The organism is Psychrobacter vallis (assembly GCF_904846715.1).
Taxonomy (GTDB): domain Bacteria; phylum Pseudomonadota; class Gammaproteobacteria; order Pseudomonadales; family Moraxellaceae; genus Psychrobacter; species Psychrobacter vallis.
On sequence record NZ_CAJHBU010000010.1, the window covers coordinates 57672 to 115342 of the forward strand.

The window sequence follows — 57671 nt, forward strand, 5'->3', positions numbered from 1 at the left end:
TTGATCTGACCCGCCGCAGTACCAACTGCCAAATCTGCAATAGTGCTGTCTTCAGTTTCACCTGAACGATGCGAGATAATGGTCGCGTAGCCGTTTTTCTTCGCCAGATAAATCGCGTCTAGCGTTTCTGACAATGTGCCGATTTGGTTAAACTTAATCAAAATCGCATTGGCAATATGCTTATCAATCCCTTCTTGCAAGATAGCAGGATTGGTCACAAACAGATCATCACCGACCAATTGGACTTTATCACCAATTTGCTCAGTCAGATACTTCCAACCATCCCAATCGGACTCGTCAAGACCATCTTCGATAGAGATAATAGGATACTGACGTGCCAGCCCAACCAAATAGTCCGAGAACCCTTGGCTGTCAAAGGATTTATTACCTTCGCCTGCCAAAATATATTGACCGTCTTTATAAAATTCACTAGCTGCACAATCTAAAGCAAGATGAATATCTTCACCAGCCTTATAGCCGACTTGTTCAATCGCTTGCATAATGACGGTAATGGCTTCTTCATTGCTACGTAAGTTTGGTGCAAAACCACCTTCATCACCAACAGCTGTATTTAGACCTTGTGATTTTAAAACCGACTTCAAGCTATGGAAAATCTCTGTACCAGCACGCAGCGCTTCTGAAAAACTCGAAAACCCAACTGGCTCAATCATAAATTCTTGAATATCAACGGTGTTATCCGCGTGCTCGCCGCCGTTTAGGATATTCATCATTGGCACAGGCATCGTTAAAGACGTTTGATTACGCAAGTTAGCAATGTACTGGTGCAACGGCAAATTCTGTGATTTAGCAGCTGCTTTGGCGGTCGCTAGTGACACGGCTAGCATGGCATTAGCGCCCAAGCTTCCTTTATTTTCTGTCCCATCTAATGCAATCATCGCATTATCGATGCCTTGCTGCTCAGTCACGTCTTTGTCAATCAAAGCGCTGCGTATTTGGCTGTTGACGTTAGCCACTGCTTTTTTCACGCCTTTGCCCATGTAGCGATCTTCATCGCCATCACGCAGTTCAAGCGCTTCACGTGATCCAGTGGATGCGCCGCTTGGAGCAGCAGCACGTCCGACAGTACCATCAGCTAAGATAACATCGGCTTCAATGGTTGGGTTGCCGCGCGAGTCTAAAATCTCACGAGCACGAATGTCTTTAATTGCGGTGACGTTGTTGGTTTCTTCAGCGTACATAATGTCTGTTAATTCCTTTGGTCATGCCAAGTTTGTGGGATAAATAACGGCAACTAGAATACAAAAAGGATAAAGCAAAATATCATATAGCACAGACGCCTAAACCCCATCAAAACTCTCTATCATATGACTATTTTTAAATAGGTTTAAGCAGAGTTTAAATAGGAGTCAAAGAGTTATTAAGCATATTAATGGTCGGCTATAGTGCTTGGCATCATAGCATATATTTTATCAAACTTCCCTTATCTTACACCGACTTGCGCTGATAAAAACTATTGGAGACACGAATATTAGTTGTGGTGGTCTCGTTTAAGTATCATAAGATACAAAGTTAATACAGCGCTTATACTTTAGCCAAATGATCTCTATTAGCATGAGAGGCAGAGACCGTATTCTCCAGCTCAACCTCTGTCTTAAAACGTGTCAATCGTAGCGCATTCATCAAAACCGAGATGGAACTAAGCGCCATAGCAGCCGCCGCAATCATCGGATTTAAAAAGCCAAAAGCGGCAAGCGGAATACCGAGACAGTTATAAATAAAGGCAAAAAACAGATTTTGTTTGATATTACGTAACGTTGCTTGCGCAATCTTCTGCGCGGCATCGATATGCATCAGTGACTCACCCATTAAGCGCGCAGAAGCACTATGCTGTGCCACATCAGTGCCTTCAAACATAGCAAAACTGGCATCAGCGGTGGCCATCGCTGGCGCATCATTGACACCATCTCCCGCCATCGCAACCTTGTGACCAGCCGTTTGTAGCAGTGCGATTTGACTGGCCTTGTCGCGTGGACTCATTTTGCCATAAGCTTTGTCAATACCTAACTGCCCTGCTACATGATCGACGACAGACTGCTTATCACCGCTCATCAAAATAACATTAATACCAGCATCTTGTAACGCCGTAATCGCCCGCGGCGTATCAACTTTTAGGTCATCCGCTAAGGCAAAAGCACCTAGAGGTTCATCATTAATACTAATCGCAACAGTACTAGCGATGTTCCATACTTTTGGCATCAGCTTCGGTAAGATCAAATTAGCAAACTCTGCTGTACCAACTTTTACCAGTCCAAGTCCTTCGATATTTGCTTGAATACCTGCACCCTTGACCACACTGATATCATTTACAGTTAACAATGGCAATTGACGCGCAGTGGCCGCATTGACGAGCGCCGTTGCTAGTGGATGGCTGGCATGTGCCTCGACACTGGCAGCAATTTGCAATACATCATCGACTGCCAATGACTTATCTACCATTAATTCATTGACGATTGTAGGTTTGCCAATGGTCAAAGTGCCTGTTTTATCGAGCACCACTGTATCAATACTACCCGCAGCCTCAAGGCTTTGTGCGTCTTTAAACCAAACACCATGACGCGCTGCCACACCCATGCCAGCCATAATAGCGGCTGGGGTTGCCAAACCAAGGGCACAAGGACATGCAATAACCAATACGGATACCGCGTGCATTAAAGCCGTATCAATCATGCCCGTGAGCCACCACGTCAGACCAAAAGTAACCAAGGCAATCGCAACCACAACGGGCACAAAGATAGCCGTCACTCTATCGGCAAGACGTGCCAAATTGGCTTTTGACCCTTGCGCGTCACTCAGGGCTTGTACCATATCACCCAGCTTAGTATCGCTGCCTTTAGCACTGACGCGGTATAATAAACTACCATTTTCTACCAAGGCACCTGCCAGCAGCCCATCGCCCACGTCTTTTTTGAGTGGTACCGACTCACCTGTTAAATGACTCTCCACACACCAGCCACTACCGTCAATGACCGACCCATCAGTGGCGACGCGGCTGCCTTGCTTGGCGCGCAAGATATCACCTATTTGTACCTCTTTCAGAGCAACGTTATGAAAGTCACCATTTGCTTGCTGCTGCTCGACTTCATCAGGCGTCAATGACAATAATAAATCAATACTGTTTAGGCTGTGTTTTTTGGTTCGTTCCTCTAAATATTTGCCTGTACGCACAAAAGCAATAACCATAACGCCAGCTTCAAAATATACAGCTGGACCATCACTAGCACTGTGACCAGCATGACCGCTTTGTAACAAACTGTTTAAGCTACCATCGCCATGAGTGAGCCACAAATATGTCGAATATGCCCAAATAGTCACCGTACCAATAACAACCAACACATCCATATTGGCAAGACCACCTTTGATGGATGCCCAAGCACTCTTATAAAATGGTAAAGCAAAGCCAAATTGTACAACTGTCGCTAAAATAAACTGCAGCCAAATGGGCGGCATCCACGCCATACCCTGACCTGTCAGCATGCCTGCCATACCGATTAAGAATGGCACCAAACAAATCCACAGTCCAATCAATCGCCATGGATACTGGGTGGCTGTGTCTTCATCCGTCTGTGAAAACAAGCTATCGGCTGCCTGCAAATTGGCGACAAAACCCGTTTTGTTCACCCATTCTGTGATTTCATCTGGCGTCGTCTGCGTTGGATTATAATCCACATTGGCTGTCTCGCCTGCGAAGTTCACATTCACTTCATAGACCGAAGGCTTTTTGTTCAGTACCTTCTCGATACGCGAGGCACAAGCCTGACACGTCATTCCATCAATCGCCAGTTGCAGATGCGCACGCTGCGGCGATTGCCGCGTACTGGATTGAATATCGGTATCGACATCATAGGTGTTTTGGTTATTGGTAGGGTTATCAGTATGGGAATCATTCATAAATAGGACTCGTTATGGCGTTTATACAATGGTATAAGCCATAAAAACAACAATGGGTGGAGAGATTTAAATCAAACAACAATTACGTTCTAAAACTATCGGTTTTATTTGAACCACTTATATAATCGAGGCATTTTCAAGTGGGTGCAAGGCAACCGAGTGCAAATAGTACTGTTGTACAGCAAGCAAGGTTAAAACTGTACTCATTTATAAATGCTTTAATTATAGTTCATTCATTTTAAGAAAGGTCAGAGTGCAGAGCCAATTTTTAATCACTAAAAAACCAGCCCTGATAGCTGGTTTTTTAAATAAAGAACAAAACCTATGCGTTAGCGACTGTGGCATCAAAGCCAGCGTCATCAATAGCCGCCGCAATGATTTCCGCACTGGTCTTACTGTCATCAAAAGTGACTGTGGCTTGATTATCCGCAAGCTCAATGCTCATAGCACTTAAACCATCAATATCTGCGGTGGCATTGTAAACGCTGGCTACGCAACCACCACAAGTCATACCGTCGATTTTAATAATACGGGTTTGGTCTGCCATGGTAGGCTCCTTATGTTTATTGATAAATAACGTTATCTTTTAAGTATTTGTAAATACAATTACTAAACTAGCATAAGTCGTATTGCTATGAACCACAAGGCTCAATCATCATAGCGTGGGTTTTGCGGTGCATCGATAGGGAATGGCTGAGTCACATAATCCACCATACTAATTGCCGCCGTTAACGCATGAATACTAGTATCTGTATCCTCATAACGTACAGTCGCAATATGACTGGCAGCATCCAGCTCAATAGCTGTCACACCTGAAATGTTTTGCAGCGCCGTCATTACGCTATCTAACCCTTCCGCATCATTAATATTTTCAATACTTACCTGTGCAATTTTTATCGCCATGGTGTTATCTCCTACTTTACTAATGCGTATCGAGTACGTCAAAACCTTTAACCAAATCATCAATCTGCTTGAGCTGCCGCAAAAATGGCTCTAGTTGACTCATTCTCAAGGCACAAGGCCCATCGCATTTTGCAGTCTCAGGACTGGGGTGCGCCTCTAAAAATAGCCCTGCCAACCCTGTTGCCATACCTGCGCGTGCCAGCGTGGTGATTTGCTCTCGGCGTCCGCCCGCACTATCACTACGCGCGCCTGGCTGCTGCAAACTATGCGTAACATCAAAAAAGACAGGTATGTCCATCTGCTTCATGGTATCAAAACCAAGCATATCAACGACCAGATTATTATAACCAAAAGCACTACCGCGCTCGCAAAGTATTAGCTTGTCGTTGCCACCCTCAAGGCATTTATTGACGATATGGCGCATCTCATGTGGCGCTAAAAACTGGGCTTTCTTAATATTAATAATCGCATCCGTTTTGGCCATCGCATGCACCAAATCCGTCTGCCGTGACAAAAACGCAGGCAGCTGAATAATATCAGCAACTTCAGCCACTGGGGCTGCTTGATGTGGCTCGTGCACATCTGTGATGATCGGTACTTGGAACTTTTCTTTAATTTGACCCAACCAATCGATACCCTGAGCGAGTCCAGGACCTCGATAAGAGTGCAAGCTTGATCTATTGGCTTTGTCAAAGCTGGCTTTGAACACATAGCCGATACCCAAACGTTGGCATATCTCGATGTATTGCTCCGCAATCTCAAAAGCCAGTTCTTTAGACTCTAAAACATTCATTCCACCAAATAATACAAAAGGCTGATCGTTACCAATGTTGATTGTCTTATTGTCAGGGGTGTTAAGCGCGATGTGTGATTGTGCCGTCAATAAATTTTCCATTAAGCCGTTGTCCTTTTTATTGTTATCAATATTTCTATGCCCTATTGTAACCGATAGCTTGGTTAAAAAAAGTATGCAAGCGTAATTAGATATAATTGAGAGGAATCATTATATAGCCAATTTAGTTTCAAAAGAATATAGCACTGCTGGAGTGAATTTTTCGCAGCCTCTGTCGGCGAAAACACAGCAAGCGAGGAAAATTATCTCAGCAAGGTGCCATTCAAGCTGAATTGGTTTTATTTTGAACTGAGTATAACGAACAATGCTCTTTACTGAAAAACAAGCAAAAAAAGACCGATCCAAAGATCAGTCTTTTTTAGGATAGATAGAGTGGTACTACTTTAACAATGATTTATTTAAATACTACTTAGCTTCACTAAAGTTTTTTGCGGCTTTTACAAAGCTGTTAAACAGTGGATGACCGCCACGTGGCGAGCTGGTAAATTCTGGATGGAACTGCACTGCGATAAACCATGGATGATCCGCCACTTCAACCGACTCCACCAAATGCTGCTTGGCAGAATAACCTGAGATGGTCATACCTGCTTGCTCTAATGGCTCGATGTAACGATTGTTCATCTCGTAACGATGACGATGACGCTCAGTGATATTGCTTGCGCCATAGATTTGGCTTAGTTTGCTACCAGCAACCAGCTCAGCTTGCTGTGCGCCTAGACGCATCGTACCACCAAGGTCTGAGTCATCACTGCGAATCTGTAATTCACCGCGCTCATCTAACCATTCAGTGATAAGACCAATAATAGGCTCAGCTGTCTTACGATCAAACTCAGACGAGTTGGCATCGATCTTCAGTACATTGCGCGCATACTCAATCACAGCCAGCTGCATACCGAGACAAATACCCAAGTACGGGACATTGTTTTCACGCGCATAAGTGATGGCTTTTATCTTACCATTGGTACCGCGCTCACCAAAACCGCCCGGTACTAAAATAGCATCGGCGTCATGAAGACGGGCAAACAACTGCGCATCACTTTCTAAAAGCTCGGCATCGATATAGTCGATTTTTACATCGGCTTTATGAGTGATACCTGCATGTAATAAGGCTTCATTAATAGACTTATAGGCATCAGGTAGTTCGACGTATTTGCCAACCATCGCTACCGTGACCGTTGATTCAGGATTGAGCTGAGCTTCAACCACTTTGTCCCAATCGCTCAAGTCTGCTTCTGGCACATCAAGACCGAAACGCTCACAGACCAAGTCATCAAGGTCTTGCTCATGCAGCGTCCGCGGAATTTGATAAATACTTTGTGCATCTTCACACATAATAACCGCACGCTCTTCGACGTTAGTGAACAGCGCAATCTTACGACGGTTGTCTTGTGAGATATGATGATCAGAGCGGCAGATCAAGATATCAGGTTGCAGACCGATAGAGCGCAACTCTTTCACTGAATGCTGGGTAGGCTTGGTTTTGGTTTCACCTGCACTCGCAATATAAGGCACTAGTGTCAGATGCATCAGCATGGCTCTATTACGACCAAGCTCTACTTGCATTTGGCGCACCGCTTCCATAAAAGGCAACGATTCGATGTCACCGACAGTACCGCCAATCTCGATAATAGCAATATCGTAGCCCACGCCACTGGCCAAGATTTTGCTTTTAATCTCATCAGTAATATGTGGAATAACCTGTACCGTACCACCAAGGTACTCACCGCGGCGCTCTTTGTTTAGCACGTTTTGATAGATGCGACCACTGGTGAAGTTATTGCTTTTGCTCATTTTTGAATGACGTAAAAAGCGCTCATAGTAGCCCAAATCTAAATCTGTCTCCGCGCCATCCTCAGTCACGAACACTTCACCATGCTGAAACGGACTCATCGTACCGGGATCGACGTTGATGTACGGATCCATTTTGGTCATCGTAACGGTCACGCCACGGGCTTCTAAGACCGCTGCAAGAGAGGCTGCGGTGATACCTTTTCCTAGTGAGGACACTACCCCACCGGTCACAAATATAAACTTGGTCATAGTATTCTGTCGGTAATTGGTAAAGAAGGATTTTACTAAAAATATGCCATAAAATATAGGGCAAAAACACAAACTCTTTGAAACTCTTTATTTTGGTACGTATTTATTATGACCTACTATCTGTTTAGAAAAGTCATAACAAAAAAACTCACCCCGAAGGATGAGTTTTTTATAATCAGATTCTAATGGTTAGATTAGAATTTGTATTCTAGGCCAGTACCCACTACAACTACTTGTGCATCGCCTCTTACACCAGTAAGTACAGGGTTACCGTTAGTGCCTTCATCGTAGTATGAATAGCCAACATTATCAGCATTGTTTACGCCAGCATAGGCATGAGCAATGATGTTGTCTTTAAACATGTATTTACCACCAACAACGATTTGGTCTGAATCAGCATTGTTAAGACCATCTAAGTTATCGGTTTTGTTGTACTGTGCGTATACAGATGCTGGACGGGCAAAGTTATTTAGACCCATTTGAGCACTGATAACTAGACCTTTCTCTTTTTCAGAGGCGTGGTCATAATCACCTACTTGATATAGCGCGCCTAACTGTACTGGATAAGCCATGTATTTGCCTAAATCAACAGTAGCCGTACCACGGATGATGTCACCCTCGATGTTCTGATCTTTGTCGTATGCAACACCAGCTGTGAAGCCAGTACCTTGATCAAACAACATAGCAACACCAAAACCTGCATTGTCATTACCATTTGCATCGTCAGAGCTATACATAGCAGAAAGCTGCAATGGTAGACCTTCGTATTTTGGTGCAGTCCAAATGATTGAACTTGGGATACGGTTACTATCCGCCATGTTTAACGCATCAACAACTTCGTTTTCATTTTTGGTAGTACCTAGGTTATCCCAGTAACCTTGGTTAACAACAACGTTGTCAATTCTAGCCAAGCTTGATTGGTTTTTACCAACACGGAATTCACCGAACTGTTTGTTTACAACACCAAGATACGTATCGCGGTTAGTGAAACCGTTTTTATCGCCATCAATACGTGTGCCATACTCTAACTGATAGATAACATCAGTATTAGCAGTCATGGCTTCAGAGCCTTTAAGGCCGATACGTGAAGCATGAGAGTTAATCTCTACTGTATCTTCGTCATACATGTTACCAGCAGGACCATCAAACTCAGCATTGACATAGTCAGCCGCTAAAAAAGCTTTACCATAAACGGTAGGCGCTGCATTGGCTGCAGATACAGATAGGGCAGCAACTGCTGTAGCTAAAAGTAGTTTTTTCATGGGGTATCTCCACTTTACAATTTTAGTAATAAGCTAGCTATTATTAGCTGGTGCTCATAATGGTATCGTCACAAATCCTCAAAGATATAATGTGTAACTGGCTACCGAGATTAGTCAGAAACAAGTGTGGCGAAGTTCTATTACAGTAAGATGAAAAAAACCACGACTTACATAACTGGGATTAAAAAAGTAACTGCCATGTAAAATTAGGTCTTTATCTGTCTGTTGCGTAACATCCGTTACCAAACTCATACTTCGATTACAAGCATAACAACTTTGACATAATTTGCAACATATTTTTTTGCTTTTTAAATACATCCATTGGTGGACGCTATACACACTATGTGAATGCAGACATTTGCAAAAAACCTTATCGACTCAAACAGATAAAGCTATCATTGATTAATAGGATTACTAATAAATTGAAACCATCGTAATCAATCCACTTTTTTTGGCAAAAATAAAGCGCTACTTATTGATTAATAAGTAGCGCCAATAAAATGACGAGATTTACTCAGTGCATTCAGAAATTAGACTTAGGCATTGGCTTTTAAATCAAGGCGCGCTTGATGCAGTAATGGCTCAGTATAGCCACTAGGCTGCGCGCGTCCTTTGAAGACCAAATCGCACGCTGCTTTGAAGGCATAGGAGTTGTCAAAGTCATTTGACATCGGCTGATAGTCACTATCGCCCGTATTTTGCTCATCAACGACCTTTGCCATACGTTTCATCGTGTCCATCACTTGCTGCTCGCTAACGATGTCATGGTGCAACCAGTTGGCGATGTGCTGACTTGAAATCCGCAAAGTCGCGCGGTCTTCCATTAGACCAACGTCATTGATATCCGGCACTTTAGAACAACCAACCCCTTGATTGACCCAGCGTACCACGTAACCTAAGATACCTTGAGCATTGTTATCAATCTCTTGCTGCTTTTCTTCCTCTGTCCAATTGGTATTTTTTGCCAATGGAATGGTCAAGATATCATCTAAGCTGGCACGTTTGCGTGATTTTAGGCTGTCTTGTACCTCAGCGACATTCACTTGATGGTAATGCATGCTATGCAAGGTTGCGCCAGTCGGTGACGGCACCCAAGCGGTGGTAGCACCAGATTGAGGATGCGCCGCCTTAGTGTCCATCATCTCTTTCATTTCATCAGGTTTTGCCCACATGCCTTTGCCAATTTGAGCACGGCCTTGTAGCCCTGTCTCCAACCCGATGTCAACATTCCACTGCTCGTATGCAGGCTGCCATGTTTGTGACTTCATCTCTCCTTTTGGGACAAATGGACCAGCATTCATACTGGTATGCATCTCATCACCCGTACGATCCAAAAATCCTGTGTTAATAAAGATAACACGCTCTTTGGCTTGGCGAATGGCTTCTTTTAAGTTAACCGTCATGCGACGCTCTTCGTCCATGATACCAATCTTAAGGGTGTGACGTGCTAAGCCCAATAAATCTTCTGAGGCGTTAAACAAGTCATTGGCCATTTTGACTTCTTCAGGGCCGTGCATTTTTGGTTTCACGATATACATCGAGCCTTTGCGCGAGTTTGACAGCTCGTTTTTACCTTTTAGGTCATTGAGCGATAATAATGGTGTAATCAAACCGTCCATCAATCCTTCAAAAATGCCCTCTTGACCATTGCCTAAATCAACTAATATTGCCGGATTCTGCATCAAGTGACCCACATTACGGATGAGCAATAGCGAGCGACCCGGCAAGATTAGCGTGCTGCCCTCTGGCGTATGGTATTCACGGTCTGGGTTTTGCTTACGAGTGCGGGTTTTACCGCCTTTCTCAAAAGTTTCTTGCAAGTCGCCATTCATTAGACCGAGCCAGTTGCGATAAACTTCCACTTTTTCTTCTGCATCGACGGCAGCGATTGAATCTTCGCAATCCTGAATAGCAGTAATCGCTGATTCAAGCAGCACGTCTTTAATGTTTGCTGGATCATCTTTGCCAACTGGATGACTGGCATCTATTTGAATCTCTGCATGCAGACCATTGTGTTTTAACAAAACACCCGTTGGGTTTTCGGCATCACCTAAAAAACCAACAAATTGGGCAGGCTCTTTTAGCTGTGTATTACTGTCGCCTTGGGCAATTTCAAGTTTACCGTCCACCACTGTAAAGCCAGTCGCATCGTTGTACGAGCCTGATGCTAATACAAAATTTTCGTCTAGGAATTTTTTGGCATAAGCCACGACAGCAGCACCGCGGGTTGGATTGTAGCCACCTTTAGCTTCTTGCCCATTTTCATTACTGATGACATCTGTACCATATAAAGCATCATACAAACTGCCCCAACGAGCGTTGGTTGCGTTCAATGCGTAGCGAGCATTCCGTACTGGTACGACCAACTGCGGCCCAGCGATATGGGCGATTTCGTCATCGACGTTTTCTGTACTGACAGTGAAGTCATCGCCTTCTGGCAATAGGTAACCAATCTCTTGTAAGAATGTCTTATAGGCAGAGTAATCAATCACGCCATCTTTGGCAGGGTTGTCTAAATGCCACTGATCAATCTGTGCTTGAATCTGGTCACGAGTTTCGAGTAGTGCTTTGTTACGCGGCGTGAATTCTTTGATGACCTTTTCAAAACCTGACCAATAATGCTCTGAATCAACACCGACCTTCGGCAGCACTTCGTTTTCAATAAAGTCATACAACTGCTGGTCAATGGCAAGAATGCCTTTTTGAATACGATTGGTTGTAGAAGACTGGCTCATGTTGTTATCCTTATTCGTTCGTGAAGTGTATGAATACGAAACTGCTATGATTATGGCTCACTATTTATTGTGCTGGCTAGGCATCTACAGCAAATGTAGATCACCAATCAAACATGCTGAGTGGTTCTAGATATCTGCTCATTTATAAGGTAGCGTTGATTGCTATAATGCCGATTATCCATGATCAAGCAAAATCTCATCCTACTATCAAATAAAGAAATAAACAAGAAAACACCATTCACCAAATAAATATTTGGGCTGTATAATAATGATAATCTATATTTCATCAGCCTTATACGGCTTTAATAACGCTTAAAATTAAGATAACGATACGGTTCAGACAAACAATAAGTAATCATCCTGATAGTGATTTATACTTATTGGTTATCTATTCAATATTTGCGTTTTATTTGACACCGTTAAACACCCGACCATGATAGAGACTATGAATACCAAAATGATGCAGATGAAAACCAATAGTAATAATGACAATGACATTCACGATATTAACAATCATGACATAGCAGAAGATAGCGTCGATGTTACGCAACTTCGAACCCCAATAAAGGTGGATCTGTCCCCTATTCATCATTTTTTGGGTGCTCGAACCACGCAAACTTGGGTCGATGCAGCCTTGGCAAACTTACCTCTCATCATTCAAGATCATGCCAATTGTGAAAAAAAAGCGGCTGGCACGGCGATGAACTTGATATTTCGCTATGAGTTTTCTTATGATTTGCAGCGTAAATTAGCACAGCTGATACGTGAGGAGATGCTGCATTACGAACAAGTGCTAGGCATCATGAATGATCGCGGGCAAGAGTGGCGATACTTAAGTGCGGGACGTTATGCCAAAGGCATGTTAAAGCACAAACGCACTTATGAGCCAGCAGCGATGGTAGATGTACTGATAATCGGGGCATTTATTGAAGCGCGTTCTTGTGAACGTTTTGCTGCGCTTGCGGAGGTTATCGATGATGAGCGCTTGGCAAAATACTATCGCTATTTATTAAAATCAGAGAGTCGTCACTTTGAGGACTATTTGGCATTGGCACAATCACTGTCTGAAGACACTATCGATGAGCGAGTGGCGTTTTTTAAAGAGATAGAAGCAGAGCTGATAGAAAGTCCCGATACTGAGCTGCGTTTTCATAGCGGGACTCCGGCTTAACAACTACCTTCTAACCATTCTCTTACTGCCTTTTATAAAAACAAAAAAGCGTAACGATGACAACGTACTACTGGTGCTGTTATTACTCAAAACACCTTTTCAATCCACTGTTATTTGTCGTCTTCCATTAATGGGCTGTCGTACTGCTTGTTATCTTTAGCAACGTGATGCGGATCATGATCGTCTGTTGCTCTTTCAGCAGCAGCAGGATTGACTTTTTGCAGCGCATCATCGGGTACGATACCGTTATTGTCATCCGCATCTTTTAATTTGTGCTCATCGACGATTTTTGACTGGTCATTTGGTAAGCTCATCTTCATTCCTTAGTGTATATTCCCTGTTGATATGCATTCTTTCCAAGATGCCAATCTTTGCTATCTGTTGCTATTCTTTTGATCCGGATTTAGCACACGAGTCTGAGCATTATCAATATTGGCATAACGATTCAGATCGTTAATATTTAAACTGTCAGGGGCTTCACTACCGACAGTGTCTTCATTGATATTGTCGTCAAAACCATTGCCGCTTTGATCACGGCGATCAGGCTGACGGGCTGGATTGTCGTTATCATTGACATGCTCTGAGTGGACTATTCCTTCTTCAAACGTATCAGTACCTTTATTTTCAGTAACGTTTTTTTCGAGCTCATCATGATTATTGGGATGAGTATTGATCGTTTGAGTCTCATCAAAATTTTGCTCGGTTTCTGTAATACGAGTTTTGCTCAAAGCAGAATCTTTGGTTTCCATGGTCGTGTCCTTATAATTTTTATTTGTTGATGGCTCTTTATATAATTAAAGCGCTATAAATATTAACTATTAGTCTAATATCTATTTGTTGCCGTCTTGGCTCAAATCATAAGCATTTAAATCTGCAACGTTTTTGCCACCTGCTGGCAAATCTTCTTCTTTACGAGGATCAACATAGACTTCATCAGTCTCTTGTGACGCTTGCTCAGGGCCATCTATGTTTGGCTGATTTTTTCGACCTTCATAGCTGTTTTTGGGGTTATCTGGATGTGCAGTAGCGGTATCTTGGATAGGCACTGCTTCTTCATCATTTGGATGGGTATTGTCTGTCATGGCAAATTCCTCGGGCTAATCAATTAAGAAATCAATGAAACAGGTATGACTATTATACGACTGCTATTGATGTTTTATAGATTTCCTCAAGTATAGTTAGCATGCTGCAAGTCGTACCAGTGTACTGCCGTATCAATATGTGAATAAATGTGAGGTTACCAGACAGTTTGTAACTTTTATAGAGATGTTTTAACTATTAATGCCTCAACTATAGTCAATCTTAAATAAAGTGGATACACGATATCATGACGCAGGATTGGTACAAATTTTTCTTGCTTGCTGTGCCTGTGCAGCTTGATGCTACAAAAAATTCGTACCAATCCTGCTGTATCCTTTTTATATTGATCTGACTGTATTATAGAAACGCTTCAACCATAAAATAAAAACCAAGTACTAAGATTATCAGTACTTGGTTAAATGCATACGCCTTCATGTTAGCCGATATTTTTGCAGCTGCTAAATAGGATCTTGTACATTATTAATGGTTTTTAACAAGTACTCTTGGGCAATGTGCGGCGTCTCTCCGGCTGCTGGCTGTAACTGCTGCCAAACGCCCTTACCATCCAGTCTCCACGCTTGCGTGTTGTCTTTTAGATAGTTAAGTAGACCATCTTGATAAATCTGCTTAAACAGTTTTTTGTCCACAATCGGAAATGCCACTTCTACGCGATGAAATAAATTACGATCCATCCAATCAGCACTGCCACAATATAAACGCTCATCACCATCATTGTAGAAATAATAAATACGCGTGTGCTCCAAGAATCGACCAATAACAGAGCGTACAGTAATGTTTTCAGACAACCCTTTGACTTGCGGGCGTAGACAACACATTGAACGTAAAATCAGCTCAATTTTGACACCTGCTTGTGACGCATCGTATAGCTTGTCAATCAGGCGACGCTCAGTTAGGGCATTGACCTTGATAATAATATGGGCGCGCTTGCCTGCCTTTGCATGAGTAATTTCATCATCAATAAAGCTCATCAATTTGTCGTGCAAGGTAAATGGCGCATGCAGTAGTTTTTTGAGGTTGGCGGGTTTGCCCATACCTGTCAGCTCTTGGAAGATATTGTGTACGTCTTCTGAAATATCAGAATCGGCACTAAATAAACCGTAATCGGTATACACTTTGGCATTGGCAGCATGATAGTTGCCTGTCCCTAAGTGCACATAGCGACGAATGCGATCGTCCTCACGGCGCACGATGAGCATTAGTTTTGCATGGGTTTTGTAGCCGACGATACCATACACCACGACTGCGCCAGCTTCTTGTAGATAGTTGGCAACAGCGATATTGGAGGCTTCATCGAAGCGGGCACGTAGCTCGATGACGGCAGTAACTTCTTTACCATTTCGAGCAGCAGCAGCCAGCGCTTTGACGATTTCTGAGTTGGTGCCTGAGCGGTATAGTGTTTGCTTAATGGCGAGCACTTTTGGGTCACTGGCCGCTTGCCAAAGCAGGTTAATAATTGGCGAAAACGCGTGAAACGGATGGTGTACCAGCACATCATTTTTGCGCATGGCGGCAAACATGCTGGTCGCTTTGTCTAGTTTGTCCATCTCACGGCGAAACTCTTTTGGTATCACGTGAGTAAAAGGCTGATAACGCAGTGCTGGAATATTAAAATCAAACAGCAAACGCGTTAAATTGACAGGCCCATTGACTCGGTACAGTTGATTGTCATGTAATTCAAACTCGTTGAGCAAATAATCACTAATAGGTGTCGGACAATCGGCTGTGACCTCTAACCGCACTTTGTCACCAAACCGGCGGTTTTCCAGCTCACCTTCTAGCGCTTTGGCAATATCTTCGACATCATCGGCCAAATCCAAATCAGCATTACGGGTCAGTCTGAATTGATGACAACCCGTGACGTTCATCCCAGGAAACAGCTCGCCAATATGCTCATGAATAATGGCTGATAGCATGACGTGATGCTCTTTGCCACCCGTCAGCTCATCAGGCAGGCGAATCACACGCGGCAGACTACGCGGCGCTGGTACAATCGCTAAATTGATATCGCGACCAAAAGCGTCTTTGCCTTCTAAAGTGGCGATAAAGTTTAGACTCTTATTGACCAAACGCGGAAATGGATGGGCAGGATCGATGCTAATCGGTGTCAATACTGGCGATACTTGTTCTGTAAAGTAGCGTTTCATCCAAGCCGATTGCTCAGCATTGAGCTCATCACGTTTGAGATAACGGATGTCTTCGAGGGCAAGTGCAGGCAAAACATCTTCGTTAAGAATGCGATATTGCTCAGCAATGGCAGCGTGCGTTATGGTGGATATCTCGTTGAGTACTTCACTTGGACGCATACCGTGAGCGCTGGTCGACACATCGCCCATATTGAGCTTTTGCATAATACCCGCAACGCGTATCTCAAAAAACTCATCGATATTGGATGAAAAAATAATCAAGAAAAACAAACGCTCAAGTAGCGGATGGCGAGGACTGGCCGCTTGTGCTAAGACACGTAGATGAAACTGTAATAACGACAAATCGCGATTGATATAGCTGCTGGGTGAATAGCTGCCATCCTCTGAGCGTTGCCAAGCAACCTGCGTTGACTGTTCAATGCTATTCTCTTGTTTATTGCTAAGTTTTATTTCAGTGTTGCACGCGCTATCGGCGGTATCATTGATATCACTCATGTCATTATTCTCATTACTGTCGCCCTCATTGCTCTGCTTGCCATACGCCTCTGCCACGTTACTACTCCCTTTGCGTTATCGATACGTCATTATCTTTTACGTCAATGCTTTGTTATGTCAATGCTTTGAATCGCTTTTACTTCAGTCTTTCTTATAACAGCTATTTATGACAAAACGCACCATCACTACTCAAACCTCACCATATTCAAATGCTCATTCATGCAGATTGTGGTAATGCAGCGTTTTTCATACGTTTTTTGATAATACGTTGTTTGTTACGCAGGCTTCTATCGCCTTGATTGTCTTGATAATATTTTGGATTGGTCAGCATGGCGATGAGCAAGGCAGATTCGTCACGATTGAGGTTGTCTGCAGATTTGTCAAAGTAATGCTGAGCCGCCGCCTCGATACCATAAATACCAGTACCAAACTCTGCTACATTGAGATACGCGGTCAAGATACGCGTCTTATCCCAAAATGTTTCAATCATTAGCGTGATAACCGCTTCTTCGGCTTTACGAACGTAGGAACGATGCGAGGTCAAAAATAGATTTTTTGCCAGTTGTTGCGTAATTGTTGAACCACCCGCAGACATCTTCCCTGTCTCTTCGTTTTTCTTTTGGGCTGCTTTGATACCTTTAAAATCAAAGCCACTGTGCTGACTAAATGTCGAGTCTTCACTCACGATCGCCGCTTGTTTGGCAGATTTTGCAATATCATCGTACTCCACCCACGTTTGTGTGACATCGCCACCTGTCATACGATGGGTCAGCATAAACATACTGTTATTAATAGGCTGTGTTTTCCAAATTAATAGTAGGCCTGCGACCAATATATGGAATGCGACGACCAACAACATTATTGCCAGTAATAGTCGTTTGATAAATTTGCTAAAACTTGCCATGCGAGATATCCAAGTGATTAAAAAGCCAAGAAGATGAAACAATAAAATGAAATAAGCCGCTATCGATAAAAAACGTAGGCCAGTCATGATAAATGAGTAATTAAAAACAGTAGGTCATCTTACCTAATCTCACAATCGCTGTCATTATTTACCCCATTTCTTTATGATGTTATAAAGGACAAACAATATTCAACTTTTTTGCGTCTCCAAATTAGCGCTGTGCGACACATGTAAATATAAGAGAATAAATATGCACAATGACAATGTATACCATGACAATATGCACAATGGCAGTATTTGCGATGAGAGCACTATTACCACTCATATTCATCACAACGGTATTCACCATAACGATATCAAAGCATTGCGAGATCATATTATTTTGGCAAGTCCTAATTTAGGTGCGGCTGAAAATACCGATAAATGGTGGCTATTGGGTACGTCTGGCTGTCATTTATGTGACATCGCTGAGCAAATTATCATGCAGTTTCAAGCGGTACAGCCCATTACTTATAAAAACGTCGATATTGCTGATTTTGATGAGCCACTAATGATGGCGTTTGCCACCACCATCCCAGTTATTTTAACGCCATCCAAACGCTTGAATTATCCGTTTTCAGTCATGGATTTACAGCAATTATTGACTTAAAAACAATATTTCTATCACCAGTATTTTATATTGAGACCTATATGAAAAATTTAGAAAAAGTCACCGAAATTGAAGACTTGCGGCGAGTCGCTGAACGCAAAGTTCCACGCATGTTTTATGATTATGTCGATTCAGGCTCATGGACTGAGACCACATATCGTAACAATGAAAGCGACTTTGATCGGATTAAACTGCGCCAACGTGTACTGGTCAATATGGACAATCGTAGTCTAGAAACGACCATGATTGGCGAGCGGGTCAAGCTGCCAGTCGCTATCGCGCCAACGGGATTTACTGGCATGATGTGGGCAGATGGCGAGATTAAAGCGGCGCAGGCAGCAGAAACGTTCGGTGTGCCTTTTTCTTTATCGACCATGAGTATCTGCTCTATCGAGGATATCGCTACCCATACCAGCAAGCCGTTTTGGTTTCAATTGTACGTGATGCGCGATCAGGCCTTTATGGCCAATCTGATTCGCCGTGCTAAAGAGGCGAATTGCTCCGCGCTTATTTTGACTGCTGATTTACAAGTACTCGGTCAACGACATAAAGACATTAAAAACGGTCTGTCTGCCCCGCCCAAACCGACACTGGCCAATATCCTCAATCTCATGACCAAACCTGAATGGTGCCTAAACATGCTGGGCACTAAAAGACGTACGTTTGGCAATATCGTCGGTCATGCAAAAAACGTTGCGGATCTCTCTTCCTTGTCTGCGTGGACAGCAGAACAGTTTGATCCCGCTCTCAGCTGGGACGATGTCGCCCGTATCAAAGACATGTGGGGCGGCAAACTGATTATCAAAGGTATCATGGAACCTGAAGACGCTATTTTGGCCGCGCGTAGCGGTGCGGATGCGCTGGTGGTGTCGAACCATGGTGGTCGGCAATTAGATGGTGCGCTCTCCTCTATTTCAGCCCTAGCAGATATCGTACAAGCAGTGCATGCCGAAAACAGCGATATTGAAGTATGGCTCGACAGTGGCATTCGCTCCGGTCAGGATGTGCTAAAAGCCATATCCCTAGGCGCAAAAGGTACGATGATCGGTCGCGCTTTTCTTTATGGGCTGGGTGCATATGGCGAAGATGGGGTGCGCCGCGCACTGGAAATCATTTATAAAGAGTGTGATATATCAATGGCATTCTGTGGCCATACCGACATCAATAACGTCACGGATGATATCTTGGTGAAAGGGACTTATGAAAACCTTAAAACGAATCATCCATAAAAACCATCCTCTTTTAAGTGATGATTTCATGCTTATTGATAACATGTTCTGAGCATACCCTTTATACTCTACCTATAATCTTTACTGATAATCTTTCATTTATAGTTAACTTTTATGACCATTCAACAATTATTAAAAACAGCACCCGTGACCACTTTGCTACTCATCAGCTTTATTGGATTATTTATCATCCAAATATTCACAGGGGTCGATGCCAACAATCCATCGACTGAAGCACTGTTAAAATGGGGCGCTAATGCCTTGCCTTTTACCATGGGTGATGAGCCGTGGCGATTGGTCAGCAGTGCATTTTTGCATATTGGCCTTATGCATTTATTGTTTAATGGTTTTGCTATGTACTTCTTTGGACAAGTTGCCGAGCCGATGTTTGGCTCAGCCAAGTTTTTGGCATTGTTTTTATTGGCGGCAATCGGTGGCAATTTACTCAATAGTTATGTCACGTGGCAGGATATCTTGGCAGGTACTGGGCAACCGGGATTATCGGCGGGCGCTTCTGGTGGCATTATGGGTATTGGGGCGGCGTTATTGATAGCAGCGCTGTTTAAAATATCGGTTAATGGCATGATGCTCAATTTAAGGAGCTTGATATTTATTATGGGCATTAACCTCGTCTATGGTTTTGCTGTGCCGGGTATTGATAATGCAGGTCATATTGGCGGTGCTATTACTGGCTTGGTAATTGCGCTGGCTTTCGCAATAGCCTACCGTCAGCGTATGACTGTCACTTTGCAAAACGTCCTTGTGCCTCAGACAGACTATCAAAATAACAATCAACTCGACACTCAAAACTCCTATCAAACTGATTATGAGGATAATGACCAAACCGACTATGCAACCAGCCACATCGATCAGCCGTCCGACCCTGATGCTTATTCGACCAGTAGCTCTGCCGAGTTTGACACTCGTATTGACATAAATTTGGATACACCTACCAACGCCGCGCACACCAGTACCATTCAACAACAAGCACCTGCCAAACCTTCATTTATTTGGACACTGCTCCCTTGGATGGTAATGCTGTTAATCAGTATGGGCTTTGTCTGGTGGTGGCAAGATATTCACTATCAAATCATACAAGTATTAAAAACCATTGAGTAAATGGTCATACTTATTTATCATGACAAAACCGCTCATAAAAACAGCCTATTTATTTAGATTACCTTACTCTATCGCTTCTGCTTGATGATACTATCCAACCATTCCTACTCACTCACGAGACTCTATTATGTTTAAATTTGCAGCGCTACCTACTATCTCTACGCGCACTTTGCTTGGCGCGATGACGGCTACTGCGTTATTCAGTGTGGCTAGCGTTTCTCATGCTATTCCTTTTCTTAATAAAAACTTACCGACCGACCAAGATGCCGAACTAAGCGTTGGGGTAAATGTCATGACGGTAAAATCAGCCTATGATTTGGAAGACAGTACCGAGGTGCAGGTATTGCCAGGTGCATTTTATGACAACAATAAGTTCTATGTACGCGGTGCGCAAGCGGGTGCTTATCTTATCAATGACGGCACCAATCAGCTATCGGCCTACGCCAAACTTGCTGGCTCTGAGTTTGATCCTGATGATGCCAATGGCGCACTTCAAGGTCTTGATGAGCGTAAAGCCTCAGCAGAGGCTGGTCTGAGCTATCAACGCCGTACCGCTATTGGCGGTATCCGTGCTCAGTATGGAGCTGATGTGTTAGACCGTAGTGGTGGCAATACTGGGCGCTTGACTTATCTTGCCAGAATCAGCAAAGACAAGCTAACTGTCTATCCAAGCTTTGGCTTTGAGTATCATGATGCTGATTATAATGAATACTATTATGGCGTCAGTGAGGAAGAGTCAACCAAGACGGGTGTTGCCGCTTATAAATCTAATTCGAGCTTGAACCCTTATGTCAATATCAGCGCCAACTATGACTTTAATGATAATTGGGCAGGATTTGCCAATCAAAGCTTAAGTTATTTGTCAAATGAGCAATATGATAGCCCGATGGTAGATTCACGTACTGAGGCAACGACGACGCTTGGTTTGCTTTATAAGTTCTAGAGTTTTTGATAGTTTTGATGTGAAAAGGCTGAGCGTTTTGCTTGGCTTTTTAATATTTCATTTTGGAGTAATTATGATGAAACTTATTGATGTAATGAAAAATGATTTCGAAGAATTTCACGAAAATCGTAAGATCGAACGTGCTAAGAATTTTACAGAAATGACTGGAATGCATGTTAATCATAATGAGTATCCAGCTTATTTCTTTGGTGACCTTAATGCAAAATTTGTACTGATCCATCTTAATCCAAAGCAAAAAGATAATAAGTCTGATGAATATGAAGGTAAATTAAAATATACCGACTTCAAAGAGTATTTTAACTTTCATCAAAATTTTGGAAATTTTCACTATAGTAATTTGATACCAAAGAGAAGCAAATCAAGGTTTGACTCTAAGCAGATCAGGTTTATAAAACCTTTTAATATAATAGATTTAAGCGATAAGGATGACTATATAAACCTTGAAAGAGTAATAGATAAAAAATTACAACTTGAGTTAGTGCCTTTTGGTTCAGACGCATTTAAAACGAGTCTAATGAATAAAGAAACATTGAATCCTTATATTGATTTACTTCTGGATACAATTACTCAGCAAAAACGTGATTATATTATTTTCTGTGGGAAAGTATTTGAAAGCTTACTACAAGACTATATTGTAGAAAAACAGGATCACACTTTTTGGTTACCAAAAAAAGATAAGACTACTGCAAAAAATAAGTCCAACTTTTCCAATATAGTTTTAGAATTTAATAGCCATAAAATACAAGCGGGCATTGCCCATTCTTTTGCACAACAAGGTCTAAACATGGATGAATATGGTAAAAAATGTTGTGAACTTTACGAGCACTAGCTTTCCTGCTCATTGTTATCAGAACAAATACTTTGTCAAAAGGCGCTAAGCAAAATATCTAAAACTCATGTAGGGCATTATTAAGATACACCCTTCATAGTACTAGTGCGTGGAAAGACTCTGAGACTAGATGTAATAAAAGAACAAAAAAGTACTCATAAACGATATCGATTATAAAATCACAACCAAAAAAAAGACCTCACCACTCGGCAAGGTCTTTTTTTACTCTAAGAAAGCATTAAATAACTTACTTAGGATGTACCATATCAGCAGGAATCACCCACTCATCGAACTGCGCTTCAGTTAGCAGCTCTAGCTCAACCGCCACTTGCTTCAACGTCTTGTTTTCTTTATACGCCGTCTTAGCGATTTTTGCGGCATTTTCATAACCAACATGACGGTTCAATGCCGTCACTAGCATTAACGAGTTGTGCAAGAAATCATCGATTTTGTCTTTGACTGGCTCGATGCCGACAGCACAGTTTTCGTTAAAGCTGTTGCACGCATCGCCAAGCAGTTTGATAGATTGCAACAAGTTAAAGGCGATCACTGGCTTATACACGTTTAGCTCAAAGTTACCTGACGCGCCAGCCATGCTGATCGTCACGTCATTACCCATGACCTGAGCGACAACCATCGTCATTGCTTCTGACTGAGTTGGGTTTACTTTACCCGGCATGATAGAAGAGCCTGGCTCATTTTCAGGAATCGTCAACTCGCCCAGACCACAACGAGGGCCAGATGCCAACCAGCGTACGTCGTTAGCGATTTTATTTAAGCTAGCCGCCAATGTCTTTAATGCACCTGATGCAAACACTTCAGCATCACGAGCGGCAAGCGCTTCAAATTTGTTTGGTGACGTGACAAATGGCAAGCCAGTCAATGTTGATAGCTGCTCAGCTGATTTTACCGCATAATCAGGATGGGCATTTAGACCAGTACCAACGGCAGTACCGCCTAGTGGCAATTCATATAGACCTTGTAGGGCATTATCAATACGAGTCAATGAATGGTCAAGTTGGCTGACATAGCCGCTGAACTCTTGGCCTAAGGTCAAAGGCGTGGCGTCTTGCAAATGCGTACGACCGATTTTTACGATGCTATCAAACTCTTTCGCTTTTGCAGCTAGCGTATCGCGTAGGGCTTTTACCGCTGGGATCAATAAGCTGTTTATTTCACGAGCAGCAGCCACACGAATCGCCGTTGGAAAGCTGTCGTTGGTAGACTGTGCATGGTTGACATGGTCATTCGGATGAATCGGCGTGTAGCTACCGCGCTCAGAACCAGCGATTTCGTTGGCACGATTGGCAAGCACTTCGTTCATGTTCATGTTTGACTGTGTACCAGAACCCGTCTGCCATACGACCAATGGAAACTGATCCGTTAGACCACCGTTGATAATTTCGTCAGCAGCTTGCACGATTAGGTCACGCTTATCATTTTCGATACGCTCAAGGCTGGCGTTGGTAATGGCAGCGGCTTTTTTGACCAATGCCATCGCTTCAATCATCGGACGCGGCAATGTCTCGCCACCGATTTTGAAGTTTTCGCGGCTACGCTGCGTTTGCGCACCCCAATAAGCATCGGCTGGGACTTCCACGTTGCCCATTGTGTCTTTTTCGGTACGAGTTGCCTGATTCTGTGTCGACATAACTACCCTCTTTGCTGGTTTGTTGTTAAATAGCTGAACTACAAAAAGTGCCACACCTGCTGCACATAAAGGAGAATACGATATAAAGTGGCGTTATGATAGCATGGCTTTATGCTAAACGCATTTAGGTTTATGGGTGACTTAAAAGAGCTTATAACAATTCAAACTAAACTCTCATCCTAGTTTCGTATCCTTTAATTCTCTAGTATATTCATTATAAATGGCAACTTGTTCTTCTCTACCATCGTGATAAAAGTCGAAAAATGCACGCTGGGCAAAACACTTTGGTGTAATGTTGTACTCCTCTACAGAGTTTCGCCATATGAAGCCTTCGTCATCTTCATGACTCTGCTCTTCATCTTCATAATTAAATTGATAAATATATCCTTCAGGAATACTCGGATCTATAATGTCAAAAATACGTTTATCATAAAGACAAGGACCTACGCCATCTTCTCCATCAATACGATATGATTCGCTTTGAATTTCTATAACTTGATAAATATTGTCTTGTCTTAAACTGGTTCTATCAAGGACTTTTTTGTAGTAGTCATCACACTCACTATAACATTTAGGCCTAACTTTCATGCCGCCTCCTAAAGTTGAGATTTTTAACGTTGAAAGGGATATATACTTCTGTTTTACTATAAACATTAAAAAATGTTCTACATTTTTAATCAAGAATCTAGGAATCGGTAAAATATGACTGTTAGCAACCCACCCAGACGCCTGTTTACTCGCCAGCGTCGTCAGCTGAGTGACGGTGCACGTAGAAATCTGGCTCAAGCAGCAAGTCTCCATTTAACCAAATTACAGCAGCGGCTACCAGTGAATGCGCGTATTGGTTTATATTATGATGGCTTTGGTGAATTGCCTACCCAGCCACTATTAGACTGGTGTCAACGCTTAGGCTATTTTCCTTATTTGCCTGTGGTTGGTTCTTTAGGTCGTGATAGTAATAGTTCTGATAATAAACGCCTGCGCTTTGTGCCGATTTACCATTCTAAATTATTAAATGTACCAACCCGCATCCATCGCCTAGGTATGAAACAAAATCACAGTCGCAAGCTATTATGGGCGCAAGAATTAGACGTGATTATTTGTCCATTGGTAGCCGTAGATTTGAATGGCAATCGTATGGGCATGGGCGGCGGTTTTTATGATACAACGCTTGGGAAAAGCTATCGGTCAGGCACAAAAAAACTGCTTAAAATAGGCTGGTGTTATGATTTTCAAGTGGTTGCAGTGTTGCAGCGTCAGCCGTGGGATGTGCCGTTAGATGGTTTGATTACGCCAAGTGGATTGAGGTGGTTTTGATGAGTGATAATAATAAACAGTCTGACAAAAAAGAATCTAGCGCTGATAATGTTGAAGAGTATTTGCAAACATTAGGCAATGAGGACGCTAGAGAGTTACGTTACTACAGTCAAGAACAGCCGTTTAGCGCGGAGGAAATGACAAGGCTTGTCAATGAAGAACGATTAAGTAAGTTGCTCGCGCAAAGTGATGCGTTTTTGAGCAGCTTGAATGGTGATTTGAGAGATTTTGATGAGGGCTCTGACAAGGATAATACTTAAAAATATTGAATAACTTGTAGGGTGCGACCCGCGCACCGATAGTCGAGATTAACTTTTTTTCTGGTGCGCAGGGCGCACCCTACTCAGCTTTAACACTTAAATACAAACTGATAGATTAAAATGCAAAAGCCATCTATACGATGGCTTTTTATAAAGCTATGTTTTAGCTAAAGCAACCTACAACACCATCGCTGCAATCCAACCAAAGATTAATAACGGAATATTGTAGTGAATGAAAGTGGGTATAACACTGTCTTTAATGTGGTCATGCTGTCCATCGATGTTTAGACCCGAGGTTGGCCCCAATGTCGAGTCTGACGCAGGCGAACCCGCATCACCAAGCGCGCCAGCCGTACCGATAATCGCAACGGTTGCCAATGGCGAAAACCCTAAAGAAATACACAGCGGCACATAAATCGCCGCCAAAATAGGAATGGTAGAGAATGACGAGCCGATACCCATGGTCACAATTAGACCAATGGCGAGCATAATAAATGCCGCGATCGCTTTATTGCCAGCGAATAATGACGCCGCCCCATCGACCAATGGCTGAATCTGCTCAGTGGCTTTCATGACTTCTGCAAAGCCCTGCGCGGTAATCATGATAAAGCCAATCATCGCCATCAGCTTGATACCGTCATTAAAGACGCCATCCGCATCGCGCCATTTGACCACGCCTGTCGCCATAAAGACACCAAAGCCAAACATCGAACCGAGCAATAGCGAATCGGTGTAGAGCTGCACCACAAACGCTGTGACTATGGCAGCCAGTGCCACAAAGGTCTTTAGCTTACTTTGCGTTTGTGCGCTGGCCGCGGTTTTGCTCAAAGCATCACCCTCTACCACGGCATCATGAGCTTCTTTGTCTATCGCCACTTGCTGATAGTGACGCGGCTTACGATAACTGATAAATACCGCGATCAGCAAACCAATCAGCATCCCTAATGCAGGAATTGCCATCGCTTTAACCACAGAAATATCAGTGATATCAATGCCCGCTTCTCCGACGTTTTTGAGCATGATTTGATTGAGGTAGATATCGCCAAAGCCATATGGGATAAACATATAGGTCGTGACCAGACCAAAGGTCAGTAGACAAGCAATCAGACGTCTGTCAATTTGCATGCGATTAAAAGCCAGCAGCAGTGGCGGTACAAGCAGCGGAATAAAGGCAATATGAATAGGGATTAAGTTTTGACTAAAGCAGCTCATGGTAATCAAGCCTGCAAATAGCATATACTTAATCATACCGCTGGTACCACCTGCATCGATACGCTTAATCACCGCCCCTGCCAAGGATTGCGGCAAGCCAGAGTGCGCAATAGCGACGGCAAAAGCACCCAATAATGCGTATGAAAGTGCGATTTGTGCGCCATTACGGATGCCTTCTTGAAAGGCCTCTAAAGTATCGGTGATACCAAGACCCGCCAGCAAACCGCCTGCCAGCGCCCCAATGAGTAAACTGAGCACCACGTGCACGCGTGAAAGCGACAGCCCCAGCATGATAATAACTGCCAGCAGTACCGCATTGATTGCCATGTGTTGCCCCTTGTCCTGTCTAAATTGTCTGTCTGATTGATTTTGATCTAAAAATATCTTAGCCTCTAAAACGCGTTACTTTAAGCAATATTTTAAAAAGCCCCGTTTTAGACGCGCGCCAGTTTACCTTATTTTGCCCATAAAGCCTATGTATAGAAACCAATAGGTATCAATAGTCACTCCCCTATAAAATGAATGCGGTACTGCTAGGATAAATTTTCGCAGCCTCTGTCTGCGAAGGCACAGCAAGCAAGAAAATATTATCCTAGCAGTACGTTATAAGGGTTGTTCCTTTTTTATTTAGGATCAACTATGGCAGTATCCGAAGCTGTATTAAGATAGAGAGCGTTTTTTAGCAAAGATAAGCGTGCGACTTGACCAATGAGCCTTGCAATTTTATCTGTGAGCACCATTTATCTAAACATGAACCACGAACTTGACTTTACAAGTCTGGTGAACGAGGAAAAATATATGAGTGAACATAAAATTGCCCCAGACAATATCGACATCGATGTCGACGTTTCAACGACTGTCGCAGAAGACAACGAAGTAAACACTTCATCTGATAAAACGTTAGATGCGGTGTCTGCCGATGTTAATGAGACTGATAGTGAGATTGATAGTGACAACAGTACAGCGAAAGACGATGCTACCGAAGACAATGCCGTTGAAGACTATTTACCCTTATTGGCACTGCGCGACGTCGTCGTCTACCCACACATGCAAATTGCTTTGTTTGTCGGTCGTGCGCCATCGGTAAAAGCCGTTGAGCTGGCACAAGCAGAGTACGGCAACAAAGTACTGGTTTTGGCTCAAAAAGACTCTTTGACCGAAGACATCGATCAAGACAATTTATACCAGTACGGTACAGTTTGCCGCATCGTCAGCACCATGCCGCATGATAGCGATGAGAACTGCATCAAAGTATTGATTGAAGGTCAATATCGTGCGCGCGTCGATGCCATCGAAAATCACGATGAATTATTGATGGCAAACTTTGAACGTGCAGATCTTGATGTCAGCATGGATGAGAGCCAACAGAAAAATACCATCCAAGCGTTGATCAGCCTGTTTGAAAGCTATGCGGATGCGCGTCTGCGTAATGCGCGTGAGCTCACTCGCGTGGCAAAACGTATTGATGATTTGCTTGAGTTGGTTTACTTCATCTCAACGCGTGTGTCGATGGATCTTGAGGTAAAACAGTCTTTCTTAGAAAAAAACGATATCAAAACGCATATCAATACCTTGACAGAATATTTGGTCAAGCAAAGTGCGGAACAAAATATCGAACAAGACATCCAAGAAGCGGTTCGCCAGCAAATGGAAGACAATCAGCGCGAATACTTCTTGAACGAGAAAATGAAAGCCATCAAAAACGAGCTGTCCGATATGAATGACGGCGCGTTCGATGGTGAAGATGATGTGGCTGAGTTAGAGCAGCGTTTAGAAGATGCTGACTTGCCAGAGGATGTCCGCAAAAAAGCAGAACAAGAGATGAAAAAGCTCAAAATGATGCCGCCTGCATCGAGCGAATCATCTGTCGTACGTAACTATATTGAATGGATTTTGGATACGCCGTGGAATGCAACGACCAAAGTTTCAATCAATTTAGACAAAGCCAAAACCGTCTTAGATGAAGATCATTATGGTTTGCAAGATGTCAAAGACCGCATCTTAGAATACCTCGCCGTTCAGTCACGAGTGAAAAAACTGCGTGGCCCTATTCTTTGTCTCGTTGGCCCTCCGGGTGTTGGTAAAACCTCCTTGGGTGAGTCCATCGCGCGAGCAACGGGTCGTAAGTTTGTGCGTATGGCACTTGGCGGCGTGCGTGATGAAGCGGAAATTCGTGGTCATCGCCGTACCTATATTGGTGCGATGCCGGGCAAAATCGTGCAGTCACTGGCGAAAGTAGAAGTCAAAAACCCGCTGTTCTTATTAGATGAAATCGATAAGATGGCGCAAGACTTCCGCGGTGATCCAGCATCAGCGTTGCTTGAAGTATTAGATCCTTCGCAGAACGATACTTTTAACGACCATTATTTAGACATGGACTTAGATCTGTCGCAAGTGATGTTCATCTGTACCGCCAACAGCATGGACATCCCACCAGCCCTGCTCGACCGTATGGAAGTGATTCGTCTACCGGGTTATACCGAAGAAGAAAAAGTCAATATCGCACAGAAATATCTGGTGCCAAAAGCAATCAAAAATAATGGTCTCAAAGAAGGCGAAATTGAGATTGTCGAAGCGGCATTGCACAGCATCGTGCGCAGCTATACGCGTGAAGCGGGCGTGCGTAACCTTGAACGTGAAGTCAATAAAATTTGCCGAAAAGTGGTTCGTGGTTCAGTCGAAAATCATGGCGCGCGTGCCCCGAAAAAAGCAGAACGTCAGCTGATTGTAGTCGATGACAAGAACATTGATGACTATCTAGGCGTGCATCAGTATGACTACGGTCTGGCTGAAGAAGCGCCTGAAATTGGTCGTATCACTGGTCTTGCGTGGACACAGGTCGGTGGTGAACTATTAACCATCGAAGCGGTCGCCATGAAAGGTAAAGGCGAGCTTAGCTTTACGGGCTCACTAGGCGATGTGATGAAAGAGTCGATTCGTGCTGCTATGAGTGTGGTACGTGCGCGCGGTGATAGCTTAGGCATTGACTACGAGACGTTTAAAACGACGGACGTCCATGTCCATATGCCAGAAGGTGCCACGCCAAAAGACGGCCCTTCTGCTGGTGGCGCGCTGACGACAGCTTTAGTCTCTGCCTTAACGGGTATCGCGATTCGTTCAGATATTGCCATGACAGGCGAGATTACCCTACGTGGTAAAATCCTACGTATCGGTGGTCTTAAAGAGAAGCTACTTGCGGCTCATCGTGGTGGTATCAAGCACGTCTTGATCCCAGCGACTAATGAGCGTGACTTGGCTGACATCCCTGACAATGTCAAAGCAGGTTTGACCATTCAACCTGTGGCGACGATTGATGAAATATTAAAAGTAGCGTTGGTCAGTATGCCAACACCGCTTAAGCCAGCGAAAGTGACCGTTGATAAAACCTCAGGAAAAGCACTACGTAATTAATCGTCTTTTTATACTCTAAAGATTTTAAAAAGCCGCTTATCATACAGATAGGCGGCTTTTTTTGTACTGGGACGAATTTTCAAACCCATACGTTACTTACATTTATTAACCGATTGTTGCGCTTTTGATGAATATCTACCTTATATCCTTGGCTATACTGACGATGACATTAGGCAATGTTTGAATATTTTAAATGAAATTATGGAAAAATCATTCATCATAGCAATCAAATATAAATGGAGATAACAATGAATAAGACAATGCTTGCAAGTGCTTTACTATGTAGTTCAGCTTTAGCGATGACTGGTTGTCAGACTGTAGAAAATCAGATGCAGACAGGTAACCCTTTGAATCAGCCTGCTTTGAAGTCTAAAATAAAAACTGTCGATAGCACCAATAAAGAGGTGGGACAGCTTTTCTTACGTCCTGTTGATGGCGGCGTCCAAGTTTACGGTAAGCTTATGAACTTGCAACCGGGTAAAACCGTTGCCTTACACATTCATGAAACGGGTAGCTGTGCAGATATGGGTAAAGCGGCCGGTGGTCACTTTAATCCAGATAACAAACCACACTCAAATCCAGATGATATGAATGGGCACGCAGGTGACTTACCAAACCTAACCGCCAATGAAAAAGGCGTGGCTACTATCAACTATGTGAACAAAAAAATCTCAGCAGCTGGTACAGGCAAATATAGCGTAAATCGCTTAGCATTTATTGTTCATGCTAACGCCGATGACTATAAGAGCCAACCCGCTGGTAATGCAGGTGATCGCATCGCTTGTGGTATTATCGAAAAAAACTAATAAACATTAAGATGAACGCTTAATTGCATAAAAAAACCCTCTTAACCAAAGTATATGGTTAAGAGGGTTTTTTATTGTCGATAGAAAAACCGTTATTCTTCTATCCACTCGCCTTTACGCCAATATACACCCCAACGTGTGGCTTTGCCATTTTTTTCAGAGCCGATATATTGTTCTTTTTTCTTACGCGACCAGCGCAAAATCGTTGGATTACCGTCAGGATCTTCATCTGGCCCTTCAAACAAATACTGAAACTTATCTTCCATTTTGTCTTTGATTTCTCGTAGCTCAGCAAGCTTTGGCGGACGTGTCTCCCTGACTTTTGGAAACTTAGATGCCGCTAAGAACATCCCAGCCGCCCCTTCACGTAAAATGAAGTAATCGTCATGCTTGGTTGATTTTAGCTCTGGTAGATGGATAGGATCCATACGTGGCGGTGCTGCTTCGCCTGTTTTTAGTACTTTACGAGTGTTGTCACATTTCTGACAAGCAAAGTAAGGGCCAAAACGTCCAGTCTTTAACTCCATTTGACCATCACATTTATTACAGTCAATGGTTGGGGCGTCTGAGCCTGGTACTTCAAACTTCCCTTCTTCTAAAATATAACCATCGCAATCAGGATTGTTACCGCAGATGTGCAGTTTGAGACCGCCATCGACGATATAACCATTCATCGCTGTACCGCATTTCGGGCAGCGCTTTTTCTCCATCAAGTCTTTAACTTCTGCCGCTTCGTCATCGCCTTCCGGATCATCGAGATTGGCAAAAGCTTCGACTGGCATTAGGTTCTTGGTGCCTTTACAACGCTCTTTTGGCGGTAAGTTATAGCCAGTACAGCCTAAGAACACCCCTGTTGACCCTGTACGCAGCTGCATCGGACGATCACAAAGATCACAATGCACATCTGGTACGTCAGTCGGATCATTTGGGCGCATGCCGTCTTTTTCTTTGGCGCGGTCTAGCGTTGTTTTGAATTCGCCATAAAAGTTATCAAGCACGTCTTTCCAGTTTTGCTCGCCTTCTGCCACGTGATCGAGCTTGTCTTCTAATGCCGCCGTAAAGGTATAATCCATTAAGTCTGGAAAGCTGGCCGTCAATCTGTCAGTAACGATGTCACCCATTTTTTCGGCAAATAACCGTTTGTTTTCCAGCTTTACATAACCGCGATCTTGAATGGTCGAGATGATAGAGGCATAAGTCGATGGACGACCGATGCCTTTTTTCTCAAGCTCTTTTACCAAGCTGGCCTCAGTATAACGCGGTGGTGGCTTGGTAAAGTGTTGGCTCGGATCGAGCTTATCTAGCGTTAATTGATCACCCTTTTTGACATCAGGTAATAAGGTATCGTCCGTCTTAGCAGGTGGCATCACTCTGGTATAGCCATCAAATACCATGGTACGGCCGCGAGCTTTTAGCTCAACGTCATTTGCGCCAACGAACAAATTCACTGACAGGTACTTTGCAGGTAGCATCTGACAGGCCACGAACTGACGCCAAATCAGCTCGTAAAGACGTATGGCATCACGCTCAACGCCTTTAAGCTGCGTTGATTTCATGTTGACGTTGGAGGGGCGAATCGCTTCATGCGCCTCTTGTGCGCCTTGCTTATTGCCATAAAAATTGGGGTTTTCTGGCACGTATTTTGTGCCATAGCTGTCTTCGATATGACCACGCACGGCAGCGAGCGCATCGCCTGACAAAAAGGTCGAATCGGTACGCATATAAGTGATGTGACCAGCTTCATATAAACGCTGTGCCAAAATCATGGTTTTCTTAACAGAGAAACCCAATCTGGTACTGGCAGCTTGCTGCAAAGTCGAGGTGATAAACGGCGCACTTGGACGAGATTGTGTGGGTTTTTCTTCTCGTTCTTTAACGATAAAGTCGCTGGCTTTGAGGATGTCTAATATTTTATCCGTTTGCTCTTTATTGACCAGCTTCAGCGTTTTGCCGCCTTGCTTGGTCGCCTCTAAGCGAATACCAATTTGCTCAGCGTCTTTTTTGCTATTGGCGATATGAGTATCGGCATGAATCTGCCAATACTCTTCTGGAATAAAGGCACGAATTTCATGCTCACGCTCAACCACCAAACGCATGGCAACCGACTGTACGCGGCCTGCCGATAGACCGCGAGCGATTTTTTGCCACAGTAAGGGGGATACCATAAAGCCAACCACTCGGTCTAAAAAACGACGCGCTTGCTGAGCATTGACGCGGTCGATATCAAGCTTTGAGGGTTGTTTAAAGGCATTTTGAATGGCAGATTTGGTAATCTCGTTAAAGACCACACGCTGATATTTACTATCAGGGCCACCGATGACTTCTTTTAGATGCCACGCAATGGCTTCCCCTTCTCTATCCATATCCGTTGCTAGATAGATTTGGTCCGCGTCTTTGGCCAACGCTTTAAGCTCTTTGATAACTTTGGTCTTGTTAGGCAATACTTCATAAACGGCCGCCCAATCATGCTCTGGATCTACGCCCATACGACGTACCAGTGCTTGTTGGGCTTTTTCTTCTTTGCTCAGAGTGTCATCTTTTTTGGCAACGGTGGTTTTTTTGGTGCTTTTACTGGCACTGACTGGCAAATCACGGACATGGCCGATACTTGAGCGGACGATAAAGGCATCACCAAGGTATTTATTAATCGTTTTTGCCTTGGCTGGTGATTCTACAATCACCAGAGACTTGCCCTTTGGGCTGTCAGCAGTAGCTGCTGAACTTTTTTTGGTTGTGGTTTTTGCCATATTTGACGACACCATTGTATAAGTAAATTAAAAGAATATAAGTAAATTAATAATAAGGATAAATCCAGCAGCATGGCAATTTATAATTGCTCATTAAATTATTGTAGTAATAGCTGCTTATAAAAACGGTTATAAAACAAACAATAACCATAAAATAAAGAGACAGTTATAATGACGTTACACTGCTGAGTATTAAACTGTCAACTGTAAATGACTAAGCGTCTGCCAAAAGTGCTTGCACGTTGTCTATTAATGGAGATTAAAAAACCATTTACTACCTTACGGTGTTTTTCTGCATTTGTAGGGCCCATTTTTCTAGATTTTGTTTCAGTACCAGTAAGTCTGACTCAATCGCTTTGTGCTGATAAATGGGGTTGGTCGATGGCCGCACATAAGCGATATCTTCCCAATAAATGACAATCGTATTGGCCTTGGTCAATAAACCTTTAACAAACGGCTCAATACTGACTGGCAAATCTAGTGGTGCTTTGTCCAAACTAAAATTAGTCTTCTTTACAGCCCCGTTGGTATGGCTTTGAGTAGAACGAATGGCACTTGGGATGTTGAGCTTGACGTCGTCTTTGGTAGTATCCACAAAGCTGCTATCTGGTCGCCACTGTCCATCAATCACTTGATAACGTGTGTGCGGCAGCTGTATATTTTCTAACACCAAACAATATTGACCCATCATCCCGCGACCATACTCATTATCCTTGCCCTTTATCCAATCAGGACAGCTAACGAGCTTTGGATTCAATTGCAAACGGCGCGCGGTCATACGCAGTTTATCCAAACGCTGGTCGATGCCGTTAGGCTTGAGCGCCATCATACTCCCTAATACGAATAGTACAATGATAACGCCAATCAATATTCCCATAATGCTTTGGCCCTTTGATCGAAATAAAATAATGCTAAAAAAACCAACCTTGACTATCTAGGCCGTGTCCTAACAAGTAGCTGCTATATAGAAGCTTATAATGAGCACGAACGATTAAAAATCAAGCAGGATAAATTGACCATCGTTGAAAACTCAGCCACTAGTTTTGGACTAATACTGCCATTTACGCTGGTAGATCAAATACTTGACTCAACTAAGAACAAGCCTAACCACAACATATAAAAAGTTGTCGACAGCAAAAAGTGCTATGATAAACCATAATTTTAAACGCGCGCAGGTTTATTATGAATTATATTATTAAACTAAACTCATCGACGGCTGATTTGGCTAGCAAATTGACCAAGAAGGCGCTGGGTAAATCTGGTATTACTATATCGCTGATGAGCGCAGCAGTACTGGCTTTATCAGGCTGTGCAACGACCCAAAGCCTAACCCCGCAGCAGTGTCAAACCAGCAACTGGCAAGAAGTTGGCCTTGCGGACGGTTTACGTGGGCGTTCAGGTGCGTACTTTGGGCACTATACTAATAGCTGCGCAAGTGTCGGTGGTGCCATGCCCAATCGCATACAGTGGGAACAAGGGCGTCAGCAAGGTCTGAAGACTTACTGTACCGAGCTGAATGCTTACAAACTTGGCCGTGAGGGTTATGATTGGCAACCTGTTTGTCCACTCGAAGGTATTGATAAACTCGAAGAAGCTTACGCTCAAGGACGTTACTACTATATCCGCCAGCGTGATCTTGACTATTTACGCTCACCCTATCCCTTTGGCTACGGGCGGCTTGGGCATTTTGGTTACGGCTACCGCCCATTTGGCTATGGTTGGTAAACCATACTTTATATAAAGACGACCTTATAATAAAGGAAACCTCGCAAGGTGACCCAAGCGAGGTAGGAGGAAGATTTATTATTTTAATGGTTGTTATTATTATATTGGTGATTGCTGAGTAAATAAGCTGACTGATTGTTTAGTCAGTTTGTTCCCATAGTTTTATGCATAAAATCTATTCATTGACGAAGGCGACTTTAGTCAGTCCAGCTTGACTGGTGGCTGCCAAAACCTGAGCGACCGTGTCGTACCTACTGTCTTTATCGGCACGCAGTTGTACAGATGGGTTTTGCCCAGTGGCACTTTGCTCTTGTAGCCGTGTCTCAAGCGCCTCCATACTAATCGGATCACTGTCCCAAAATATTCCTGCGTCTTTATCAATGCTGATTTGAATGGCTTCTGGTGGGGTTTCATTCACCGAGGCACTGGTCTTTGGTAAGTCTAATGGCACCGTCGGATTTAGCACAGTTGCAGTCAATAAAAATATAATCATCAATACCAGCATGACATCGATAAGCGGAATGAGGTTCATCTCATTCATGCCTTGAACGTCATCATCACCCAATTGAAATGCCATAATTACTCTCAATACGTTTGGTTATTCTTAATACAGCCAGCCCTTTGAGTGTATCGCTGACTTTATTTTTCCTTAACTGACAACCCTATTAAGTTATCATTACTACAGCTGTGACGTTGAGCCACGATAGTGACTGGCTTGCTGGCTATCTTCTGTATTTGCGGGGTGTTCTTTGGCTACCTGAGCATGAGCAGCGGCAGATTTGCTGGCTACTGACGACTTTGGCGTGGCTGCCAGCTCAGCAGAGCTTGCCAATAGATCATGCGCGCGGTCATTGGCATGGTACATCACACGGCGGTTAATACGTACGGCAAGGTTATAAAACACGACCGCTGGAATAGCGACGGCAATACCAAGACCCGTCATAATAAGTGCCTCACCGACAGGGGCGGCAACTTGTCCCAACCCCGCCTGTCCACTCATGCCGATATTATGCAGCGCATGAAAAATGCCCCATACCGTGCCAAACAGACCAATGAATGGTGCAATGGCTGCCGTCGTACCGAGAATGGGCAATCCACGCTCACTGGCAAAACGATAGCGGCCGATATGCTTGAGCAGAGTCTGCTCAGTAATCAAACGCCGAGCAGCAGCATCAGATTGTAGCAATTCAGCCTGTTTATTCTGCAGCTGCTGACTCAAATCGTCTGCCACACTGCCAGCCAACTTGCGACTTTGCAACACACGAATGATGCCAGTTACCCATGAAATAATGGATAGCGCCAAAAGTATGAAGAATAGGCTTTTGGTCACCATGTCACTATATTGCCAGTATTGCATAAAGTCCATGTCAGACTCCTTGGTTTGTTATTTCATTACTATGACTTGATTATCTATTGCTTCGAAGTTGCTTCATATTCTTTTGTATATACATCACTGTACAACTATACTGAATGCAACCGCACCAACAACTGGAGCGCCATTTTGTATAAATGGTTTTATCTTACTACGTTGAAGTCTGCGCTTAACTTCTTGCTTCAACTTTTGATCTTTAGTGCCATTAACTTGAATATTCTTGATATTACCCTGTTTATCTACTGAAAATTTTATTGCCAATGTTAGCTGTTCACTGGAAATATTTTCGAATTTAGGCTCTCTTATCCAAGATGCATCACTACCGCTAAAATTCACTGGCGTATTACTTGCAGCTGCGGCCTTTTCGGCAGCCGCTTTTGCGCTGGCTGCGGCTTGGGCACGAGCAGCAGATTCTCGTGCTGCCTTGGCCTCTTCTGCAACGCGAGCTGCTTGAGCTTGAGCATCACGATTGGCTTGTGCTTCTCGATCAGCTTTAGCTTGTGCATCGCGATTGGCTTGGGCTTCTCGATCAGCTTTAGCTTGTGCATCACGCGCTGCTTGAGCTTGCTCCGCTTGAGCAGCCCTCTCTGCTTTTGCTGCTATGATTTTACGTTGCTCATCGGCTACAGAAGTATCCACTTTAGGTTTTACTACTGTTTCTTTTGGCGGCTCTTTTGGTTTTTCAACCACTTTTTGTTCTTTTACTGGCACTATTGGTGCGGGTTTAGGCGTTGTCTTCTCTTCTCTAACCACTGGTTTTTCTGGTGCTTCTGGTTTTGGCGGTACTATTGATTTGGCTGTTTCTGGCTGTTGCTCTGCAACTTGAGGTGCTGGCTCCTGTTTAGGAGCGACTTCTATTACCTCTACTTCAGGTGGAGGCGTTTCAGTAGGTAACGATATAAGCTCGATCTCAATAGGCGACGCGTCTTTTTTAGCTTCAATTTTTAGCTCAGGAGTTTTGATTGCCACTAATGCTATTGCCGTTAGAATGTGCAAACCCACAACTACAATAATAGCTGCAAATGTCAGTCTAAGTGGTGGCGCCTCCAAATCCGTTGAACTCATAATACCCTAATATTAATTAACTGAAGTAGAATGGCGTAGATAATAATGCAAACGATAATTATTATCAATACAAATCATGATATTTTTGCTCAGTCAGTCACACATAATTACATATAACACCGCTATTTTATAAGACAAAATCCATCTTGCCACTTCAGGCACTTATATCAAAACCCAGTGATGACTGGTGATAGCAACCAACAAAATCAACGATGTTAATAAAAATCATTATCATTTGTATTGATAATGACTCTCAATTAATTTAAGATACCCTTTGATTGATTGAGAGTCCTATCGTGCTGAGAATATAAACATCATAGAACTAAGTACCAAAAACCAATCCTTGAGCAATAAAACCTATAACGTTTACAGCAATACCGCCGAGCATTGTATGGTGTGTGCGATCACGCCATACAAGCTCGTTTTATTTTTGTATTAGCACCTTATATTACCACTTTAGATTGACACCTTTTTTTATTCATACTTTACCTAACCATCTGATATACCGAGTTATTTATGTCTACTATTTTATCTTCTAGTCACGCTTCTGCCCCTTTTTTTAAACGTCCACTATTGACTGCGATAATGACAGCATTTGTGGCCATCGGTGTGGCCGGCTGTAGTTCACCTGAATCTAACGACTCTGAACCAGCAGACGCCCAGACTGAAAATCAAACTGCTGATAATGCGGCGAATGTTGCCAATAATGACGCTGTTTCTGCTGAGATCATCGCAGTCGATACCGTAAAAGGTAATGTCGATTTGGCAATCAATCCGTCACCCTTGGTTGTCTACGACATGTCATTAATGCAAGACTTGGCAGCACTTGATATAGCTATCGATGGTATGCCAGGTGAGCTACCTTTAGACAATTTACGTTCAAAGACTCAGCCTGAACCAAAAGATGTTGGCACCTTATTTGAGCCAGACCTAGAAGCATTGAATGCAATGCAGCCACAAGCTATCTTAATTGGCTCACGTATGGCTGAAAAATATGACGCCTTATCAAGTATCGCTCCAACGCTCGACATGACCATTGATACGGCAAAAATCTATGAATCCAGTAAACAGCGTTTGCATGATTTGGGCGCATTGTTTGGTAAAAGTGATCAAGCGGCAAAACTGCAAGGAGACATTGATAGCCTCATTGACGAGACTAAAGTTTTGACCAAAGATAAAGGTAAAGGCTTGGTTGTGATGGTCAATGGCAATAAAATGTCCGCTTATGGTGACAAATCGCGCTACGGTTTTATCCATACTGTACTTGATATACCAATGGCAGACAATCAAATCGCAGACGCGCGTCATGGTCAGCCAGTTTCTTTTGAGTATTTACAAAAGACCAATCCAGACTGGTTATTCATCATTGATCGTAGTGCCGCCATTGGTGAAGATGGCGCAGGTGCCAAAGCAGTACTGGACAATCCATTGGTTGCGCAAACCAATGCGTGGAGTAAAGATCAAGTGATATACCTTAGCCCAGACTCTTACCTTGCGTTCGGTGGCTATTATCAGTGGATACAAGATTTGACCACCATTAAAACTGCCTTTGCTGGCGCTAAATAGTCACTGTTCAAGCAATTGCTCTGAACGTCCGCTATCATTTTTATTTTTTAAGCCAGTCGCCATTATGTCGTTATTTTCACATCGTGCCCGTACCAGCGTTAAAAGCAGCTCTTCTTTGTCAACGGCTTCATCAAGTTGGCAAAAAAGGGCGAGTAATGGCCAGCATCTTAAACATCGACGTACCGCTATTCCACCGTGGTTAATCAACATCGGTAGCCTCATTATTATGGGGCTTTTGGTGTTATTGAGCCTGTCTATTGGCGTGGCAGATTTTTCGTGGTCAGGTATTTTGCAGAGCTTGATTAATCATAGCGCCAATTCTGATAGCTCTCTACTAATGGTCAGCCGTATACCGCGTACTGTTGCTATTATCTTGACGGGTATCGCTATGGCAGTGGCTGGGATGATCATTCAAGTGATACTAAAAAACCGCTTCGTTGAACCATCGATGGTGGGTGCGACCCAAAGCGCCGCACTCGGGTTACTGGTGGTCAGTCTGCTATTCCCAGCCAGCGCGCTTATTGTAAAAATGGGCGTCGCTACTCTCACTGCCATGTTTGGCATGATGTTATTTATGCTGCTCATTCACCGGATTCCGCCGACTGATTTTTTGATGGTGCCACTGATTGGTATTGTCTTTGGCGGCATTATTGAAGCAGTGACGACCTTTATTGCTTATCAAACCGAATCATTACAGATGCTGAGTGTGTGGCAGTTTGGTGATTTTTCGGGAGTGTTAGCAGGCCGTTATGAGCTTTTGTGGCTGACGGGCGGACTGTGTGTTCTTGCTTATCTTATCGCGGACAAGCTGACCATTGTCGGTCTGGGCGATAATATTGCGTTAAACCTAGGGATTAGCAAACGACAGGTGACATGGCTTGGCGTTGGTATGGTGGCGATGATGAGTGCCGTGGTGGTCGTGACGGTTGGCATGATTCCGTTTATTGGTTTGGTTGTGCCCAATATCGTTAGCCGATTGATGGGCGATAAATTACGCCGTAGCTTGCCAGCAGTTGCGCTATTAGGGGCTTCGGCAGTGCTATTGTGCGATATTATTGGCCGCTCTATTCGCTATCCATTTGAAGTGCCTGTCGCCACTGTCTTTGGTGTGGTCGGCACCGTGCTGTTTTTATGGCTATTACTACGTGCTCCGGCAGATCAATAATGACCAATTCGTCAGACAGTCCATCACTTAGTCGGCGCTCATTGATAGTCATTTATTCATAGCATCGTACGAGACGGTAGCGACTTTAAAAGGTTTCAACTATATGGCTTCTTTTCTTAATTTAACCGTCCTTTTGTCTGATTGGATAAGCTTGGCACTATAGGATTTTTCTATGTTTTCGTCGTCTACGCCTAGCTCTACAGAAGAGCGCGCCACAGAAAATGCTAACGCCGCCGTTAGCGCTTGGCAAAAGCGCCTTGCACAACTTTGGGCGTTCATCGTAAACCACCCAAAGTCAGTGGCGACCATTATTTTGGTTGTCTCGATGACGCTGTTTTTGACGCTCAACGTCAATGGACATTGGGATTTTGCATTACCGCTACGGGGCAAAAAACTGCTGGCATTGATGGTGGTCGGATATGCCATTGGTGTATCAACCTTGCTGTTTCAGACCTTGACGCACAACCCCATTTTGACGCCTTCTTTATTGGGCTTCGACGCATTATATGTCTTGCTACAAAGCGTATTGGTCTTCTTTTTTGGCGCGATTAGCTTCACCAGTATCAATCCCATTACCAAATTTACGCTTGAAATTATTTTAATGTTTGGCGCGTCCTTATTATTATTTCAATTATTATTTTCAAAAAACAGCCAAGATTTGACACGGTTGATCTTGGTCGGCGTTATATTTGGCGTGTTGTTTCGTAGCTTGTCAGCCTTGATTGCCAGATTGATCAATCCTGATGATTTTGTGGTCATACAATCTGCCAGCTACGCACAGTTCAATACGGTGAATCCACAATTACTTGGCATCAGCTTATTCATTTGTGTCATCAGCGGCCTGTTCGTTTGGCGCTGGCGCTATCAGTGTGATGTCTTGATGTTGGGAAAAGCACAAGCCACCAATCTCGGCATTAACTATCAACGTTTGGCATTTGGTCTGCTCACCGTCATCGCGGTATTGGTCGCAACCGCTACGGCCTTGGTCGGGCCAGTGACCTTTTTTGGTTTATTGGTTTGCGCACTAACCAATCGTCTCGCCCGAAACATGTATCATAGCGAGCGCCTGATATTGGTTAGCTTGGTCGCCATGATTTGCTTGGTGCTTGGCCAAACTGTGTTTGAGCAAATACTAGGCATGGCAGGCGTACTATCGGTTGTCATTGAGTTGGCAGGAGGTCTGGTGTTTTTGTTATTGATTTTTATGACCCAACGCCGTTCGTACTGAACAATCGACCATAACCATAAAAAATTCAAAACTCTCTACAAGCAAAAATACTATGATTAAAATAGACAATATCTCGCATCACATTGGCAAACAGCAAATCTTACATGACGTTACTTTGTCTTTACCAAGCGCCCAAATCATTGCGTTAATCGGCCCCAATGGTGCTGGCAAATCTACGTTGTTTTCTGTCATGGCACGCCTGCAACCCCTACAGTCAGGAAAAGTATGTTTTGGCGAGCATGATATTGCCAACTGTCATGCGAGAACCTTGTCTAAAACCGTTGCCATGCTGGGCCAAGACAATCAAGTGCAAGGGCGACTGCGCGTGCATGAACTGTTGATGTTTGGGCGCTATCCTTATCATCAAGGACAACCAACCGCAAACGATCAGCAAAAAGTACAAGAAATTATCGAACGTTTTGAGCTTGAGCCTTTAGCCGAGCGTTTTTTATCAACATTGTCAGGTGGTCAACGCCAGCGTGTGCTCATTGCGATGATTGTCTGCCAAGACACGCCGTATTTATTGCTTGATGAACCATTGAATAATCTAGATATGTATCACGCTGGACGTCTGATGCGTGAGTTACGTGAGCTGAGCCATAGCCAACAAAAAACCGTGGTGATTGTCCTGCATGATATCAATCAAGCGGCGCAATTTGCGGATACGGTCGTTACCATGAAATCAGGTCAAGTGCTGGCGGTTGGTCGACCTGCTGATGTCCTCACAAAAGAAACCATGAAAGAGCTTTATAATGTCGATGTTACTGTGCTAAATCATCAAGGTCGTCCGGTGATTGTCGATACGGTTTAAGCACTGGTTGTTTAAAGCGTTGTTTTAAGCACCGACTATCTGGTACTTTTTCTATATTTGCCCTGCTGACCGCATGTTGATATCCAAAATAGCTCTCACTTGCTTTTTATGTACTATCGTACTAGAATACTGATACAAAATAGCCCTCTGTTTTTTCTTTTGGCTTTTATTTTATGCAGATTGATGATTATGAGTACTGATCCTTATCACAGTTTATTGAACCATTTAGCCAGTTGTACTGATGAGACAGCTATTGAAAAGCTGCTAAGTGCCCTGCTGACGGATAAAGAGCAACATGAGATTGCCAATCGTATTCGTATATTTGACTTGCTGGAGCGCGGTGTCACGCAGCGTGACATCTCTGAGCAGTTGGGCGTCGGAATTGCCACGGTCTCACGCGGTGCAAAAGCCATGCAAATTCATGATCTCAGTGCGTTACTCAATACGCACCGGCAAGGCTCTTAACGTATCAAACCATCCTCTCTATACTTTTCTTATTTTTAGCAGATACTTTTTTAATTATTTCGGACTTTGTTATGACTTCACTGACGACTCAGCATGACCAACCTGCACTGATTGATATTCCCAGCAAGCCGCAGCGGATTAAACTCACGCAAGATATTGATTTTTTTGCGTTGTTTAAACGCATTGAGAGGGCTTTTGATACCTGTTATTTGCTCGAATCATTGGGCGAAGAAAGCCACATCTCGCGCCACCACGCGATTGGTTTTGATCCCGTCATGACTATTGCTGCCTTGGATCGCACCATTCTTGCCATTACCGATAATAAAACGGCTGAAACGCACACTTATCAAACCGACAACCCTTATCAATTACTGCGCAAAATTACCCCGCAGCATGTCATTGCCCGCGATCAAAGCGGTGGGCTCGTCGGCTATCTAGGTTATGACAGTGTGAATTTTTTTGAACCCAGCCTAAATGCTAAGCCGAGTGAAGACTTTGAACCGTTTAAATTTGGCGTATATTTGGATGGCTTGACGCTCGATAAAATGACGGGTGAGATTTTTTATTTTTACTATCCAACGGCACAGCAAGCCAATCGTATTGAACAAATCAAAGCCTTACTTGATGCGCCGATACCAAGCTACCAATCACCTGCGGTTGAGTTTTTGGGTGACGGTATGAGTCAAGAAGAACATGCTAAAGTAGTAATGCAAGTGAAAGAAGACATCATCTCCGGACGTATCTTTCAGTGTGAGGTAGGTTTTAAATCTAAGTATCATATCTCTGGCGACAAGATGCCGATTTATGAAAAACTGCGCACTGTCAATCCATCACCGCACATGTACTTTATGAAATTTGCTCAGCAGTGCATCATTGGTGCGTCACCTGAGCTGCTGTTTCGCTTGCGTCAAGGTGAGATGGAAACCTATCCATTAGCAGGCACTGCCAAACGCGGTGTCGATGTGATCGAAGACCGTAAACTTGCCCGAGCCCTACTTAATGATGATAAAGAGATTGCCGAGCACAATATGCTGGTAGATCTGCATCGCAATGATATTGGCCGTGTGGCACAGTTTGGTACGGTAAAAGTGCGTAGCCTGATGGATATCAAACGCTTCTCACATGTGCAGCATATTTCCTCTGAAATCGTCGGTATTTTACACCCTGATGAGGATATGTTTAGCGCCCTTGCCAGCAACTTCCCTGCTGGTACGTTGTCAGGCGCACCAAAAGTGGAGGCCATCAAAGTAATTAACGAGCTAGAGCCAGATGGTCGGGGTGCCTATGGCGGCGCACTTGGGTCATTTAATTTCAATGGTGATTGTATTTTTGCCATTCCTATTCGCAGCTTATTTATCAATGGCGAGTCGGCCTATGCTCAAACCTGTGGCGGCAATGTCTATGACTCCAATCCGGCAGATGAATATCTAGAAATCCAGCGTAAACTGTCGGCGATGAAAGTGGTATTAGACAGCTTTATGCATCCGTAAGTTGACCCTATTTTTATCAAAGAGTTTATAACTATGAATGTTTTAATTATCGATAACTACGACTCGTTTACCTTCAATCTTTACCAGTATATTGGCGAGATTTTACAGACTCTCGATGGTGATAAAAAAGCAAACGTCATCGTCAAGCGCAATAATGAGATTACTCTAGCCGACGTGCAAGCAATGAATCTAGATCGAATCATTATCTCACCCGGCCCTGGAGCACCCGACGATCCAGCTTATTTTGGGGTTTGTAGCGAGGTGATCGAAGTGATGGGCAAGACTACGCCCTTATTAGGTGTTTGCTTAGGCATGCAAGGCATCGCGCATGTGTTCGGCGGTGATGTGGTACGTGCTAACGTCCCGATGCATGGTAAGGTTTCGGCAATTTGCCATAATGAGGCAGGTATATATCAAGGACTGCCGCAAGAGCTTGAGATCATGCGTTATCATTCATTGATGGTCAAAGCAGATACGCTACCGGATTGTTTAACGGTCACGGCCGTCGTCGCCAATCATAACCATACTGAGCTAAGCTTGGCTGAGTCGGGGCTAGCGGGTGATGAGATTATGGGACTACAGCACAAAGAGTATCCGATTCAAGGCGTACAATTTCACCCAGAGTCTTTTGCCACCGAAGGCGCTAAGCGTTTGCTAACGAATTTTTTGATGCAGGTATAGGTCAATGATAACTGTCTTTCGCCAATATAAGTTTCGCTTATTAAAAAGGGCTGGTGTTAGTATTAGCCTATTATTGGCAGCGTCTTTTGGCGCGGCGGTCGTACCTGTAGAAACAAACTTCATATTAGGAATGGATGTGCAGGGACAACGCTTGAACCTTTATCAAGGCTGCCAAGAAGGCAATGTGACTTGCGATGACATGCTACTGGTCGCCCCAGATTTGCAGCGCTTATGGCACATAAAGCCGCACGATAAGAATCTCGATAAGTCGCCCTATAGCGTAAAGCTTTATCGGGCTAAGACCAAGCATAGCTTATGTAAAGATGGCGTGACCCCATGTGGGTTTCAGGGTTATCAATTTGAAGGCGCAGGTGTAAAAGGCTTTATAGATCCTATAGATAAAAAGATACATACAGGCAATGAGTCGACGCTAGATGACAGTTCCGTCACTTACAAAGAGAACTCGGCCTATCTACCACTGGCTTCGCAAGCTGCCCTTATTGATAGTAAATATGCGGCTTCTGATAAAGCGTTGAATAAAAGCTACAGAGTAACGCAGCATGAAGTCAGGCGGCTCTACGGTAAGGATATGGCAATCGATCTAAAAAAAGAGCAGATACAGTGGATAAAACAGCGCTCAAAAGACTGCGGTGCCGATGCTCAGCATCGACCGAGAACTCAGGCCGAAAAAGTCTGCTTTATTCAGCAGAATGACAGCCGAGAACCAGACTACTTTTTGTGGATTGATTGAGGCGTATCATCTTTTTGAGAATAGAATTATTGTATAAGTTGGTGACTTAGTAATACCTATTTATGAATTATCATACACTCTAATATAAGTGGTTCCGCTATAGCAGTCTATTTTGGGTGGTCTATTAATTGGTTTAAAGGATGAAGTGACTGGTTCACTTGGAGTATGCCCTAAAAATAAGGCCGTAAATAACAATATTTAGTTTAGTACTACAAATTTCGGAGGAAAGTTGATAACTTCTTTGTAATTGAAGCAATCTTCTATTTTAGAAGAAATTAATAAAGAAGGATTTGTTATGAGTATGGCTTTTTATTATTTTAAAAATGATGAGTGGGATAGGCCAATACCATCATGTCGTCCTTTAAATAATAGCAATGAAATGAGAATGCTGTCCTACTATTTATCAGAGCTAGATATCGAGTTTTCAGAGAACATTCTTCATAATTTAAGAAATAATAACATTAATATATTAGATATAAGTTCTGAGACTTGGCAAGTTGTCTTAGACGGTAAGAATGTGACGATATACTCTATATATGACGAAGATAATAACGACTTTAAAGCTACTGTCAAAAAAGATGTTTTTGAAAAGTTCATAGCCGCATGGCTTGATTTTTTAAGGCAAGATTACAGTCTTGAGATTATTATTGATTTGTAGGATTAGTGGTGTAGTGAACCTTTTGCGAGATTTTGTTATTAATCTATGTAATTGAAGTTCGATGCCTGTATAGCGCACCGATCATGAATAGAATCTGTATGGTTTATATGCTTTTTATAAGGAGCTTATTATGGTTTGGGAGAATTGGGAATACTATTTATCAGAAAGAGATTTACACGAAAAGGTAAACATACCAGAATGGTTTAAGGTTATCCAATTGAAACAAGAACAACATTCAGACGGTCGCATTTATCACTTCGATATATTCTCACGTTCTGAAATTATTGAAGCATTAAACCAGTTTGAACCTTCTTGTTATGACTGGATAAGTTCAACTCATCATCAAGATGGAATAGAGTACTTAAAAAAATCAGAAGCTAAAGAATTTAAAGTAACCGCAATATGTTGGACTTAAAGTAAATCTTGAGTATGGTTTACATGTAGCGCACTGATTATGAATGAAATATATATGGTAAGTACACCATGAAGTACACTGTGGCTATCTCAGCGTGTCAAAACGTTGACATCATTAGCGTACAACCAAACCTTCAAGTCCTCACTAAGGAACCACTCTTTTTCCCCATCACTATTGATTGCAGCAAATGATTTCAAATGATAAACATAAAAAAAGCCCTAAATGGGCTTTAGTTTTTACAGCGGCGCACGTTACAACGACATAAGCTATTTCTGATCGATACGCTGCAAAAATGCTTGCGTCCTTGGGTGCTTTGAATCCTCAAACAACTGCTTAGCACTGCCCTCTTCGACGACAACACCGTCTTCGATCAAGACCACATGATCCGCCACATCACGTGCAAAATTGATTTCGTGCGTCACCACAATCATTGTCCAGCCTTCAGACGCCAACTGCTTCATGGTTCCGAGCACATCTTGTACCAGCTCAGGATCAAGCGCAGACGTTGGCTCATCAAACAGTAGTAACGATGGCTCGATAGCGAGCGCACGAGCAATACCAATGCGCTGCTGTTGCCCACCCGATAGCTGAAACGGATAGAGATCAGCTTTGTCCGAAAGCCCTACTTTTTCTAGCAAAACCAAAGCCTGCTCACGTGCTTGGGCTTTGGTTTGTCCCTTCACGACTGTCGGCCCTAGCGTTAAGTTTTCGATGGCGGTCTTATGCGGAAACAAGTTATAAGATTGAAAAACCATGCCTGACTTACGTTGCAGCGCCAATAGTGTTTTTTTCTTCGGTTTGGTGGCAAAGTCAACCGTTAAACTGCCATCATCAAAGGCTATCACGCCTTGGTCAGGAATTTCTAGCGCATTGAGGCAACGCAAAAAAGTGGTTTTGCCCGACCCTGATGGCCCTAATATTACCACCACCTTGCCTTTTTCGATGGTCAAATCGATGCCTTTAAGCACTTGATTGCCACCGAAAGCTTTGTGAATATTAGTGACTTTGATCATAAAAGTTCCTGTGGTACGGAGGATACGGAAGCGATAGTGTTATAAAAAACAGGAAACCGTCCGTCTATTTTGCGATATAGCGATCGAGTCTGGTTTCAAGCTTACCTTGGATAAAGGTCAAGAACAGACAAATACCCCAATAAATAATCGCCGCTTCGGTATAAACCAGCATAAACTCATAGTTACGTGCCGTGATAATCTGCGCTTGCTTAAACAGCTCAGTCACCAGTACCAATGAGGCCAATGACGTGTCTTTTACCAAACTGATAAAGGTATTAGACAATGGCGGCACCGACACACGCAGCGCTTGCGGTAAAATGACGTGGCGAAAGGTTTGTAGATAGGTCAATCCTACAGTCGACCCTGCTTCCCACTGGCCTTTGGGAATGGACAAGATCGATGCTCGCACCGTCTCTGATGCGTAAGCGCCAATATTAAGTGAAAAAGCAATGATCGCTGATGGAAAAGGATCAAGTTTGACGCCCACACTTGGCAAGCCATAAAAGATAATAAACAACTGCACCAGCATTGGCGTGCCGCGAATGGCCGACACATAAACACGGGCAAGTCTATAAACAATCTCATGAAACCAGCCAGCACGCGGCACAATACGAATCAGCGCCACTGTCAGAGCAATAGCCATACCAATCGCAAATGAAATCAATGCCAGCGGTATCGAATAATAGATAGCGCCTTTAAGCATAGGCCAAAAGGATGAGATGACAATTTGCGCCCGATCAGGGCTCATAAATGGCAATAATGCCAATAAATCAGCTAGCCATGACACAGACATTATAGAAGCTGGCATGATAGACCCTAACATTATTTTTGTTGGCTGATATCAGCACCAAAGAACTCTTCGCTAAGCTTGGTGAGCGTACCATCGGCCGCTAATGCTGCCATCGCTTCGTCCAATTTTGCTACGACTGCGTCATCACCTTTTAACAAAACCAAACCTGAGCCTGTTTGCTCACTAACAGGTGCAGTCAGTTTGATTTCCAGCTCAGCATCTGGGAATTTTTTTAGATAATCTAATACCGCAAGATTGTCATTCATTGTAAAGTCTGCACGATCTTGTTTGACCAGTTGGATGGCTTGTGCCATACCATCGACAGGAACGATCTCTGCGCCATAACGTTCTGCCAACTCACCATAGTTACTGCTGAGTGATTGAGCCGTACGTAGACCTTTTAAGTTGTCCCATGAACTATAACGGTTGTCATCCTTTGGTGCCAAAACCACCGCACCTGACCAGCTATAAGCCATGGCTTTGTCATACTTGGCTTGACGTTCAGGCGTGGTCAAGCTGACTTGATTGGCCACCATATCAAAACGTTTTGAGTCCAAACCTGCCAGCATCGCATCCCACTGGGTTTCTTTAAATTCAACATCAACGCCCAATTTGTCAGCCACGGCACGGGTGACTTCGACATCATAACCTGTCAATTTACCGCTCTCATCATGATAAGTGAATGGTGGATAAGTGCCTTCCGTACCGACATTGATGGTGCCGCCGTTATTGATACGTTGCAGCAAATCAGATCCGCCTGTTGCAGCACTGTCTGTCGCAGTGTTGTCAGCGTCATTAGTAGTAGACTGACCACAAGCAGCAAGTAGCATAGTACTAGCGGCAAGGGCTAAGAGAGTACGACGTTTCATAAGACGTCCTTATAAGAGTAAGAGTAGATGAATAAACCGGAACCACATAATGTCAGCAAATAATAAGAAAACCCCCACAAACAGATATCGTCATACAACAGATACTCTAGATTGCTTGGCTTTGGTTGCTCGATTTGAGGATATTCAGCGTATTTTTCAATACTGTTTTTATATTAATTTTACACTTTTAACGCTTTGAGAAAATACTTTAAGGCTATCACTGCCAATTAACGCGTGTTCAACACTTACATACTAGCGTACTTCAAAAAGAATAAACGTACAAAAACAGTGAGCATGCGTAGGGTCATTACAGCTCTCCTGAGAATTGGTATCGATCGCCAGCATGCCACATTTTGACAAAGGTCAGCACTTGACCTGCTGAATAGGTCTGGCGACACAAAACTAACGTTGGCGACTGCGGTGCAATTTGTAGCGCAGTCGCAATCTCATCTGGGGCAGCCAATGCACGAATGGTGTAACTGCCGCGCTCCAGTGGGCTTTTGGCAATCAAGTAATCACTGGTATTAACCACGCTAAAATCCTGCTCGATGAATTTTGGTACTTTTTTGGCATCGACCCAGCGTTCTTCAAACTGGATCGGTTGACCATCAGCGAAGTGGACAATTTTTACTTCATATAAAACAGCCGCTTTATGATTGCTACTCATATTATCAGTATTTTTCAAATCAGTAGACGCATCTGTCTCCTCGATAGCAAATTTGCGGCGCAGTTCATCATCGAGCATATCAGCGGTAATCACGCGCTTGCTCATCACCTTTGCTTGATAATCGCGATTGGCCGATTTTAAATCTTGGGCAATATTACGCACCTCTACAAAGGTATGATTGAATTGCTGCTGCGCGACAAACGTCCCCGACCCTTGCCGACGCTCCAATACCCGCTCCGCGCTTAGCTCCTTTAGAGCGCGGTTGACCGTCATACGCGAGACACCAAACTCTGCTGCCAATGCCATTTCGGTAGAAATCACCTTCCCCGCCTGCCATTTGCCCGCATGGATATTATCCAATATCGCCTGTTTAATCCGCTGATACGCCGGAATCGTCTTTGTCATATCCGTCTTTAACCGTCAATTTTGCCCATAAGAAGAGCGCCATAATATCATGGCAATCATCATAACCTGCATCCAAACAACCGACCTTGCGGTTCTCTGTTATAAATAATTAAATGAATACTAAAAAATTGCTTGCATGAAAAAATAATCTTTGATAATTTGTATATACAACTTTGCGTGATAGCAAACAATCTTATTAGACAACTGTATAAACAATCATAAGGAATGGTTATGACCACCGAGAATGGAACGCGTAAAAATGCTGAGTTTACCCGCCGTGACGAGAGTCGTAATATTGCCGCACCCACAGGCAGCACCCTACATTGCAAAAGCTGGCTGACCGAAGCGCCTTATCGGATGCTGCAAAACAATCTGCATCCTGATGTCGCTGAGAACCCAAAAAGTCTAGTGGTCTATGGTGGTATTGGACGCGCTGCTCGTAATTGGGAAAGCTACGATCAAATCCTAGCGTCACTAAAAGAACTAGAAGACGATGAGACCTTATTGGTGCAATCTGGAAAACCGGTCGGCGTGTTTCAAACGCATGAAAATGCACCGCGTGTATTAATTGCCAACTCCAACCTTGTACCGCGCTGGGCGACGTGGGAGCATTTCAATGAGCTCGATCGCAAAGACTTATTTATGTATGGTCAAATGACGGCGGGTAGCTGGATTTATATCGGCACACAAGGCATTGTGCAAGGCACGTATGAGACGTTCGTCGAAGCAGGTCGTCAGCACTATGACGGCAGCTGGACAGGACGCTGGATTTTGACCGCAGGACTTGGCGGCATGGGCGGCGCACAGCCATTAGCGGCAACCTTTGCTGGCGCGACCTCTCTAAACATCGAATGTCAGCAGTCTAGTATCGATTTTCGTTTGCGCACTGGTTACGTCGACAAGCAAGCAGACGATCTTGACCATGCTTATGAATTGATTAAGCAGCATACCGATGCTGGCGAAGCGGTCTCAATCGCGCTACTTGGCAATGCCGCAGATATCTTGCCTGAAATGGTTAAACGCGCCAAAGCTGGCGGCATGAAGCCTGATTTGGTGACCGATCAGACCTCAGCCCATGACTTAATCAATGGCTATCTGCCCAGTGGCTGGAGCGTTGAAGAATGGAAAGCTGCGCAAGAAGATCCAGAGCAACATGCCGCACTTACCAAAGCAGCTGCCCAATCTTGCGCCACACACGTACAAGCCATTTTAGATCTACAAGCGATGGATATTCCAGCAACGGATTACGGCAATAATATCCGTCAAGTGGCGTTCGATGAAGGGGTCAAAGACGCCTTTAACTTCCCCGGTTTTGTCCCTGCTTATATTCGTCCGCTATTTTGCCAAGGTAAAGGCCCATTCCGCTGGGTGGCGCTATCCGGTGATCCAGAAGACATCTATAAAACCGACCAAAAGATTAAAGAATTGTTTCCTGAAAACCAACATATCCATCGCTGGCTGGATATGGCAAAAGAGCGCATTCAGTTCCAAGGCTTGCCTGCCCGTATCTGCTGGTTGGGTCTTGGTGAGCGTGACAAAGCAGGCTTGGCGTTTAACGAGATGGTCAAAAACGGTGAGCTGAAAGGCCCTATCGTCATTGGTCGTGATCACTTAGATACTGGCTCTGTTGCCAGTCCAAACCGCGAAACCGAAAGCATGAAAGATGGCTCAGACGCGGTGTCTGATTGGGCACTATTGAACGCTATGCTCAATGTCGCAGGTGGCGCGACTTGGGTATCGCTACATCACGGCGGCGGTGTCGGCATGGGCTACTCGCAGCACTCAGGTATGGTCATCGTCGCTGATGGTACGGATGCGGCCGCCAAACGCTTGGCACGCGTACTGGTCAATGATTGTGGCTCAGGCGTTATGCGTCATGCAGATGCAGGCTATGAGCTAGCGATCAAAACCGCCAAAGACTATGGTTTAAATCTACCGATGATTAAATAGCAGTGTGTTGCTATTCATCACGGATTGACAGCCAATTCATTTCCATGATTTAAAATATTCATACTAAAAGACAAATAATAAAGGATGATACGCATGACTACTATAAAAGAGATGACACTACACCCGCGCCAGCTTAGCTTTGAGATGCTACGCGATATTTATGATCAACCTATCACCCTAACGCTTCCTGAGAGTGCTTATGCAGCCATAGACGCCTCTCACGAAGATGTGCGTACGATCATTGCTCGTGACAAAAGCGCTTATGGCATCAATACAGGTTTTGGCTTGTTAGCAAAGACGCGTATCAGTGATGATCAGCTTGAGCTGCTTCAGCGTAACTTGATCGTCTCTCACTCGGTGGGCACGGGTGAGGCACTACCAGACAATGTGGTGCGATTGATTATGGTGATGAAGGTAGCCAGCTTGGCTCAAGGTGTCTCTGGTGTACGTCGCGAGGTAGTTGATAGCTTACTTGGTTTAATCAACAATCAAATCACCCCCAACATTCCGGCCAAAGGCTCCGTTGGCGCGTCTGGTGATCTAGCTCCTTTATCACATATGACGCTAGCTATGATGGGTGAAGGCCATGTGTATGTCGCTGGCGAAAAAGTCCTCGCGGCAGATGCATTGGCACAGCACGGACTTGAGCCAATCACACTGGCAGCTAAAGAAGGTCTTGCCCTCATCAACGGGACGCAAGTATCAACAGCACTGGCACTCCGTGGTTATTTCTTAGCACGCAACTTGCTTGAGACAGCGACCATCGTCGGCTCTTTGTCTATCGATGCTGCCAAAGGCTCAGATGCGCCATTTGATGCGCGTATTCACGAAGTTCGTGGACATCATGGGCAAATCGAAATCGCCAAAGCGCATCGTCAACTAATCAAAGGCAGTGCCATTCGCGCCTCGCACGATGGCGAGCAAGACGACAGAGTGCAAGACCCTTATTGCTTGCGTTGTCAGCCACAGGTCATGGGTGCCTGTCTTGACATCATCAACCAAGCAGGCAAAACGTTATTAATCGAATCAAACGCGGTGACTGATAACCCACTTATCTTCAATAATGAAGATGGTCCGGTCGCTATTTCAGGCGGTAACTTCCATGCTGAGCCAGTTGCTTTTGCTGCTGACATTTTAGCCTTGGCAATCGCTGAGATTGGTTCTATGTCTGAGCGCCGTGTGGCTTTGCTGATCGATGCGACTTTGTCAGGTGGCTTACCGCCATTCTTGGTTGACAATGCTGGGGTAAACTCAGGCTTTATGATTGCCCATGTGACCGCAGCAGCGCTGGCATCTGAAAACAAATCTATCGCTCATCCAGGCAGTGTCGACAGTATCCCGACTTCTGCCAACCAAGAAGATCATGTGTCGATGGCAACTTATTGTGCACGCCGCCTATATGAGATGGTACAAAACACCGCCACCATTATCGGTATTGAGCTATTGGCAGCAGGTCAAGGTATTGATTTCCGTCGCGGCCTTGAGACTTCAGAGATGCTAACGACCGCCCATCAAAAACTACGCGCGCAAGTGACTTTTTATGACAAAGATCGCTACCTCGCTCCTGATATCGAAGCGGCCAAACAACTGGTATTAGATGGCACGCTCGCTGAGCATTGGGAATCACTACGTAGCGATTGGTACGATTCTAAATAAATATTTATTTATATTTTAAAGGATATCGGCGATGACCAACACAACTGTTAGCCACACTCTCGCGGACATGACTCGCTGGACAGGACGCGCAGAGCCATTTGAAACCGACCGTGCCCTCTACTGGTATCAGCTTGCCGAGCGTTATGAGCAGCAATGTATTGGGCTAGTTGGTTTCGCTTGTGATCAAGGCGTTAGGCGCAATCAAGGACGTGTGGGTGCCAAAGCAGCGCCGCCATTGATTCGTCAGGCATTTGCCACGCTGCCAGTCATCTCTGCCTTGCAAAAACGCTTTGACGGTCAATTGCTAACTCTATTGGGTGATGCAGGCGATATTCATTGTCACGATGACAATGATTTTGCTGCGAGCATCCTTGAACAAGCTCAGGTTAAGTATGCCGAAAAGGTCAGCCATGTTATTAAACAAGGCGGTCTGCCCATCGGACTTGGTGGTGGTCATGCTATCGCGTATGGCAGCTTTTTAGGATTGTGGCAAGCATTAGCCAATACGAATGATGGCCATAGTAATCGCGCCATAAATAGTGAAAATGATACAAACGTAACCCCTACTATCGGGATTATTAATTTTGATGCTCATCTGGATATTCGTCAGTCGGATGTGGCAACGTCCGGTACGCCGTTTCGCCAAATTGCTGAGCACCTTGCTGCAAACGGTCAACCGTTTAACTATTGCTGCATCGGTGTTAGTCAATTTTCGAATACCGCCGCGCTCTTTGATCGCGCTAAGCAATTGGGTGTCCATATCATCAGTGATGAAGACTGTCATCATCAGACGTGGGAAATACTAGCCAAGCAAATTGAGGCGTTTATCAGTCACGTCGATGTACTTTATATGACCATTGATATGGACTGCTTGCCATCAAGCGTCGTACCGGGGGTCAGTGCGCCAGCGGCCTATGGTATTGAGCTAAGTTCCGTTGAGCGCACGGTCAAACTGATTATGGCATCAGGCAAGGTAAAGGTAGCCGATATCGCTGAAATCAACCCTACCTTTGATGTTGATAATCGTAGCTGCAAGGTCGCTGCTCGTCTATTGGCGACTATCGTAGAACAGCACTTACTTGTCAGCTAAACGCACTGGCTTCCCAATTATCAGGAGCATATTATGAATGAATCAGAGAATTTTAAGAATAAGACGCTCGACGAATCTACTATGACCTCATTTGACCACCTTATTATCAATGTCAATCTGGCCACATTTTCGGCGCAATACGGCTTTGGTATCAATACAAATGAGCATGCTAATAGCACCCCGTACGGTCAGTTAGAAAACGCTGCTATCGGTATCAAGGAAGGCAAAATTGCATGGATAGGCGCGCATGAGCAAATGACACCGCATCTCACTCATTATGAAGACCATCAAATCACAGACGCAGATGGTCATTGGATAACACCCGGATTGATCGATTGTCACACTCATATTGTTTATGGTGGCAATCGCAGCAATGAGTTCGAAGCGCGTCTCCATGGTGCCAGTTATCAAGATATCGCAGCACAAGGCGGCGGTATTGTCGCGACCGTCAGCGCCACTCGTGAGGCTAACATTGAAATACTGTTTGCCCAAAGTGAAAAACGCCTACTCGCGCTCATAAAAGAAGGCGTGACCAGCATCGAAATCAAATCTGGTTATGGTCTGGATTTAGACACTGAACGTAAAATGCTAACGGTTGCGCGCCAGCTGGGCGAAAAACACAATATTCATGTGAGCACCACTTACCTCGCCGCCCATGCGCTACCACCTGAGTATAAAGGTCGTGCCGACGACTATATCGAGCAAGTCTGCGCGTGGATGCCAATCTTGCATGCAGAAGGCTTGGTCGATGCGGTTGATGGCTTTTGTGAAAACATTGCTTTTAGTACCGAACAAATCAAACGGGTTTTTGAAGTCGCACGCACATTGGGATTACCAGTCAAACTGCACTCTGAGCAGTTATCTGACATAGGCGGTAGCGCCTTGGTCGCGGAATACCAAGGACTATCAAGTGACCATCTAGAGCACTTGTCAGAAGACGATATCAAAAAGATGGCCACAAGCAATACAGTGGCTGTCTTATTGCCGGGCGCGTTTTATACTTTGCGTGATACCAATTTGCCGCCGATTGACGCCCTGCGTAAACACCAAGTGCCCATGGCGATTTCAACCGACTGCAATCCGGGTACCTCACCGCTGACATCGCTATTATTGGCGATGAATATGGGCTGTACCTTATTTTATCTCACGCCTGAGGAAGTATTAGCAGGAACGACCATTCATGCCGCACAAGCACTAGGCTTAACCCAAAAAGGTAAAATAGAAGTGGGCTGCGATGCGGATTTGGCATTATGGGATATTACTCGCCCTGCCGATTTGGCGTATCAAATAGGGCTCAATCCTATTCAAGGTATTATGTGTCACGGCAAGTGGCGCGAAAAAATATAATTCATATCGTTTTGTTTATCATCATGCAAAAAGCCCCAGTCATTAAATGATTGGGGCTTTTTATATATGCGAATCCATAGACTCCTACTTTATGCTATTACCAAAAACTCATGGAATAAATAAGTATATAAAATCATCGCATCTAACTTACAGTAAATTCAATCATATAACCCATTCTTTTATCTAAATTTTCTTATATAAATAATAGATTCAAAGGCAAAGAATCAAAGATAAACGGTAAAAAAATATCGAGATTTTCGAATTAAATTAACAATTACTATATCAATATTATTAACAAGGAATTACAATACCTTTATCAAAATAAGGGTATTTTTGGCCAACTCTACTATCTCATCAATACAAACCAACAACCAGTATAGAGAAATCGATATGCGTACAGACTCGTTCCAGCAAATCTTGGAAGACCTAAACAGCTCCTCAGCGGATGTTGAAGCATCTGCCCTCATTTCTAACGATGGTCTTATGATTGCTTCAGCGCTACCGGCTGGCGTTGATGAAGACCGCGTTGGCGCTATGTCAGCGGCTTTATTGTCATTGGGTGACCGCGCAGGGCGTGAGTTGGCACGTGGCAGTATCGACCGTATTATGATTCAAGGCGAAAAAGGCTATGTAATCATGACCTCTTCTGGCGAAGAAGCGGTGCTCACCATTATGGCAAAACAAAATGCGAAGCTGGGTTTGATATTCTTAGACATCAAACGTGCCTCAGAAGCGCTGGCAAAGCTTATCTGATTAGCAATGTTTTTGATTGCCAGTGTTC

At 43.9% G+C, this 57671-nt stretch carries 51 protein-coding genes (1 of these 51 only partly in view); 26 read left to right on the plus strand and 25 right to left on the minus strand.

The window, feature by feature from the left end; translation table 11 throughout:
* The 8 genes from eno to JMY02_RS08080 all read right to left on the minus strand — a co-directional run.
* A protein-coding gene (gene eno / locus JMY02_RS08045) for a phosphopyruvate hydratase (protein WP_201597008.1) crosses the window boundary here: on the minus strand, positions 1–1199 show its 5' portion. It extends 118 nt beyond the left edge of the window; the window shows 1199 of its 1317 coding nt (coding positions 1–1199); the start codon lies at positions 1197–1199; its stop codon lies beyond the left edge, outside the window.
* 343 nt (positions 1200–1542) lie between these two features.
* Entirely contained in the window at positions 1543–3909 is a 2367-nt protein-coding gene (locus tag JMY02_RS08050) for a heavy metal translocating P-type ATPase (protein ID WP_201597010.1), read from the minus strand.
* A gap of 322 nt (positions 3910–4231) precedes the next feature.
* On the minus strand, positions 4232–4456 hold the full coding sequence (locus JMY02_RS08055; RefSeq protein ID WP_201597012.1) for a heavy-metal-associated domain-containing protein: 225 nt from the start codon (positions 4454–4456) through the stop codon (positions 4232–4234).
* Positions 4457–4557: 101 nt separating this feature from the next.
* Positions 4558–4812 (minus strand): heavy-metal-associated domain-containing protein, encoded by a 255-nt coding sequence (locus JMY02_RS08060; protein WP_201597014.1) that lies wholly within the window; start codon positions 4810–4812, stop codon positions 4558–4560.
* A gap of 19 nt (positions 4813–4831) precedes the next feature.
* Complete coding sequence (gene kdsA / locus JMY02_RS08065) at positions 4832–5707, minus strand: 3-deoxy-8-phosphooctulonate synthase (protein ID WP_201597016.1); 876 nt, start codon at positions 5705–5707, stop codon at positions 4832–4834.
* A gap of 363 nt (positions 5708–6070) precedes the next feature.
* Positions 6071–7705 (minus strand): CTP synthase, encoded by a 1635-nt coding sequence (locus JMY02_RS08070; RefSeq protein ID WP_201597018.1) that lies wholly within the window; start codon positions 7703–7705, stop codon positions 6071–6073.
* A 194-nt stretch (positions 7706–7899) separates the two neighbouring features.
* Positions 7900–8967 carry a porin gene (locus JMY02_RS08075; protein WP_201597020.1) on the minus strand — a complete coding sequence of 356 codons (1068 nt, stop codon included), beginning with the start codon at positions 8965–8967 and terminating at the stop codon, positions 7900–7902.
* Positions 8968–9503: 536 nt separating this feature from the next.
* Positions 9504–11702 (minus strand): malate synthase G, encoded by a 2199-nt coding sequence (locus JMY02_RS08080; RefSeq protein ID WP_201597022.1) that lies wholly within the window; start codon positions 11700–11702, stop codon positions 9504–9506.
* Positions 11703–12147: 445 nt separating this feature from the next.
* On the opposite strand from JMY02_RS08080, the gene miaE reads away from it, so the two are divergent.
* On the plus strand, positions 12148–12873 hold the full coding sequence (miaE, locus tag JMY02_RS08085; RefSeq protein WP_201597024.1) for a tRNA-(ms[2]io[6]A)-hydroxylase: 726 nt from the start codon (positions 12148–12150) through the stop codon (positions 12871–12873).
* A gap of 110 nt (positions 12874–12983) precedes the next feature.
* Here miaE and JMY02_RS08090 read toward each other — a convergent pair whose 3' ends face one another.
* From JMY02_RS08090 to mtgA, 5 genes are all read right to left on the minus strand, one after another.
* Complete coding sequence (locus tag JMY02_RS08090) at positions 12984–13187, minus strand: hypothetical protein (protein WP_201597026.1); 204 nt, start codon at positions 13185–13187, stop codon at positions 12984–12986.
* Positions 13188–13247: 60 nt separating this feature from the next.
* Positions 13248–13622, minus strand: coding sequence for a hypothetical protein (locus JMY02_RS08095; RefSeq protein ID WP_201597028.1), 375 nt, complete (start codon positions 13620–13622; stop codon positions 13248–13250).
* An 81-nt stretch (positions 13623–13703) separates the two neighbouring features.
* On the minus strand, positions 13704–13955 hold the full coding sequence (locus JMY02_RS08100) for a hypothetical protein (RefSeq protein WP_201597030.1): 252 nt from the start codon (positions 13953–13955) through the stop codon (positions 13704–13706).
* A 456-nt stretch (positions 13956–14411) separates the two neighbouring features.
* On the minus strand, positions 14412–16613 hold the full coding sequence (ppk1, locus tag JMY02_RS08105) for a polyphosphate kinase 1 (protein WP_201597111.1): 2202 nt from the start codon (positions 16611–16613) through the stop codon (positions 14412–14414).
* 217 nt (positions 16614–16830) lie between these two features.
* Positions 16831–17517: a monofunctional biosynthetic peptidoglycan transglycosylase gene (gene mtgA / locus JMY02_RS08110; RefSeq protein ID WP_201597032.1), complete on the minus strand. Its 687-nt coding sequence runs from the start codon at positions 17515–17517 to the stop codon at positions 16831–16833.
* A gap of 250 nt (positions 17518–17767) precedes the next feature.
* Here mtgA and JMY02_RS08115 point away from each other — a divergent pair, with 250 nt between their 5' ends.
* The 5 genes from JMY02_RS08115 to JMY02_RS08135 all read left to right on the plus strand — a co-directional run bounded on the left by JMY02_RS08115 (position 17768) and on the right by JMY02_RS08135 (position 22307).
* The gene (locus JMY02_RS08115; protein WP_227678449.1) at positions 17768–18166 is read left to right on the plus strand and encodes a glutaredoxin family protein; all 399 of its coding nucleotides are present in this window, start codon (positions 17768–17770) and stop codon (positions 18164–18166) included.
* 41 nt (positions 18167–18207) lie between these two features.
* Positions 18208–19395 carry an alpha-hydroxy acid oxidase gene (locus tag JMY02_RS08120; RefSeq protein ID WP_201597034.1) on the plus strand — a complete coding sequence of 396 codons (1188 nt, stop codon included), beginning with the start codon at positions 18208–18210 and terminating at the stop codon, positions 19393–19395.
* A gap of 114 nt (positions 19396–19509) precedes the next feature.
* Positions 19510–20514, plus strand: a complete 1005-nt coding sequence (locus tag JMY02_RS08125; protein WP_201597036.1) for a rhomboid family intramembrane serine protease — start codon at positions 19510–19512, stop codon at positions 20512–20514.
* A 127-nt stretch (positions 20515–20641) separates the two neighbouring features.
* Entirely contained in the window at positions 20642–21457 is an 816-nt protein-coding gene (locus tag JMY02_RS08130) for a MipA/OmpV family protein (protein WP_201597038.1), read from the plus strand.
* Between the two features lie 73 nt (positions 21458–21530).
* The gene (locus tag JMY02_RS08135) at positions 21531–22307 is read left to right on the plus strand and encodes a hypothetical protein (protein WP_201597040.1); all 777 of its coding nucleotides are present in this window, start codon (positions 21531–21533) and stop codon (positions 22305–22307) included.
* Between the two features lie 247 nt (positions 22308–22554).
* Here JMY02_RS08135 and fumC read toward each other — a convergent pair whose 3' ends face one another.
* On the minus strand, positions 22555–23958 hold the full coding sequence (fumC, locus tag JMY02_RS08140; protein ID WP_201597042.1) for a class II fumarate hydratase: 1404 nt from the start codon (positions 23956–23958) through the stop codon (positions 22555–22557).
* A 174-nt stretch (positions 23959–24132) separates the two neighbouring features.
* Positions 24133–24546 (minus strand): hypothetical protein, encoded by a 414-nt coding sequence (locus tag JMY02_RS08145; protein WP_201597044.1) that lies wholly within the window; start codon positions 24544–24546, stop codon positions 24133–24135.
* Between the two features lie 114 nt (positions 24547–24660).
* Between JMY02_RS08145 and JMY02_RS08150 the strand changes: the two genes are divergently transcribed.
* On the plus strand, positions 24661–25275 hold the full coding sequence (locus JMY02_RS08150; protein WP_201597046.1) for a 5-formyltetrahydrofolate cyclo-ligase: 615 nt from the start codon (positions 24661–24663) through the stop codon (positions 25273–25275).
* Entirely contained in the window at positions 25275–25535 is a 261-nt protein-coding gene (locus JMY02_RS08155; protein WP_201597048.1) for a hypothetical protein, read from the plus strand. Before JMY02_RS08150 ends, JMY02_RS08155 begins: the two co-directional genes overlap by 1 nt.
* Before the next feature lie 177 nt (positions 25536–25712).
* On the opposite strand, the gene JMY02_RS08160 is transcribed toward JMY02_RS08155, so the two are convergent.
* Positions 25713–27074: a Na+/H+ antiporter family protein gene (locus JMY02_RS08160; protein ID WP_201597050.1), complete on the minus strand. Its 1362-nt coding sequence runs from the start codon at positions 27072–27074 to the stop codon at positions 25713–25715.
* A 471-nt stretch (positions 27075–27545) separates the two neighbouring features.
* Here JMY02_RS08160 and lon point away from each other — a divergent pair, with 471 nt between their 5' ends.
* Complete coding sequence (gene lon / locus JMY02_RS08165) at positions 27546–30158, plus strand: endopeptidase La (RefSeq protein ID WP_201597052.1); 2613 nt, start codon at positions 27546–27548, stop codon at positions 30156–30158.
* Positions 30159–30406: 248 nt separating this feature from the next.
* Positions 30407–30964: a superoxide dismutase family protein gene (locus tag JMY02_RS08170; RefSeq protein ID WP_201597054.1), complete on the plus strand. Its 558-nt coding sequence runs from the start codon at positions 30407–30409 to the stop codon at positions 30962–30964.
* A gap of 92 nt (positions 30965–31056) precedes the next feature.
* On the opposite strand, the gene topA is transcribed toward JMY02_RS08170, so the two are convergent.
* Together topA and JMY02_RS08180 are read right to left on the minus strand one after the other, a co-directional pair.
* Positions 31057–33711 (minus strand): type I DNA topoisomerase, encoded by a 2655-nt coding sequence (topA, locus tag JMY02_RS08175; RefSeq protein ID WP_201597056.1) that lies wholly within the window; start codon positions 33709–33711, stop codon positions 31057–31059.
* A gap of 274 nt (positions 33712–33985) precedes the next feature.
* The gene (locus tag JMY02_RS08180) at positions 33986–34588 is read right to left on the minus strand and encodes a hypothetical protein (RefSeq protein WP_201597058.1); all 603 of its coding nucleotides are present in this window, start codon (positions 34586–34588) and stop codon (positions 33986–33988) included.
* A gap of 305 nt (positions 34589–34893) precedes the next feature.
* Between JMY02_RS08180 and JMY02_RS08185 the strand changes: the two genes are divergently transcribed.
* Complete coding sequence (locus JMY02_RS08185) at positions 34894–35436, plus strand: DUF2799 domain-containing protein (RefSeq protein WP_227678450.1); 543 nt, start codon at positions 34894–34896, stop codon at positions 35434–35436.
* Positions 35437–35611: 175 nt separating this feature from the next.
* On the opposite strand, the gene JMY02_RS08190 is transcribed toward JMY02_RS08185, so the two are convergent.
* The 3 genes from JMY02_RS08190 to JMY02_RS08200 all read right to left on the minus strand — a co-directional run bounded on the left by JMY02_RS08190 (position 35612) and on the right by JMY02_RS08200 (position 37873).
* A complete protein-coding gene (locus JMY02_RS08190) occupies positions 35612–36013 on the minus strand; it encodes an ExbD/TolR family protein (RefSeq protein ID WP_201597060.1) in 402 nt (133 codons plus the stop codon).
* A gap of 102 nt (positions 36014–36115) precedes the next feature.
* Positions 36116–36802, minus strand: a complete 687-nt coding sequence (locus JMY02_RS08195) for a MotA/TolQ/ExbB proton channel family protein (RefSeq protein ID WP_201597062.1) — start codon at positions 36800–36802, stop codon at positions 36116–36118.
* An 84-nt stretch (positions 36803–36886) separates the two neighbouring features.
* Positions 36887–37873 (minus strand): energy transducer TonB, encoded by a 987-nt coding sequence (locus JMY02_RS08200; protein WP_201597064.1) that lies wholly within the window; start codon positions 37871–37873, stop codon positions 36887–36889.
* A gap of 516 nt (positions 37874–38389) precedes the next feature.
* Between JMY02_RS08200 and JMY02_RS08205 the strand changes: the two genes are divergently transcribed.
* From JMY02_RS08205 to JMY02_RS08250, 10 genes are all read left to right on the plus strand, one after another.
* Positions 38390–39439, plus strand: a complete 1050-nt coding sequence (locus tag JMY02_RS08205) for a siderophore ABC transporter substrate-binding protein (RefSeq protein WP_201597066.1) — start codon at positions 38390–38392, stop codon at positions 39437–39439.
* Between the two features lie 64 nt (positions 39440–39503).
* Positions 39504–40604, plus strand: a complete 1101-nt coding sequence (locus JMY02_RS08210; RefSeq protein ID WP_201597068.1) for an ABC transporter permease — start codon at positions 39504–39506, stop codon at positions 40602–40604.
* 172 nt (positions 40605–40776) lie between these two features.
* Positions 40777–41832, plus strand: coding sequence for an iron chelate uptake ABC transporter family permease subunit (locus tag JMY02_RS08215; RefSeq protein WP_201597069.1), 1056 nt, complete (start codon positions 40777–40779; stop codon positions 41830–41832).
* 52 nt (positions 41833–41884) lie between these two features.
* Entirely contained in the window at positions 41885–42643 is a 759-nt protein-coding gene (locus tag JMY02_RS08220; protein WP_201597070.1) for an iron ABC transporter ATP-binding protein, read from the plus strand.
* Positions 42644–42832: 189 nt separating this feature from the next.
* The gene (locus tag JMY02_RS08225; RefSeq protein WP_201597071.1) at positions 42833–43108 is read left to right on the plus strand and encodes a Trp family transcriptional regulator; all 276 of its coding nucleotides are present in this window, start codon (positions 42833–42835) and stop codon (positions 43106–43108) included.
* A 71-nt stretch (positions 43109–43179) separates the two neighbouring features.
* Positions 43180–44598, plus strand: coding sequence for an anthranilate synthase component I family protein (locus JMY02_RS08230; RefSeq protein WP_201597072.1), 1419 nt, complete (start codon positions 43180–43182; stop codon positions 44596–44598).
* A 33-nt stretch (positions 44599–44631) separates the two neighbouring features.
* A complete protein-coding gene (locus JMY02_RS08235; protein WP_201597073.1) occupies positions 44632–45279 on the plus strand; it encodes an anthranilate synthase component II in 648 nt (215 codons plus the stop codon).
* 4 nt (positions 45280–45283) lie between these two features.
* On the plus strand, positions 45284–46030 hold the full coding sequence (locus JMY02_RS08240; RefSeq protein WP_201597074.1) for a lysozyme inhibitor LprI family protein: 747 nt from the start codon (positions 45284–45286) through the stop codon (positions 46028–46030).
* Positions 46031–46325: 295 nt separating this feature from the next.
* A complete protein-coding gene (locus tag JMY02_RS08245; protein WP_201597075.1) occupies positions 46326–46688 on the plus strand; it encodes a DUF5376 family protein in 363 nt (120 codons plus the stop codon).
* A 130-nt stretch (positions 46689–46818) separates the two neighbouring features.
* Positions 46819–47103, plus strand: a complete 285-nt coding sequence (locus tag JMY02_RS08250; RefSeq protein WP_201597076.1) for a hypothetical protein — start codon at positions 46819–46821, stop codon at positions 47101–47103.
* A 266-nt stretch (positions 47104–47369) separates the two neighbouring features.
* On the opposite strand, the gene JMY02_RS08255 is transcribed toward JMY02_RS08250, so the two are convergent.
* The 4 genes from JMY02_RS08255 to JMY02_RS08270 form a co-directional block, all read right to left on the minus strand.
* Positions 47370–48116, minus strand: coding sequence for an amino acid ABC transporter ATP-binding protein (locus JMY02_RS08255; RefSeq protein ID WP_201597077.1), 747 nt, complete (start codon positions 48114–48116; stop codon positions 47370–47372).
* 64 nt (positions 48117–48180) lie between these two features.
* Positions 48181–48924, minus strand: a complete 744-nt coding sequence (locus tag JMY02_RS08260; RefSeq protein WP_320157792.1) for an amino acid ABC transporter permease — start codon at positions 48922–48924, stop codon at positions 48181–48183.
* Between the two features lie 14 nt (positions 48925–48938).
* Positions 48939–49775 (minus strand): amino acid ABC transporter substrate-binding protein, encoded by an 837-nt coding sequence (locus JMY02_RS08265; RefSeq protein ID WP_021812996.1) that lies wholly within the window; start codon positions 49773–49775, stop codon positions 48939–48941.
* A gap of 307 nt (positions 49776–50082) precedes the next feature.
* Complete coding sequence (locus JMY02_RS08270; RefSeq protein ID WP_201597079.1) at positions 50083–50847, minus strand: UTRA domain-containing protein; 765 nt, start codon at positions 50845–50847, stop codon at positions 50083–50085.
* 231 nt (positions 50848–51078) lie between these two features.
* On the opposite strand from JMY02_RS08270, the gene hutU reads away from it, so the two are divergent.
* The 5 genes from hutU (at position 51079) to JMY02_RS08295 (ending at position 57643) form a co-directional block, all read left to right on the plus strand.
* A complete protein-coding gene (hutU, locus tag JMY02_RS08275; RefSeq protein WP_201597081.1) occupies positions 51079–52797 on the plus strand; it encodes a urocanate hydratase in 1719 nt (572 codons plus the stop codon).
* Between the two features lie 93 nt (positions 52798–52890).
* Positions 52891–54453, plus strand: coding sequence for a histidine ammonia-lyase (hutH, locus tag JMY02_RS08280; protein WP_201597084.1), 1563 nt, complete (start codon positions 52891–52893; stop codon positions 54451–54453).
* Between the two features lie 31 nt (positions 54454–54484).
* Positions 54485–55543 carry a formimidoylglutamase gene (gene hutG, locus JMY02_RS08285; RefSeq protein ID WP_201597086.1) on the plus strand — a complete coding sequence of 353 codons (1059 nt, stop codon included), beginning with the start codon at positions 54485–54487 and terminating at the stop codon, positions 55541–55543.
* 33 nt (positions 55544–55576) lie between these two features.
* Positions 55577–56890 carry an imidazolonepropionase gene (gene hutI / locus JMY02_RS08290; protein ID WP_201597087.1) on the plus strand — a complete coding sequence of 438 codons (1314 nt, stop codon included), beginning with the start codon at positions 55577–55579 and terminating at the stop codon, positions 56888–56890.
* A 390-nt stretch (positions 56891–57280) separates the two neighbouring features.
* Entirely contained in the window at positions 57281–57643 is a 363-nt protein-coding gene (locus tag JMY02_RS08295; RefSeq protein WP_201597091.1) for a roadblock/LC7 domain-containing protein, read from the plus strand.
* Positions 57644–57671 lie beyond the last annotated feature (28 nt).

Coding starts and splice junctions, on each gene's coding strand:
- JMY02_RS08185 (WP_227678450.1), top strand. CDS start 34,894: ATGAATTATATTATTAAACTAAACTCATCGACGGCTGATTTGGCTAGC.
- JMY02_RS08170 (WP_201597054.1), top strand. CDS start 30,407: ATGAATAAGACAATGCTTGCAAGTGCTTTACTATGTAGTTCAGCTTTA.
- JMY02_RS08200 (WP_201597064.1), bottom strand. CDS start 37,873: ATGAGTTCAACGGATTTGGAGGCGCCACCACTTAGACTGACATTTGCA.
- JMY02_RS08225 (WP_201597071.1), top strand. CDS start 42,833: ATGAGTACTGATCCTTATCACAGTTTATTGAACCATTTAGCCAGTTGT.
- ppk1 (WP_201597111.1), bottom strand. CDS start 16,613: ATGAGTGATATCAATGATACCGCCGATAGCGCGTGCAACACTGAAATA.
- JMY02_RS08050 (WP_201597010.1), bottom strand. CDS start 3,909: ATGAATGATTCCCATACTGATAACCCTACCAATAACCAAAACACCTAT.
- JMY02_RS08295 (WP_201597091.1), top strand. CDS start 57,281: ATGCGTACAGACTCGTTCCAGCAAATCTTGGAAGACCTAAACAGCTCC.
- JMY02_RS08130 (WP_201597038.1), top strand. CDS start 20,642: ATGTTTAAATTTGCAGCGCTACCTACTATCTCTACGCGCACTTTGCTT.
- lon (WP_201597052.1), top strand. CDS start 27,546: ATGAGTGAACATAAAATTGCCCCAGACAATATCGACATCGATGTCGAC.
- hutH (WP_201597084.1), top strand. CDS start 52,891: ATGACTACTATAAAAGAGATGACACTACACCCGCGCCAGCTTAGCTTT.
- JMY02_RS08245 (WP_201597075.1), top strand. CDS start 46,326: ATGAGTATGGCTTTTTATTATTTTAAAAATGATGAGTGGGATAGGCCA.
- JMY02_RS08135 (WP_201597040.1), top strand. CDS start 21,531: ATGATGAAACTTATTGATGTAATGAAAAATGATTTCGAAGAATTTCAC.
- JMY02_RS08215 (WP_201597069.1), top strand. CDS start 40,777: ATGTTTTCGTCGTCTACGCCTAGCTCTACAGAAGAGCGCGCCACAGAA.
- JMY02_RS08210 (WP_201597068.1), top strand. CDS start 39,504: ATGTCGTTATTTTCACATCGTGCCCGTACCAGCGTTAAAAGCAGCTCT.
- JMY02_RS08250 (WP_201597076.1), top strand. CDS start 46,819: ATGGTTTGGGAGAATTGGGAATACTATTTATCAGAAAGAGATTTACAC.
- JMY02_RS08145 (WP_201597044.1), bottom strand. CDS start 24,546: ATGAAAGTTAGGCCTAAATGTTATAGTGAGTGTGATGACTACTACAAA.
- JMY02_RS08060 (WP_201597014.1), bottom strand. CDS start 4,812: ATGGCGATAAAAATTGCACAGGTAAGTATTGAAAATATTAATGATGCG.
- topA (WP_201597056.1), bottom strand. CDS start 33,711: ATGGCAAAAACCACAACCAAAAAAAGTTCAGCAGCTACTGCTGACAGC.
- JMY02_RS08220 (WP_201597070.1), top strand. CDS start 41,885: ATGATTAAAATAGACAATATCTCGCATCACATTGGCAAACAGCAAATC.
- JMY02_RS08195 (WP_201597062.1), bottom strand. CDS start 36,802: ATGGACTTTATGCAATACTGGCAATATAGTGACATGGTGACCAAAAGC.
- JMY02_RS08160 (WP_201597050.1), bottom strand. CDS start 27,074: ATGGCAATCAATGCGGTACTGCTGGCAGTTATTATCATGCTGGGGCTG.
- JMY02_RS08190 (WP_201597060.1), bottom strand. CDS start 36,013: ATGGCATTTCAATTGGGTGATGATGACGTTCAAGGCATGAATGAGATG.
- JMY02_RS08240 (WP_201597074.1), top strand. CDS start 45,284: ATGATAACTGTCTTTCGCCAATATAAGTTTCGCTTATTAAAAAGGGCT.
- JMY02_RS08080 (WP_201597022.1), bottom strand. CDS start 11,702: ATGAGCCAGTCTTCTACAACCAATCGTATTCAAAAAGGCATTCTTGCC.
- JMY02_RS08180 (WP_201597058.1), bottom strand. CDS start 34,588: ATGGGAATATTGATTGGCGTTATCATTGTACTATTCGTATTAGGGAGT.
- hutG (WP_201597086.1), top strand. CDS start 54,485: ATGACCAACACAACTGTTAGCCACACTCTCGCGGACATGACTCGCTGG.
- JMY02_RS08120 (WP_201597034.1), top strand. CDS start 18,208: ATGAAAAATTTAGAAAAAGTCACCGAAATTGAAGACTTGCGGCGAGTC.
- JMY02_RS08230 (WP_201597072.1), top strand. CDS start 43,180: ATGACTTCACTGACGACTCAGCATGACCAACCTGCACTGATTGATATT.
- JMY02_RS08115 (WP_227678449.1), top strand. CDS start 17,768: ATGCACAATGACAATGTATACCATGACAATATGCACAATGGCAGTATT.
- JMY02_RS08075 (WP_201597020.1), bottom strand. CDS start 8,967: ATGAAAAAACTACTTTTAGCTACAGCAGTTGCTGCCCTATCTGTATCT.
- hutU (WP_201597081.1), top strand. CDS start 51,079: ATGACCACCGAGAATGGAACGCGTAAAAATGCTGAGTTTACCCGCCGT.
- JMY02_RS08055 (WP_201597012.1), bottom strand. CDS start 4,456: ATGGCAGACCAAACCCGTATTATTAAAATCGACGGTATGACTTGTGGT.
- JMY02_RS08095 (WP_201597028.1), bottom strand. CDS start 13,622: ATGGAAACCAAAGATTCTGCTTTGAGCAAAACTCGTATTACAGAAACC.
- JMY02_RS08150 (WP_201597046.1), top strand. CDS start 24,661: ATGACTGTTAGCAACCCACCCAGACGCCTGTTTACTCGCCAGCGTCGT.
- kdsA (WP_201597016.1), bottom strand. CDS start 5,707: ATGGAAAATTTATTGACGGCACAATCACACATCGCGCTTAACACCCCT.
- JMY02_RS08070 (WP_201597018.1), bottom strand. CDS start 7,705: ATGACCAAGTTTATATTTGTGACCGGTGGGGTAGTGTCCTCACTAGGA.
- JMY02_RS08125 (WP_201597036.1), top strand. CDS start 19,510: ATGACCATTCAACAATTATTAAAAACAGCACCCGTGACCACTTTGCTA.
- miaE (WP_201597024.1), top strand. CDS start 12,148: ATGAATACCAAAATGATGCAGATGAAAACCAATAGTAATAATGACAAT.
- JMY02_RS08235 (WP_201597073.1), top strand. CDS start 44,632: ATGAATGTTTTAATTATCGATAACTACGACTCGTTTACCTTCAATCTT.
- JMY02_RS08255 (WP_201597077.1), bottom strand. CDS start 48,116: ATGATCAAAGTCACTAATATTCACAAAGCTTTCGGTGGCAATCAAGTG.
- JMY02_RS08270 (WP_201597079.1), bottom strand. CDS start 50,847: ATGACAAAGACGATTCCGGCGTATCAGCGGATTAAACAGGCGATATTG.
- JMY02_RS08155 (WP_201597048.1), top strand. CDS start 25,275: ATGAGTGATAATAATAAACAGTCTGACAAAAAAGAATCTAGCGCTGAT.
- JMY02_RS08100 (WP_201597030.1), bottom strand. CDS start 13,955: ATGACAGACAATACCCATCCAAATGATGAAGAAGCAGTGCCTATCCAA.
- JMY02_RS08265 (WP_021812996.1), bottom strand. CDS start 49,775: ATGAAACGTCGTACTCTCTTAGCCCTTGCCGCTAGTACTATGCTACTT.
- JMY02_RS08205 (WP_201597066.1), top strand. CDS start 38,390: ATGTCTACTATTTTATCTTCTAGTCACGCTTCTGCCCCTTTTTTTAAA.
- fumC (WP_201597042.1), bottom strand. CDS start 23,958: ATGTCGACACAGAATCAGGCAACTCGTACCGAAAAAGACACAATGGGC.
- mtgA (WP_201597032.1), bottom strand. CDS start 17,517: ATGGCAAGTTTTAGCAAATTTATCAAACGACTATTACTGGCAATAATG.
- JMY02_RS08090 (WP_201597026.1), bottom strand. CDS start 13,187: ATGAGCTTACCAAATGACCAGTCAAAAATCGTCGATGAGCACAAATTA.
- hutI (WP_201597087.1), top strand. CDS start 55,577: ATGAATGAATCAGAGAATTTTAAGAATAAGACGCTCGACGAATCTACT.
- JMY02_RS08260 (WP_320157792.1), bottom strand. CDS start 48,924: ATGCCAGCTTCTATAATGTCTGTGTCATGGCTAGCTGATTTATTGGCA.